A 57,671-nucleotide genomic window follows, 5' to 3' on the forward strand; every position below is an offset into this window, starting at 1 on the left:
ATTATAAAATACTTGGTAATTACTGCATACGTTTGAGGAGCATTTGCATTTTTAGCGTGACTAAAAAAGAAAGGCTCAATTCCCAATCGAAATGCTGTTGCGTACAACACCATAAACAAGCCTAATTTATAACAAGCCGAATAGGCCCCAACTTCAGATTTTGCAATATTTTCTGGAAGTAAGTAACCCAATAAAATTTTATCGAAATGTTCATTAACCGCAAAAGCAAGTCCAGCAACCAAAATAGGCAAACCGTATTTCATCATTTTTTTCCAAAGCTTTGCATCAAAACCTTTTCTTAATGAAAGGTAATTTGGCGAAAGAACTATAAAAGTGGCTAAACTAGCTAGCAAATTAGCAATGAAAATATAAGCAATCTCAAAGTTTTCGAAATAAATATTATCCCAAAACGAATTTGGATGATTGTTTGCTATTGTCGGTAAATAAAGAAGGAAGAAAATGTTTAAACCTAGGTTAACAGCGACGTTACCAATTTTAATAATGGCATACATCATCGGCCGTTGGTTGGCCCTTAGCTTAGAAAAAGGAATGATTACCAAAGCATCTAAAACTAAAATCCAAATCGTATAGGTTATATACTGAACCTCCACTCCTGCCCATGCGGCTAAGGTATTTCTAAATATAAGCGCCGCAAAAAGAAAAATTATAGAGGACCAAAAAACGGAGATTGTCGACGTGGCTACAACATTTTGTTTGTCTTCTTCGGCACTAAAAAACCGAAAGAATGATGTTTCCATTCCGTATGATAAAACGACGTTGAAGAAAACCATCCAAGATAATATAATAGAAACCTCACCGTACTCTGCAGTAGGCAAAATTCCAGTGTAGAGTCGTACCAATAAAAAACTAAGCATTCGTGGTAGCACTGTTGCTAAACCATAAATTGCTGTTTGCTTAAAAAGATTTTTATATAATCCCAAAATAAATGTATTCCTAAAGTATTGATCTAACAAAAATAACCAAATCTTTGGTTTATTATTGCTTTTGCCGCATCAATAAAGAATTGTTCGTGAATAAATTTTCACGCTAATTTAGATTCATCGATAATTTTAACGAAATGAAAACCTTTAGGCCCATATCCTTGGTTGTAATAGAATCGATGTGCACCAAAATTTCCTGTAAAAGCATCCAAAACGATACTAGAACAACCTAAATCTTGCGCTTTTTGATTGGCGTAATCAGTCAGCATTTTTCCAATTCCTTTCGAGCGATAATCCGGATGAACTATAAAGTTGTCTAACTCTAAATACTTACCAGTCCACAATTTAGTAGCGGTCCAGCAACCCGTTAATCCTAAACACTTATTATCTTCAAAAACAGCTATTTGTGTATAATTCCGAGAAATCATTTCTGAAAGATTAGCACTATATCTTTCTTTTGCGAGATTTGGATATAGAAACTGCATCGTTTCAATATGAGCTAGCATTTCTTCCAAAGTAGTAAGCTCTCTTATTGTTATGTTCATACTAAAAGTTTTGACTACAAAATTACTTAAAAAAGTACTTTTAAATATTCGACTGAGCCTAAAATAACAGTTAAATTATTTTTAAAAAATTACTGAATTGTACCTTCAAAACAAAAAAAATGTAAATATCACTAAATGTTGGTATTGTATAAAGAGTTACAATAGCGGACATTTGTATCATTAAACAACAGTAAGGTAAGGGTTTATAAAGCTAATTGTCCCATTTAAAAACAAAGCACAAGGAAAAAGCTAACCATTCCTTTAAAAAAAAGAGAGCATAGGGTTGATAAAGCTAATTGTCCCTTTAAAAACAAGCACGAGGAAAAAGCTACATTCCTTTTACAAAAAAAGCATAGGGATTATTAAGCTATTTGTTCCCTTAAAAACAAGCACAAGGAAAAGCTAACCAATCCTTTAAAAAAAGCACAGGGGCTATAAAGCTACTTGCTCCCTTAAATGCAAAGCACAAGGATAAGCTAACCATTCCTTAAAAAAAGCACAGGGATTATAAAGCTATTTGTTCCCTTAAAAACAAAGCACAAAAAAAGAGCCAATTGGCTCTTTTTTCATTTATATACGAATTAAAAATTATCCGTTCAACGCTTCTGCTCCACCAACAATCTCCAAGATTTCATTAGTAATTGCAGCTTGACGTGCTTTGTTATAAGTTAATTTTAATTGATTTCTCAATTCAGTCGCATTATCCGTTGCTTTATGCATGGCTGTCATACGAGCGCCATGCTCTGAAGCAAATGAATCACGAATACCTTTGTATAACTGTGTTTTTAATGATTTAGGAATCAATGTCAATACAATCTCTTCCTTTGATGGTTCAAAAAGATAATCAGCTGCAGCAACTGGAATGTCAGTTTTAATTGGAGCCAAAGGTAAAAATTGCTCTACTTGTACAATTTGAGTAGCGGCATTTTTGAACTGATTGTAAATCAATTCAATCTTATCGTACTCTCCTGATAAAAATTTCTCTGTCAATGTTTCCGCAATAGCAGCTACATTTTCAAAATTTAAATCATCAAAAATAGCACTTTCGTTAGCAACAACTTTGTTTGTTTTGCATAAAACATCGTTTCCTTTTTTACCAATAGCAAAAACATCAACCTGCTTACCTGCGTAAGCAAATGAACGATTTTTGGCTTCCTTAATAATATTAGAATTAAATGCACCACACAATCCTCTGTTTGAAGTAATGGCAACCACCAAAACTCTCTTCACTTCGCGTTGCGTTGTAAAATCTCCTCCCACTGCTCCTTCAAGAGTAGCAGAAAGACTTTGCAATAATTCTGTTAATTTCTCGGCATAAGGGCGCATTGCAGTGATTGCATCTTGTGCTTTCTTTAGCTTTGCAGCAGAAACCATTTTCATTGCCGATGTAATTTGCATCGTAGATGAAACGGAAGTAATTCTATTACGGATTTCCTTTAAATTTGCCATTCTTTTTTTAAATATTAAGTCAAAAGCATGAAGTAGTAAGTAACGGTAAAACCTAAATACTCAGTACTTCATACTCAATCCTTTTATTAGTTATATTTCGCCGAAATTTCTTTTGCTGCTTTTTCTAAAACATCAGTGATAGTATCATCTAATTTTCCAGCTTTTAAAGCGTTCAAAGTATCTTTATGTTTGTTGCTTAAGTACGAAATGAAATCAGCTTCAAATTCTTTTACTTTATTAACAGGTACATTTCTTAACAAGTTTTTAGAACCTGCATAGATAATCGCTACTTGATTTTCTACAGGATAAGGATCATTTAAACCTTGTTTTAAGATCTCAACGTTTCTTTTTCCTTTTTCAATAACATTTAAAGTAACTGCATCCAAATCAGAACCAAACTTAGCAAATGCTTCCAATTCACGGAACTGTGCTTGGTCTAATTTTAACGTTCCAGATACTTTTTTCATTGATTTAATCTGAGCATTACCTCCAACACGTGATACAGAAATACCAACGTTAATTGCCGGACGAACTCCTGAGTTAAACAAATCTCCATCTAAGAAAATCTGACCATCCGTAATCGAAATTACGTTTGTTGGGATATAGGCAGAAACGTCACCAGCTTGAGTTTCAATAATTGGCAAAGCAGTTAATGAACCACCACCTTTTACAATTCCTTTTAATGAATCTGGTAAGTCGTTCATGCTTTTCGCAATTCCGTCATCAGCAATTACCTTACAAGCACGCTCTAATAAACGAGAGTGTAAGTAGAAAACGTCTCCAGGATATGCTTCACGTCCCGGTGGTCTTCTTAACAAAAGAGAAACCTCACGGTAAGCAACAGCTTGTTTAGATAAATCATCATAAACAATTAAAGCTGGACGACCAGAATCTCTAAAATACTCCCCAATTGCAGCACCTGCCATTGGAGCATATACTTGCATTGGAGCTGGATCAGATGCATTTGCTGCAACGATCACTGTATAAGCCATTGCACCTTTTTCTTCTAACATTTTTGCAATTCCTGCAACAGTAGAAGCTTTTTGTCCAATTGCTACATAGATACAAAATACAGGTTTTCCTGCATCGTAAAATTCTTTCTGATTTAAGATGGTATCGATACAAACAGAAGACTTTCCTGTCTGACGGTCACCAATAACCAACTCACGTTGTCCACGACCAACTGGAATCATAGCATCAATAGCTTTTATTCCGGTTTGTAATGGTTCTGTAACTGGTTGACGGAAGATAACTCCAGGAGCTTTTCTTTCTAATGGCATTTCGTATAACGTTCCACCAATTGGCCCTTTTCCATCGATAGGAAAACCAAGTGTGTTTACTACACGACCAACCATTTGTTCTCCTACTTTAAGAGAAGCGATACGTTGTGTTCTTTTTGCAATTGAACCTTCTTTAATCCCTGTTGAAGGTCCTAAAAGTACAACACCAACATTATCTTCTTCAAGGTTTAGTACAATTGCTTCAAGCCCGTTTTCAAATTCAACTAACTCTCCGTATTGTACATTAGATAGCCCGTAAATACGAGCAATACCGTCTCCAACTTGAAGTACAGTTCCTACTTCCTCTAGCGTAGCACCAGATTCAAAACCTTCTACTTGCTTTCTTAATATTGCTGAAATTTCAGCAGGTTTGATTTCCGCCATCTTAATATATTATTTAAACACTTTACGTGTGATAAAACTAATTACTTAACTCTCTTTTTAATACTTGTAATCTATTGCTAACAGATGCATTGTATTGCTTGTCACCAATTCTTAAAATAAAACCTCCAATAATTGCAGGATCTACTTTATTAATAATCGTTACTTTTTTATCTGATAAAGTAGCCACTTTTGCTAAAACTTTTGCTTCTAAAGCAGCGTCCATTTCAATTGCTGTGGTAACAGTAGCTATTTCAACACCATTACTTTCATCAAACAATGCAGTATATTCTTGTGCGATAGCTTCAAGAATTTCAAATCTTTTATTTTCAAACAATAAATGAAACAACCCTTTGGTTACGCCATTAGTTTCAGCAAAAATTTCTGAAAGTGCACTTTCTTTAACATCAACTTTTAAGGTTGGGTTTAAAATAAATGTACTTAATTCTGCATTACCAGTAATTGTTGAAGCGATTAATTTCATATCATTATTCACAACTTCAGCAACTCCTTTTGAGTTGGCTAAGTCCAGAATTGCTTTCGCATAACGTATTGCTGCTCTTGTACCTGCCATAATTGCTTAGTTTAACTTTACATCACCTAACATTTTCTCAACCAATTTGGTTTGAGCCTCTTTGTTAGATAGTTCTTCTTTCAATAATTTTTCTGCGATATCCAATGATAAAGTTGAAACGTGTGATTTCAATTCAGCCATAGCAGCATTTTTTTCTAATTGAATAGCATTTTTTGCTTGCTCAATCATTTTCAAACCTTGCTCTTGTGCTTCTTTCTTAGAATCAGCAATTATTTGGTCTTTCATTTCACGCGCTTCTTTTAACAAGGCATCACGTTCCATTCTTGCTTCTTGTAAAATACGTTCGTTATCTGCAGTTAAATTTTGCATTTCTAAACGAGCAGATTCTGCTGCAACTAATGCATTATTAATAGATTCTTCTCTATTCTTTACTGCCGTTAAAATAGGCTTCCAAGCAAATTTTGCCAAAAGAATGAAGAAAACGATAAAGATAATCGTTGTCCAAAAAATTAAACTCTCTGGTGAAGTTAATTGCATAACATTATATATTTAAAAAATTGTTTGTCTTGTTTAAAAAAACTTCCTGGAGCCAACCGCTACAGGAAGTTTTTGATTTTAATTATTTTGCGATTAACGCAACAACTACTGCGAAAAGTGCAACACCTTCAATAAGTGCAGCAGCAATAATCATAGCAGTCTGGATTTTTCCAGCAGCTTCTGGTTGACGAGCAATAGCGTCCATTGCAGAACCACCAATTTTTCCAATTCCAAGACCTGCACCAATTACAGCTAATCCAGCTCCGATTCCAGCTAATACCATAATACTAAATTTATATAGTTAATAATTAATAAAACTCAAATTAATGATGATCGTGCTCTGCTACAGCCTGACCGATAAATAATGCTGAAAGCAAAGTAAATACATACGCTTGCAAAGCAGCAACCAACATTTCTAAAACACTCATAAATAAAACGAAAGCTCCAGCCACTGGCCCGATAAAAACGCTTTTAAAAATAAATATCAAAGAAACTAAACTTAAAATAATAATGTGACCTGCAGTGATGTTTGCGAACAAACGAATCATCAATGCGAAAGGCTTCGTTAACATTCCGATAATTTCTACAGGAATCATAATTGGAGCCAACCACACCGGAACGCCTGGCGTGTTAAAAATATGTCCCCAGTATGATTTGTTTCCGCTTAATGTAGTAACGATAAACGTAATAAATGCCATTACAAATGTAAAGTAAATATTTCCGGTCAAGTTAGAACTAAATGGAAAGAAAGGAATCAATCCGATAAGGTTGTTGATCCAGATAAAGAAAAAGATCGTTAAAAGATACGGCATGAACTTCGCGTACTTTTTGTGACCAATATTTGGAATCGCAATTTCGTCTCTCACATAAGTAACTAGTGGCTCTAAGAAACCTGCTAATCCTTTTGGTGCATTTGGGTTTTTCTTGTATGATCTTGCTACTGCAAAAAACAAAAAGAATAGTACAACGGCAGACAAAAACATTGAGAATACGTTTTTGGTAATCGAAAAGTCTAATGGTCTTGCGCTAAAAGCAAAAGCACCATTATCTCTTTGGTCTGCTGTCATTGTTTCAAATTGATCAGCATAAAAAATAATTTCTTTATAGCGAACTACTTTTTGACCGTTCACATCAACAACATGTTCACCTGAATTATCATGGTGAAATTTTTCTGATGAAAAAATTTCCAATCCGTTTGCTGTCCATAAAATAACCGGCAAGTTAAAAGAAATTGGATGACCGTTCCAGTCAGCAATGTGAAAATCATGAGCGTCGCCGATGTGCGAGTTAATTAAATCACTAGGATTAAATTCTTTTTCCACCTCGTGACCAACAGTTTCGCCGTGACTGGTTGTTACTGCCTGATTGCTCTCTGTGAGTGAAACATTTTCGCTTTGAACAGAGACACTATCAACTGTTGTTGAAGCGAAATTAATCGACGAAGTAAATGCTAATAAAGCAACTAGTAAGTAATGAACTGGTTTATTTGAAATTATCATTATTAAATCTGTATCTAATTTAGGTTTCAAAAATTTTTTGCAAAGGTACATATTAAATTCAAAATCGAAAACATATCTATGTAATTTTTACGATTTAAATTAAAAGCACAACTCAAGTAATACTGAGCTCTTTATCTCTTATTTAGTAATAGAATTGTAAAATACACTTCAAAGAATAAAAATAAAAAATACGGTATAAAAAATGCTCCAAGATCAATAATTGGAGCCTCAACATCGGACTGTATAAACGGAATTAAAAAAACTACTGCAGCCATCATTCTAAACAAACTTGTTCCTAGAAAAGCGAATCCTGTAAAATCTTTAAATTCCTTATTTACAAAAATCAACAATAAATAAACTAAAAAAGTAGCAATGATGTTAAAGGCATAGATACTCCATACCGAATGAAAAAAAACATGTTCTGTGGCTAGGGATTGTGTGATAAAGTATTGAGAAACAAACAATACAACTGAAAAAGGAACAAAATACTTTAGAAAATTTAAAACTCTAATCATTATTTATTTAAATTTTTAACTTGTCGAATGACATTATAAAGGGCAAGAAAAACAGAAAGCAAAGATAGAATTATTGTCCAGATAGACGCCCCATTCGAATACTTTTCATCTAGCCACATTCCCAAATACGTAAAGGCCAAGATAATAATTCCCATTTGAAATGCAATATTAATAAGCGCAATCCATTTGTTATTCGACGACTTTTCTTTCGGTTGCTTTTCCATCTGTTTTAGCTTGATTTTTTGCTTCATTTAGCATTGCGCAAGTGGCGGTAAAGCCAGCCCCTGGTTCGACCGAAAGTTTGCCAACAGTAACTTCGCCTTGTATGCTTGCTTTTTCTTTTACATTTAAAATATCGTGCACTTTTATACTGCCGCTAAAAAAACCTTCGATATCGGCATTTTGACACACTACATCTCCAGTTACTCTTCCTTTTTGTCCAATGACTATTTTGCCTTTAGACGTAAAATTTCCAATTAATTCGCCGTCCAACCTAAAATCAGCTTCGGAGATAATGTCTCCTTTTATAATAGTTCCTTCTACTATTCGATTCGTTTTTCCTAGAACATCATTAGTAGGTTTCTTGGTTTTTTCAAACATAATTATGGGGTTTTTAATGCTTTGTATGCGTCAATATTTTTCTTAATTTGAACAAGACTGTAATTACTACTCGAAATTACAGTTGGTTCTTGTTGTATCTTATACTTATTTTCCCTTAGTAATGTAGCCAAATCGTACGCGTAGGTCTGCGATTTAATGGCATGAATAACTACAAAAGAATCTTTGTCATCGTATTTATCGACTGATAACGTTAATTTCATATAATTTTCTTCATTCAGAAATTTATTAAATTTTGCTTTAATGTCTTCAACTGCTTTTTCATCAGTAGTCGCAATTTTGTAGATAATTTTCCAGTTTTGCCCTTCAGTTGTGGTGAATGCCATTTTCTCTAAAGTCGGAATTTGTTTGTTCAAAATGTCTTTCGCCTTTTTTCCTTCTTCACTATTAGGATAATTAGTAACCACTTGTTCCATCGCTGTTTTATAAGCTTCTAAACCCTTTGTTTTTCCTAACGCATTGGCCTTTAGCAATTCAAATTTAGAGACAATTTCCTCTCCCGCATACTCTCTAATCAAAACGTCAACAGTGTCTAAAATAACGGTAAATTGTTCGGCTTCGTATAAAGCGTATTGCTTTTTATAGACCGCGTCTGGAGAATTTAATCCAGCAGTTGCCGTTGTTGCATTGGTAATAATTTGCGCATAACGCGAAGTAGGATACTGCGTTACAATTTCGTTTTTAATGATTTCAGCTCGATTCGGATTCGTAATTTGATATATTTTATACAAATTATATTCTGCTGGTAATACCAATTTTTCATCTGGTTTAAAAGCAAGTAATTGTTCTAACTTACCACTTGCGAGCTCGTATTCTTTTAAATTTTCTTTGTAAATTAGACCCAATTGATAGTAGGCAAAATCACGATCTTTTTTTATAGTTTGAATTGCCTTTAACTCTGTAGGTAGTTTTTCAGTATAAAAAGCAACCGAGTATCTTGGATCCAATGGTACAATCGAGTCAGAAACAACTTCTGCTGAATTATTAGTTTCTTGATCGGCCAAAGCTTGGTTAATGTTGGCCAAAGACGAACGCCAATTGCCGTCTAAAGTTCGATTCCCAAATTGTTTCTTAAATTGTAACTTACCATAAGCAACCGTTGTTGGGTTGTAAAAATAGAAGTTACTCTTCACGTCGGTCGCAGATGGCGGACCGTAATTATTCATTACTTTTGCCGCAGGTACATCTGTAGCTCCCGATTGATTGTTGCGTTCTATATTGGCTAACTTTTCTTTTTCTTTATCGGCCGCTACTTGTTTTGCTTTGTCTTGAACTTTTAACGTATCAATATAATTCTGGTAGAAGATAGTTCGTTCTTCTGGCGTGTAGGCAATTACCTTTAAAATACTGTCATTTACCTTAGCAATCGCTTCGTATTTGATTACGTCGTCTAGATTGGTTCGCTTTTTTTTCAGATACACATATTCCCGCGTTTTTTGATTCAGATTGACTAAGGTGCTGTCGTAGTATTTAGCAGCAAGTGTATAATTGGTTTTTTTAAAATACATATTTCCTATATTTCTATAGGTAGAAGCAACCAAATACGAATCTTTAGATTCGGTGTCTAAGGACGCATTGTAAAAATGAAGTGCTGCTTTTTGATCTTGTGTTTGATCATAAAAAACACCCATTTGATAATTTAAAACATCTAAAAATGGACGATTTTCTCTATCTTCTAATAATTTAGTGTAGCGCTTTACGAAAATTTCTTTATCGCCATTTTCATAATCAAACAGTTGTGCTTTTTTTGCATATGCCTGAATCATGTATTTGCGATCTCCTTTTCTATTCATAGCAATTACCGAGTGATAGTATTGTAAAGCACTATCTCGCTCTTGCTTGGCCTCAAATAATTGTGCTAAAATAAATCGGTAACGCGATTTTTCGGTGTTTTTTTTAGAAAACTGAATGGCAATTTTTAATTTACTTATAGTACTGTCGTTTTTTTGTAAGTTAAAAAAAGCTTCAGCCAATAAAGCATTCGCATCTGAATAGACTTGTTTGTCTACTTTTACATCTTTTAAAATCTGATTGATGTTTTTGATGACAACGGCATCGTTACCCAAACGCATATTGGTTTTTTCGCGCCAGATTCGGGCGGTGTTAATGTTGCTGCTTGTAGGATATTTGTATAGAATATAATTAAAGGCATCCAAAGCAGGAATGAAGCGCTCGTCATAATAACGTGCTTTCCCTAACAATAAATAGGCTTCGTCCATCTGAAAGTTTTTCTCTCGTCCACCTATATTCATGGAGTGCTTTTGGATGGCTTTGGTGGCTTTAGCTTCTGCTATTTCAAAGTCGGGATTCTTGATTTTTGCTTCTTCCGAAAAATTATCTTCGACTTGCATTCTTTCAATGGGCAAAATTTCCCAAAAATTATCAGCTTCAGCAGTATTAACAGATTGAATTCCTTTATCCAAACCAATTTGACCATTATACAAAATGTTGTATTTAGTACTTAAGGCATGCGAATTTCTAGCCAAAAAAGTATCTTTTTTGGTAGAACAAGCCACCAAAACAAACACTACGAAAAGCGTGAGAATATATTTAAAATTAGTGTATTTCAAACGGAAAATGTTTAATCATTAAACTTACAAATAGAGCTTTTAGTATAATGATTTGTAAAAATACATTTCTTTTCGAGATAAGTGTCTTTACACGGCAAAAAACAGTTCTAACTCTTGCAATGTCTCGGGTGAAGTTTGAATGTCTTTGACCACTTCTCCTTTACTTAAAGCCACAATTCTATCGCAAACTTCGACCGTATGCTGCAAATCATGGCTGGAAACTAAAACGGTAACATTTGGATCCTCAGCCAAGGTTTTAATGATTTTTTTTAATCGGCTCACGGTGGTTGGATCTAGATTAGCAAAAGGCTCATCTAAAATAACGACTTCGGGACTGCCTATTAGTGTGGCAATAATACCCACTTTCTTTTGATTTCCTTTCGATAAATCGCGTAAATATTTTTTGTTATTTAAAATTTCATTATTAAAAAATTCATCATATTTTAATAATAATGCATCAACGTCTGCCTTGTTCTGTCCTCTTAAATCTCCAATAAAATAAAAATATTCTTCGGGAGTTAGGTAACCTATCAAGAAATTTTCATCTAAAAATGAACCAGTAAAAGATTTCCAACTTTCATCTGTATCTACTTGTATAAAATTATTAGTTATATGGCCTGTTGTAGGCTGAATTAAGTCGAGTAATAAACTAAAAAAAGTCGTTTTCCCGGCGCCGTTATTACCTACTAAACCAAAACTTTGTCCTTTTGGAATGGCCAAATTTTCTATTTTTAAAACTGTTGTTTCGTTGTATTTTTTTGAAAGATTTGTTACTTGTATCATCTTTATATGTTTAACTGTTACTTATTTACTCTACTTCTCAACTACTTCTTTTGTTTGTATGCGGCGATCGTTGAATATTTTTCGGATTTATATTTTTTTTCGATAAAAGCAAAAACGCTGTTTCTAAAAATAAAACCGAGCACTCCAGCACCTGCCACCAACGCGAGTCCAATTGTAGTATTGTCAAAATACAGGCCTATTCCATACAATAAAACAGGAAGAATTATTTTTGGTAGCGTAAGCAACATCGCACTAACATTAAATGCTTTTTTATCGCCAAAAGCACCTTTGCTAGAGGTTAGGTCGATTGGTGTTTTAGTGTAAGCACCTCCCAATAAAACCAAATGCGAATTAACGCCAATGTTGTAGATCGCGCCCACTACGATTAATAAATAAAATTGCCATCCTACATAAATATAAAAAGAAGCTAAAATGGTGGAGATAATAGTTGCAATTACGATTAACCACCATTTGGCATTAAGATAACCTCGGTACGGAATATTTTGTGTCATCATCAATTGATAGTAGGAACTGTCCCAACTAGGAACAAATTGACCAAAGACAAACAAGAATCCGCCAGAGACAAAAATTCCAGCAAATATTTGCATCGCTGCCGGTTGTGTAGAATTAAAGAAGATAAAACCGTAAAACAAAAACAAGAAGCTCATGAGAATCGTCGTTTTTGAACGTTTATTTCTTTTAATTAATTTAATGTCATTTTTAAGAAAAGTACCTAAAGTACCAAATTGATTGAGCCAAGTCAAGTTTTCGGTTCGGGCGATATCATGCTTCTCTGATAGTCCAGCATCCAAAAATAAATTATTTTTAAAGAATTTGAATGTTAGTACATACAACAGCGCAAAAACTATAAATGGCACTATAACCACTATTGTATTTTGGTACAGCGCCTGAAAAAATGGTGCCGTATGTTGTGTAATATCAAAATACTGATAATATTGTAAAGCGGCTAACACACCAACCAGTACCAAGAAAAAAGTAAAAAGCTTATCTATATTGCTTAGTAATAAATTTAAAAAATTATTGCAATAGATCATGCAAAACATTGCAAGACTCCAGGCAATAACACCAAGAGCATCATAACCTTCGATCAATAATACGATGGAAAATGGCACAAAGAAAAAGACATGAATTAAATTAAAAAAGGCTAGAAATGTTTTCCAAAGTGAAAAATGAACGATGCTGTTTTTTTTAATATTCATTACCAAAAGTGGTTTAATATTTACCACCGGAATAGCTTGAAAAATCAGCCGGATCGCCAGATCAAAAAAGAAATAATAAATCAAAAATTTATTGATGGTTGCCAACGGTTCCAAACTCATCTTTTTGAGTACATAAAAAGCACCAACTCCCATGGCTAAAAAAACGACTGTAAAGTATAGTACCAAAAAAGCCATTAAAATTTTTAAAACGATGTTGGTTCCAAAAGAAGCAGACCGTGAAAAAGACTTCCATTCGAGATAAATAAAATTTTTAAACATAATACATGTATATAAGTTTTCTAGTTGGTATTAAAATGTAAGAAAACGTTACAAATTATTTTATAATCTACTCTGAAAGCGTGGTTTTAAGCGATTACTTTTTTTGAAGTTGGATTGTAAAAGTAAAAATCTAGTTTGCTAGTTTACTCCATTAGAGTATTTGGTATTTTGCTTTTAACTGATAATGTTTTGTCAATAGCACAAAAGAGCTTATACTGTAAAATAGATACAAAAACACAAAAATCAAAGAAATGATATTTCTGTTGGATGAAGTAGTATCTGGCAAAATTGGTAATATGTTAAAAATAAAGCCAACCGCATAAAGTACCACCAAAACGAATCTTCGATCATACACCTTGGAGAACGTAGTAGTAAAGTTTGATTTAAACATTAAGATTTTGCCGACTACGTAAATTATAAAAGCGGCCAACAACGAAACTTTTAATGCTATTCTTGTAGTTTTTATAAACGGAGTGGTACTTTCAAAATTATAAATGAGCGTGGTTAGAGATGCCGCGATAAGTACTAAAAAAACTAACGCCCACTTTAATTCGTTTCTTACAATTCTAGACATTTTGTCCATTGCTATTTTGGGTCCCGAAAGAGAATAACATACTGAAAAACCAAGCGTAGTCGTTTTTAGTTGTCTGTTCCATTTATCGAAAACTATTTGTAAAGCATTTTCAAAACCAATATTTTTATCAGATAAAATGGTTTCTATCTCGGTAGCAATATGATCGATAACTTCGTATTTAATGTCGGAGTATGTGAGAGTATTCAAAACCAAAGTTTCATCGATAAGTGCAATTTGTTTGGTGGTTAGTTTCATAGTAAACGGTTTAAAATTCTAATTTTAGATTAACTAATGATTGCATATTTCGTATAAAATTTTCTAGTTCAACAAGTCGATTCGCCGTTTCTTTTCGACCGGATTCTGTTAGTTTATAATATTTACGCAACCTATTGTCTACTCTTTCTATTTCGACATCCAACAATCCTTCGGCCTCTAATTTATGCAAAGCAGGGTACAAAGCACCTTCGGTAATAATAAGTTCTCCCAATGTAATTGCTTTTACTTTTTGCGTAATTTCATAGCCGTACATCTTATCATTTTCTTCCAATAACTTCATAATTATGGTATTTAAACTTCCCTTATATAATTGTGAATTTTTCATTTGTCTTATGCTTTTGAAACACAAATATACATAACTTTCTTATACATATGATTCTTATGTATAGTCAATATCATTTTCTGTTAAGTAAAAACAAATTTCGTTTATTATCTTTGCCTAAAAATTAGCATTATGCCTTCATTCAAAAAACTTACTATAAAAGAAGTAAAGCGCGAAACTCCAGGGGCAGTTTCAATACTTTTTAATGTACCACAAGAATTACAACCCGACTATACATTTGTTGCGGGTCAATATGTTAACTTACGTTTAACCATTGATAATCAAGAAATAAGAAGAGCGTACTCTATTTGTTCTTCACCAGAAAGCGGCGAATTGCGTATTGCTGTCAAAGCCGTAAAAGACGGATTATTTTCGCAGTTTGCTACTACAAAATTAAAGGCTGGTGATTTATTGGAAGTAGGACAACCAGAAGGTAAATTTATATTTGAACCAGACGCAGATCGTCAAAAAAACTATGCTGCTTTTGTAGCCGGTAGCGGAATTACGCCAGTACTTTCGATCATAAAATCAGTTCTAAAAAGCGAACCAAAAAGCTCATTTGTATTGGTTTACGGAAATAAAACTGCCGAAGAAACTATATTTCATGAGCAGTTACACGATTTACAGTTGCAATATGTTGGTCGCTTTTTTGTTCATTATGTTTACAGTCAATCTAAAGTAGAAAATGCTTTGTTTGGAAGAATTGAGAAATCGGCTGTGAATTTTGTATTGAATAATAAGCACAAAGAATTAGAATTTGATAAGTTTTATCTTTGTGGTCCCGAAGTTATGATTAACACGGTTACAGAAATTTTAAAAGAAAAAAATGTAAAAGATTCGGCTATTAAGTTTGAGCTATTTACTTCTTCCTCTGAAGAAAATGTGATCAATGCTTCTCTCGAAGGACATTCGAAAATCACAATTTTAGTAGATGATGACGAGGTTACTTTTGAAATGTCTCAAAAACAAACCATTTTAGATGCTGCGCTAAAGCAAGGAATCGATGCACCTTATTCTTGCCAAGGCGGAATTTGCAGCAGCTGCTTGGCTCGCGTAACTTCTGGAAGTGCCGAAATGTCTAAGAACTCTATTTTAACTGATAAAGAAATTGAGAGTGGACTGATTTTGACTTGTCAAGCGCACCCAACATCAGAAACTATCTATGTCGATTATGATGATGTCTAGCAAATAGTATGCAGATGACAGATCTTAGTTGGAAGTCTGTAGTTTTGTAAATAATTAAAATGAACACGCAGATTTGGCAGATTCGCAGATTTTTTATCCCTAATAAATCTGGCACAATCCGTATAATTTGCGTGTTTTATTTTTTATTTAGAATTGCTTTGACACCAACACTTAAAATCCTTTGAAGATGAAAAATCCTCGTGAACTTTTCAAAAACAAACCACATCTTCTCGAGGAAAAAGAAGTAGAAGATCTTTTAGATTATTGTTAAAAATTGCAAGATGAATTGATTGATTTAAAATTCGACCAAAAAGAAAGCAAACAACTCATTATGCTCGACATGCTCAAGGAAATTGTAAAAGCTTGTGAAGCAGCCGAAAAACAACAAAAAGAGTTCATCCGTTTTGGACTAGAACCGCCCGATTTTGAAGAATCTATTTCAAATCTCAAAAGATTTTTGACGCTGAGATGTCGTGAAAATGGAATTTGGTTGTGAAAAAATTCAATAATATTCCGATTTTACTACTACTTCAAAAATTGAATTATCTTACTATTTAGCCTAAATAAGACTGAACAGTCGAAACCACTTCTTGTGGAAAAATAGTTCGCATGGCCTCTTGATAGTTTTCAACAACTTTATTTCCATACACCGAAGTGGGCAGTAACGGATACTTTTCTCTGTCTGAAACTAAAGCAGTTTCTAGGGATTGATTGAACGGTAAAAAACCCGCGTAAGGATGCGTTGCACCCCACAACGTGATGACTTTTATTCCTAACATTGCTCCAATGTGCGCGTTTCCAGAATCCATAGAAAGCATGACATCGAGGTTGCTAATCAATTTTAATTCTTCTTGAAATTTAATTTTTCCGGCGAAATTAACAACGTTTTTAAAAGGCTTTGCAATACTCTCTAAAATTTCGATTTCTTTTGCTCCACCTCCAAAAAGTAAAATGGTGTGCTCTGTATTATCAGCCAAACTTGCAATGACTTCTTGCATTAAATCTAATGGATATACTTTAGCGTCGTATTGCGCAAAAGGAGCAATACCGATTAATTTATCGTACTTCACTCCTATCAAACGGGTTATTTCTGCGCTTAAAGTGGCTTTTTGGGGGAAAGCTGGATTTGATAAATCTATTGTAAATCCTAATTCTTCAAACACTTTTAAATGTCTTTCAAACATGTTCGGTTGCTGTTTGAAAATTTTATTTTCGGCGCGTGTTAGTTCTTTTTTTCCTTGACGACCTTTATCTACGGCTGCCACTTTTTTTCCGCTCAGAGAGAAAAGATTCCGAACAATTTGCGAGCGCAAGACATTGTGTAAATCGGCAAAAGCATCTATTTTAAGTTTTTTTAAATCTTTGTACAACCGAAGTAATCCTAAAAATCCCTTCTGTTTTTGTTTTTCATCAAAAGCAAAAAAAGTAAGATTTGGAATTCCGTCAAAAAATGGTTTAAAGAATGGACGTGAAATTACCGTCAGTTTTACTGCTGGATTTTGTTCTACGAAAGCACGCAAAACTGGAACGGTCATCGCGACATCTCCCATAGCAGAAAGTCTCATGACGGCAATATGTTGAATTTTAGCTGACAAATTACAAATGTTTATGCTCGACTATTACCTGTCCTAGCCCAGATTGAAATGAAAATCCCGGAGCAAAAAAAGAAAAGTTTCTTGTTCTAAAAAAGCGACCAACGGAAGCTCTTTTTAGAACAATAGAAACTATACTTTTTTTGTGAGGAATTGTAATGGAAAGCTGGAAAATGCTCCAACTAATATTTTTTATTTTGATATAAAACTGGATTCAAATCATCATCGTTGTACATTTTCATTTGCTTGTACACTTTCATAAATTTGTCACCATTCTCGATGTCGTTCAATAAATCATCAATCGCTGTAGACAAATCACTTCTTTGCTCCAAAAGCACATTTAGTTTTTCCTGGCATTTATCTCTATGCTCTTGCGAAGCTGCTGCACGAGTTGCTTCTTCATTCATATGATAAATTTTCAAAGCTAAAATTGACAATCTATCAAATGCCCAAGCTGGACTTTCTGAGTTAATTTTTGCTCCGTCTTTTACTTTGACCTCATTGTATTTTTGTAAAAAATAACCGTCAATATATTCTACCATATCCGTACGCTCTTGATTGGAAGCGTCAATTCTTCTTTTTAAAGCCAAAGCTGCGACAGGATCAATTTGCGGATCACGAATGATATCTTCAAAATGCCATTGAACCGTGTCGATCCAATTTTTCAAATATAATAGGTGCTCAAATTTATCCTTCGGGAAAGGATTATTTATTGGCTGGTCCACATTATCAAACTGATGATAATCTTTGATACTTTGTTCGAAAACAGAATAAGCTAATTTTGAAAACATGATTTTATATTTAGTAAGAGATACAAAGATACTTTTTATACATTTATGGTTCTCAAAAAAAAATTAAACTTTAGCCTTTTTAAACTCAAATTAAAAAATCATGCAAATTCATTATTTATCTGAAAACAACAGCGTTTTAAATCACTTTTTGGGGCAAATTCGAAACGTAAATGTTCAAAAAGACAGCATGCGATTTAGAAGAAATATTGAGCGGATTGGCGAAATAATGGCGTACGAAATCAGTAAAAATTTAGCGTATAAAAACGTCGAAATACAAACGCCATTAGGAATTAAAAATACCACAGAAATCGCCGACGACTTAGTTTTGTGCTCGATATTGCGTGCCGGTTTGGCGTTGCATATTGGTTTTTTAAATTACTTCGATGGTGTCGAGAACGGATTTGTTTCGGCCAGTCGTCATCATCCTAATAACGACAGCGAATTTGTGATTTTAGTAGAATATCAAGCACTAACTTCTTTAGATGACAAAACCCTTTTGCTAGTTGATCCAATGTTGGCCACTGGACATTCGTTGGTTGCTGTTTTCGAAAAATTGATGCAGAACAGCACTCCAAAAGAAATTCATATCGCAGTAGTTATAGCCGCTCCCGAAGGAATTGCGTATGCAAAAGCAAATTTACCAGACAATTGCCATTTGTGGGTTGGCGTTTTAGACAGTCATTTGAACGAGAAAAATTACATCGTTCCTGGTTTAGGTGATGCAGGCGATTTGGCTTACGGTACTAAATTATAATTGCGCAAAAAAGACAAATAAACTGCATAGAATTAAAGCTCCAAAAGTTAATTCGTTAGTGATTTTCTGCTGCACAAATTCGATCTGACTCGTGGCCATAATTGCTAAAGGCGCAACTGTAAAGACTAATAAATCATTGCTTTTATCTGGAGAAACTAAATACACTAAAATGGCAATAAAAAAGTAAGCCACCACTTTTTTATAAGAAGAATGCAGTAATAATGGACGTTTAGATAAACTAGTTACCATTAAAAAAACAAAACATAAAGCAACAGTAAAATAGATGGACAAGGCCCAATTTTGTGAACTTTTAGCAAAGTAGGAAATACTGAAATCCATATGCGCTCTGTTTTGATAGTACGAAAGAATATCAATATTAAACAGCAATGCGAAGGCAATAAATAAAGTTCCTACAGCGAGTAAAGCTATAAATGGTAAAATCCAGTTTCGATAATCGCCTGCAACGTGAAAAATTATCGATATAAAAACCAGTACTAAAAATAAAATGCACCAAAATTGAAACAAAGAGGCTACAATAATCCATAGAGATGCATCAAAAATTTTCTCCTTAGCCGATTTTAAAGATTGTAGCGATATTAAACGACGCAAAGCCAATAAGAGAAAAAAGTTTGCCAAAATAATATTGGACTTACTAAACGAATCTGGAAAAAAGACAAACAGTAAAAAGTAAAAAAACACTACATAAGTATTGTCTTTACTCAGGCCGTTCTTTTTAGTAATGAAATTCGTTACCAATATAGAAGCTAAAATAACACTAATCAATACTACTTTTTCTACAATAGAAATAGCGGATCCAAACCAAGACAAATCTTGAAATTGATATATAAAAAAGAACAACAGCATTAAAATTATGATTAAAGAATAATTTAATGGTGTAGATTTTTTAAAAACACTTGTAATCATAAGGATATTTTATACTTTTGTGACTGTAAATATAATACTTGTTTAAAAAACGAAACTAACTTGTTGGAAAAAGATTCTCAATCTTACTTCAATACGCTATAAAACAATAAATAACATAATAATTTATAAATTATGAAAGCATTTTTTGAAGGAATAAAAACTCTTTTTGTTGATTTTTTACTTGTGCCGCTAGATCTTATCCGCGCGTTAGAGTTAAAATCATGGTTCGGTGCTAACGCAATCAACTGGATCTTCATGATTATCTGCGCATGTGCAATCGTATACTGGATTAAACAATTACGCATTTTTGATGACGCGGGAACAGAAAATCAAGACACAACGGCTCACTCATTTTTAAAATAATAAAAAAGTCCTAATCGTTGATTAGGACTTTTTTAGTTTTACTACAAATCGTTTCCGATATCGCGCCTAAAATACATTTGATCAAAATGTATTTTATCTATGTTTTGATATGATTTCTTAATGGCCTCTTTAAAGTCCTCTCCATAAGAAGTGATTGCAAGTACACGACCTCCGTTGGTTACTACTTTTCCACTTTCTAGCGAAGTTCCCGCATGAAAAACAATAGAATCGGTTATTTTTTCAATACCTGAAATTTCCTTTCCTTTTTCATACTCTTCTGGATAACCACCTGAAACCACCATAATGGTTGTTGCACTTCTAGGATCAATTTCTAAATCGATAGTATCCAATTCTTGTTTAGCAACTGCTTGAAACAGTGCTACCAAATCCGTTTTTAATCTTGGAATTACGACTTCGGTTTCTGGATCTCCCATTCTAACATTATACTCAATAACAATTGGTTCGTTGTTCACATTAATTAAGCCGATAAAAACAAACCCCTTATATTCAATTCCGTCCTTTTGAAAGCCGTCAATTGTTGGTTTAACGATACGTGTTTCGATTTTTTCCATCAAGACATCGTCTACGAAAGAAACTGGAGAAACAGCTCCCATTCCGCCTGTATTCAATCCCGTGTCACCTTCACCAATTCGTTTGTAATCTTTAGCCGTTGGTAAAATCTTGTAATTTTTTCCATCCGTTAATACAAAACAACTCAATTCAATTCCGTCCAAAAATTCTTCGATTACGACTTTAGAGCTCGCTTCGCCAAATTTTTGTCCTATCAACATGTTTCTTAATTCCGTTTGAGCTTCCGCTAGATCTTGAATAATCAAAACACCTTTTCCTGCTGCTAAACCATCCGCTTTTAACACGTACGGCGGTTGCAACGTTGTCAAGAAATCACATCCTTTTTCTACCGTTTCAGCCGTAAAACTGTCATAAGCTGCTGTCGGAATGTTGTGACGTACTAAAAATTCTTTTGCAAATTCTTTACTTCCTTCTAATGTTGCACCTACTTTTGACGGACCAATTACTGGAATATGCTGCAGACTTTCGTCGTTTTTGAAATAATCATAAATACCTTTTACCAAAGGATCTTCTGGACCAACAACGACCATGCTAACATTTTCTTTAATCACAAATGTTTTTATCGCTTCAAAATCGGTTGCACTCATAGCGACGTTCGTTGCAATCGCTGCTGTACCTGCATTGCCTGGTGCTACAAAAAGTTTTTCACAAAGCGGACTCTGAATCATTTTCCATGCAAAAGCATGCTCTCTTCCGCCTGAACCCAGTAATAAAATTGTCATGTTGTAGTTGTATTTAGTTGCTTGCCCGCCTTTTGGAGGATCTGCAAAAATAATTGCTTTTGTACGTAAAAAATAATTAATTTTTAAAAACTTCGTGATTCCCGAAAGATAATTGCCGCTAAAGAGTATTTTTGAAAAAAATAAGCATTTATGTTTCGACTTTTTGATCTTTCGCTGCGGCTTAACGGCTTCCCCATTCAGGAAGCAAAAGCACAATTGAAAGAAATTCTGAAACTTAAAGAGAAGGAATACCAAAATTTTTTAGAAAACAAAAAGATGGAAATTGTACATTTTCATTTAAAAAATAATCTTTTTTATCAAGATTTAGTCGGTGTAGAAAACATACCTCAGTGGGAAGATCTTCCAATACTGACTAAAAAAGATTTGCAACAACCTTTACAAAATAGACTTTCCAAAGGATATTCGGTTAAAAATAGTTTCGTCAATACAACCTCGGGTTCTAGTGGAACTCCGTTTATTTTTGCGAAAGATAAAAAAACTCATGCTTTAACTTGGGCATCCAATATGTTGCGATTTGGCTGGTACGGTATTGATTTTAACTCTTCCTATCAAGCTCGTTTTTACGGAATTCCAAGTGATTTTATCGGAAACAAAAAAGAGCGTTTCAAAGATTTTTTAAGTCATCGATTTCGATTTCCTATTTTTGATTTGTCGGATTCTGTTTTAGAAGGTTTCTTGAAAAATTTTCAAACTAAAAAATTCGATTACCTCAACGGTTATACGAGCTCAATTGTTCTATTTGCCAAGTTTTTACAACAAAAAAATATAGTTTTAAAAGAGGTTTGCCCCACTTTAAAAGTTTGTATTGTGACTTCTGAAATGTTGTTTGAAAGTGATAAAATACTGCTTGAAAAACAATTCGGAATTCCGATTGTCAATGAATATGGTGCTTCTGAATTGGATTTGATTGCTTTTGAAAACCCGCAAGGCGAATGGCAAGTCAATGCAGAAACTTTATTCATCGAAATTCTAGACGATAACAATCAAGTGTTGCCTTACGGCGAAATGGGAAAAATTGTAATCACTTCTTTGTTCAATAAGGCACATCCATTTATTCGCTACGAAATTGGTGATTTGGGTATTTTAGATGAAAAAAGCACACTTCAAAAACCAATTCTCAAGCAACTTATCGGCAGAACGAATGATTTTGCCCATTTGCCAAGTGGCAAAAAAGCGCCAGGATTGACGTTTTATTATGTGACTAAAAGTTTAATTGAAGACGATGGAAAAGTAAAGGAATTTATCATCAAACAAACCAAAATCGACACATTTGAAGTTGATTACGTAAGTGAAAGTGAATTAACTTCTGCGAAGATGGATCAAATTCAAAAAGCAATTGCTAGTTATTTAGAACCCAATTTGAAATTTACTTTTAATCGAAAAGCAGTTTTAAATCGAAGCAACCGCGGAAAATTAAAACAATTTACTTCATTTATATAAAGTAAATAAATTCCTATATTTGTGTTTTATTTTCAAACCTATGAGCGCAAATCTTATACTTTCAGAAGAGACTATTTCGAATGCCATTTATTACATCCGAAATCAAAAAGTAATGCTTGACAGAAATTTAGCTGTACTTTACGGAATTGAAACGAGAGTTTTAAAACAAGCTGTTAAAAGAAATATTTCAAGATTTCCCGGAGATTTTATGTTTGAACTCACGAAATTAGAATTTGAAAATTGGAGGTCACAATTTGTGACCTCCAATTCAGACAAGATGGGTTTGCGTTACGCTCCAATGGCTTTCACCGAACATGGAATACTGATGTTATCTAATGTCTTAAAGAGCGATACAGCCATTCAGACCCACATACAAATCATGCGAATTTTCACGAAGGTGAGACAAATGCTACTTGATACCACCGAAATGAAATTGGATATTGTTCAAATTCAAAAGAAATTGGAGAATCAAGGTAAAAATATTGAACTGGTTTTTTCTTATTTGGATGAACTAACAGATAAAAAAGAAACAGAAAAACCGAGAACAAAAATTGGTTTTAAAAAGTAATCGCTTCGCTAGCAATTACGTCATATTCTTTACGTATTTCGTTTTAATCACTAATTGGGTGAATAAAAAACCAATCATACAAAGCGACGCTTTCAGCAAATTATACTTATGAAAATTGCGATAAACGCCAAAATTATATTTCAGTAATTTAACTTTAGATGCTGAAATAGAATTGTCTCGTACGCGATAAAAAGCCAGACTTTCGGTTACTGGTTCTGCCTTCTTGATTTGTTTTAAAATAGTCAACCACAATATCCAATCTTGTCGCTTTCGGCTCTTATCAATCGTAATTTTTCCAAAATAATCGGTACTATAAATTCCAGTAAGATTTCCGATATAATTACAAAAAAACAATTGTCTGTAACTTAGAATGCTTGGCGCCTCTACTCTTTTATGTAAAATTTGTCCGTTTTCATTAATACAGTCGTAATACGAAAAGGTAAACGGAACTTGCGTTTCCACTAAAAAATGAACCTGCTTTTCAAGTTTTTTAGGCTTCCACAAATCGTCTGAATCTAAAAAAGCGATATACTTTCCCGAGGCTTTTTCGAGTGCAAAATTTCTAGCTACACCTGTTCCACTATTTTTATTTAAAGAATGGAATTGTATTCGATTGTCGTTTTTTACATAGTTCAAAATCAGTTCAGCCGTATTATCAGTAGAACCATCATCGATAATAATCATTTCCCAATTTTCATAGGTTTGATTTAAAACAGATTTTATCGTTTCAGCAATAAAGGCTTCCGAATTAAAAGCAGGAGTTATAATAGATACTAACGGTTCTTTCATACTAATACGCTTTTTCATCTCCTTTTAAGATATTATATATCGTCTTTAAGATAATTTCAATATCTAGTAAAATAGACCAATTCTCCATATAAAAAATGTCATATTTGAAGCGATTAATAATATCTGAATCATTTTCTACTGCACCACGGTATCCTTTTGTTTGTGCCAATCCAGTAATTCCAGGTTTAATAAAATGGCGAATCATAAAATTATTCACTTTCAAAGCATACTGTTCGGTATAACTGATCATGTGCGGTCTTGGTCCGACGACCGACATTTCTCCCTTTAATACATTATAAAACTGTGGAAATTCGTCCAAACTAGTTTGTCTTAAAAATTGGCCTATTGCTGTCACTCTAGAATCAACTTTAGAAACTGGATCGTATTTCTCATCCTTAGAAAATTGCATCGATCTAAATTTGTAACAAGTAAAGACTTTATTACTTAATCCATTTCTTTGGTGTTTGTAAAAAACGGGTCCTTTGGATTCCAGCTTTATTAAAAAAGCTAAAATAGGAGTTAACCAACTTAAAACTCCCACAATAACGAGTACTGAAAACAAGATGTCAAAAATACGCTTCGCAATTTTATTGTATGTCTCGTACAAACGAATGTCTCGTAATGCAACTATGGGCAGATAACCGTAGTACTGAAAAACATAACTTCCCGATAAAATCTGGTTGTCATCCGGAATAAATTTAAGCGTTTTTAAATTATTATTTGCAAAGTCAATGAGCATTTGTATTTGAGGTTGAGTTAAATCACTCATCGCACAATACACCTCATCCATCTTGTTTTCGATTATAAAAGAAAATGCTTCCTGTAACTCCTTTTCAATATTTTCTTCTAGTGAAAAGGAGTTACAAACCTTATATCCATATTCTAAATTTTCGGAGAAAAAGGTCTGTAAAGGCGCTACTTTCTCAGGAGAACCTATTAAAATTACTCTTCTTAAATTTCCGCCGTAATGCAATCGGAATTCCTTTAAAAAATAATAGATGACTAATTTTAAAATAACAATGCAAGATGCAACACTTCCTAAATAACTAAACAGTGTTGTAAAACTTGTTTGCTCACCATACAAATAAACAATAGATAATAGAGAAATAGTAAACAATACAAACTGTTTAACAGCGCAGTTGAGTATACTGACTACATTGGTGTACCGATATACTTCATAAAAACCAAGCTGTGCAGCTATAATCAGCCATACGGAACTTAAAAGCAGGTAAAATGGAACTTCTCTTTGTGGAAAATTAAAAAAATAAAAGCCAAAAAAACTAAGTATCAAAACATCAGACACATAGGAAAAAGGGCGAATATACCCTGAATATCTTCCTGTTGTATTGCGCATGTACGTTTGGTTTAGTGAATTTTATGGTATACGGATCAATTTACATCAAAATCAAAATTCACTTACAGAGTTATCCGAGAAATTTTACTATTTGTAAACTACGCTAAAAAGTTACTTTATGATAAAAAAAACGTAACTTTTGGCTATTTTTTATTTGATATACTCTGAAAAGTCCTTGTGTTCTTCTTTAGAAAGTTCCTCTTTGGACAGCGATTTAAAATAATCGTAGGTAATTTTCATTCCTTCGCTGCGATTCACTTTGGCTTCCCAACCTAAAATTTCCTTAGCTTTAGTCGTATCTGGTTGTCTTTGTAACGGATCGTTTATTGGCAACGGATGATACACCACTTTCTGGTTCGTTCCGGTAAGCTTTATGATTTCTTCAGCAAAATCTTTAATGGTAATTTCGTCTGGATTTCCAATATTTACTGGATACACATAATCAGAATGCAGCAATCTAAAAATACCTTCTACTTGATCGTCTACGTAACAAAACGATCGCGTTTGCATTCCGTCTCCAAAAATGGTTAAATCTTCGCCACGCAGTGCTTGACCAATAAAGGCCGGAATAACACGCCCGTCGTTTAAGCGCATTCGCGGTCCATACGTATTAAAAATACGGACAATTCTAGTTTCTAAACCATGAAAAGTATGATAAGCCATGGTAATTGATTCTTGAAAACGCTTGGCTTCGTCATATACTCCGCGAGGTCCTATGGTGTTTACGTTTCCATAATATTCTTCGGTTTGTGGATGAACTAATGGATCTCCGTAAACTTCGGATGTCGAAGCGATTAAAATTCGCGCTTTTTTTACTCGGGCCAAACCCAATAAATTGTGTGTTCCTAGAGAACCAACTTTTAAGGTTTGAATCGGAATTTTTAGGTAATCAATTGGACTTGCAGGTGATGCAAAATGCAAAATATAATCTAACTCTCCTGGAACGTGAATAAATGTGGTAATATCATGATGATAAAACTCAAACTGCTCTAATTTAAATAGATGTTCAATATTCTTTAAATCGCCCGTAATCAAGTTGTCCATTCCGATAACGTGATAGCCCTCTTTGATGAATCGATCGCACAGATGTGATCCTAAAAACCCAGCTGCTCCAGTGATAAGTATTCTTTTCATTTGTATGCTTTATATCTCAACTCTAACTTGAAATTTATTTTTTTATTTGAACTTACACGTTCAAAATTTGCTCTAAAATTTTAATCGTAATCAAATACGTTGGTTTAACTCCCGTAGTTCCTAATCCTCCAGAAGCTAACGTACTTCCTGTTTCTAGTGGATTATCCGACGCGTAATACGCATATCTTACTTTTACGTTGTTGGGTATGCTCTTTCTAATTTTAGACGCTGATTGAATCGCTTTTTGATAGTACGACCCTTCCATCTCTAATCCGATTACTCCCCAAGTAGATTCATGAAAAAATTTAAGTAACTCTCGATTTTGCAATGAGGTTCCCAAAACAGTAACCATAGCACCTTCATAAACTGCAATTCCATTTCCTTCAAACATAGCTCCAGTTAATTCATTTTCGAAAAAATAATTATCTGCCGTTCCTTCGTTAATATGGGCAGTTGGAATCATAATGTCTCCTTTTCCTCCTTCTAAAATTCCTGCTTTACCCATAATCGAAACCGATTGTACGTTAAGTAACGTATCTTTTTTAAACGGTTTTAAAAGCTCATCAATCGTTTCGTAGGCTTGTTCCCCAAACGCATAATCCATGACGATAAGCACAGGTTTCGGATCCTCTAATTTTACATTTGCAAAAGCGGTGATACTCCAATCAATCTTGGCTGTATCAAAAATTTCAACATCAATATTAGTACCTGAAGTATCTGGTAAAAATAACATTCCGTTTTTTAGGGCGATATTTTCTACTTCTTTTCGAATGGCGCTTGCACCCGATTTGCTCAATTCTTCGTAAATAGTAAAATCTTCTTTACCTTTAAATTTAGGTCGCAAAATTGGCGTGGCAAAAATCGAATTCATCACACTGTGCATATTGGCACTAATAATATGAATGGGTCTGTCTAAAAGATTGTTGGCTTTTAAAACTTCTTTAATATTGGTTGCCCAAATTTCACCATGAATGTGATGTCCCAAACGCTCTCTAAGAATCGGACTGAACGTAATGGTTCTTTTATTATTATCTAATAATTCTTCAATAGCTAATTTCCCCAACCAATAAATGACGTGCAAGAAACGATCAGGAGCCTTTTCGGATCCAAAAGAATCGTAGATATCTAAAATTTCTTCGAATGTTCTGCCTAAAATATTAGCGGTATGCGAAATGGCAATTTCCTTATCCACTAAAGATAATTTTTTGCTTTGTTGTACTGCATATTCTAATTTCATCCAATCCCGAGATAGTTCGCCCGCCTCATCCAATAGCACTCGATTTCTAATTTTATGAGATTCTATGAAAATGAACGTCAAATGGGTTAAAATGTCATAAATATCAGAGCGTCCGCGCGTAATTTCAACGTTCATTTGCTCTTCATCTATACGGTAACAGTTGCGTCTTCTTTTTGGAGGAACAATGGCTTCAAAATGCGATTTAGAATAACCCTCATCTGAAGTTAAATTGATAAAACGACATTCTTCAATACCAATAGGTAAACGTTCCATTACATACAACAAGCCATTTAATTCGACTTTTTCGTCACCAATAAAGCCATAAATTTCTGGTCGCAATGCTAATAATGCTTCTCGCAAAGTATCTCCAGAAACGCCCATTGGTTTGTAGAAACCACGGTTGAATAAATGACGCATCGTAATGTACATTTTTTCAATTGCTGCTGATGATTCTTGTGCTCTTGATCTTGATATGTGTTTGGTCTCTGCCATAATTTTATATTTTCTAAACTTTGCTTAAAGAAAGCATAATTTTTATGATTTTTTTTGATTTAAATTACGAATTTACTAAAAATGTATTTGAAATAAGTCGAAGTTTTATCAATTATAGTACGTTCAAATAAAAGCGAATAGAATTATAGCACTTCCAGCACATCTGCAATCGTACGATTGTCTGCTAAACGCGGAATTTTATTTTGACCACCCAGCTTTCCAACCGATTTCATGTAATTTTCAAAACCGTGTAAAGCCACTTTAGAAACAACTACTTTGCGTAAAATATTTCCAGTAATTAGATCGTCGTAATAAATATTTTGCTTGCGCATCGCGGCATCTAATTTTTCTGAAAATAATACCATGTCTTCTGGTTCATTTTCAAACTCAATAAACCACTCGTGGTGCGGAAGTCCCGAAATTGGATTAATTTGAGGCGCCACTGTAAACTCATTAATTCGAACACTTGTTCCTTCCATTGCTTCTTTCATGGCATTCTCTACCTCATTGCTAATAACATGCTCACCAAAGGCAGAAATGTAATGTTTGATGCGGCCCGAAACGATAATGCGGTGCGGTTTTAGATTAGTAAACTTTACGGTATCCCCAATATTGTAAGCCCAAAGTCCCGCATTGGTTGATACAATCATAACGTAATTAACGCCAATTTCTACATCGGCTACGCCTAAACGTTTTGGATTCTCATCAAAAAATTCATCACTTTTAATGAATTCATAAAAGATACCACTGTTTAACAACAGCAACATTCCTTTTTGTGTCTGCGTATCTTGATAAGCAAAAAATCCTTCAGAAGCTGGAAACATCTCAATACTGTCTACTTTTCTACCAATTAAATTTTCAAACTTCGCTCGATACGGTTCGTAATTGACACCACCATAAATGAATAATTGAAAATTTTTGAATAAATCTCCGACTTTTTTCCCACCGCTTTTTTCTCGTAAGCGTTCAAAGTACATTTGTACCCAAGACGGAATTCCAGAGATCAAGGTCATGTCTTGTTCAATGGTTTCTTCGACAATGGCATCAATTTTAGTTTCCCAATCTTCAATGCAATTCGTATCCCAAGAAGGCAGTCTGTTTTTTTGTAGATATTTCGGAACAAAATGTGCTCCAATTCCAGACAAACGGCCAAATTTGATTCCGTATTTTTCAACCAAGATCGGACTTCCTTGCAAGAAAATCATTTTGCCGTCTACAAAATTAGCATTACCTGTTTCATAGATATAGTGCAAAATCGCATTGCGAGATGCTTCAATATGAAACGGCATCGATTCTTTGGTAAGTGGAATGTACTTTGCTCCCGAAGTGGTACCTGAAGTCTTAGCAAAATACAAAGGTTTACCTTTCCAAAGGATATCTTTTTCGCCCAAACGAACTTTTTCAATATAGGGTTTTAAATCTTCATAATCACGAATGGGTACGCGTTTGCGAAAATCATTTATTGTCTTTATTTTATCAAAACCGTGGTCTTTTCCGAACTCCGTTTCTGCAGCATCTCTAATTAAACTTTGAAAAACTTCTACTTGTGTTTCCACAGGTTTATTAGCCCAAGCACGCGTCTGATAGTATATTTTACTGGCAAATAATTTTGCCGCTATAGCTTTTATTGACATTTTAAGAACTAATTATTTAGTGTTTTTGGTTTTCTTTTTTGAAGCTTTTGCACTTGACTCTTTTGCCGCCTTCTCCTCTTTCTCTACTTCTGCTCGCAATTGCAACTCGGCAGCAGTAGCTTGCATATCTTCTTCGGGAACTACTAATTCCTCGTTGGCCAAAATAGAATCTTTATTAAATTTAGCATACTCTAACTCTCCCGTTAAAACTTTTTGAATCGATTTTATATACAACTCATTTTGATGTAAAACAGTTGTTAACGAATCTGATTTTAGAGCTAGCTCTGTTGCATTCTTTTTTAATTCGGTCGAAGAATAACCCGGAATGTATTCTCGCAAAGGCGTAAAGGCAATGATGAAAGTAGTAATTGATACCAAGAAAATAGCACCTAGAGTAAGCGTCACAAAAACGTTCATCAAATTAAGCTTAAAAGAAAAAATTTCTTCAAAAGTATCTTCGTTCAATATTACCAATCGGTTTTTATTGAATAAACGTTTTTTTATAGTGGCTCTTTTCTTTTTTTTCTTTGGCATTATGGTACTTTATTCTGGCAAATATAATAATTTATAGCCGTCTTAAAACTTTGAAAAAAGATAATAACTAAAGATAAAATAGTAATTTATCAAATATTTAACGTACTCAAAAAAAAATATTTGGCCTCAAATGCAATTATATATAAGTAATTCTGTATACCTTTGCAGTACTTTATATCAATTTGCTTCGGCATATTAAATATTTCAATCATGGGAAGATTTGGTGTTACAGAAATCCTTGTTATTCTAGCAGTTGTACTATTGCTTTTTGGAGGTAAAAAAATTCCGGAATTAATGAAAGGTTTAGGAAGCGGAATCAAAGAATTCAAAAACGCTGCTAAAGACGAACAAACTACGGCTAAAAAAGAGGAGACTCCAGAGTAATTCTTTTTTAATAAAAAATAAAATTCCAAATTCTCATTGTACGCAATAAGAGTTTGGAATTTTTATTTTAAAGACTGTTTATATTATCATCGTTAACTGAATGCGCTTTCGGTCTTCATCTACTTCAGTAACTTTTACCTCAACATGTTGGTGTAACTTTACAACTTCATTGACATCGCTCACAAATCCGGCTTTTAGTTGCGAAATATGCACGAGTCCACTTTCTTTAACGCCAATATCCACAAAACAGCCAAAATTGGTTATGTTATTGACAATTCCAGGTAAAATCATTCCGGTTTTTAAATCTTTTATTGTTTTCACATTTGGGTCAAATTCAAATACTTTGGCTGATTTCCTTGGATCTAAACCTGGTTTTTCTAATTCCTTAATAATGTCCTTTAACGTTAATAAACCAATTTCTGTGGTAATGTAATTTTCGGGCTTAATTAAAGCCGTCTTTTCTTTATTGGCAATCAATTCAGTTACTTTCAATTTTAGATCTTTTGCCATTTTCTCCACAATCGAATATGCCTCGGGATGTACGGCAGAGTTATCTAGCGGATTTTTAGCATTCGAAATTCGAATAAAAGCGGCGCCTTGCTGATAGGCTTTTTCTCCCAAACGAGGCACTTTTTTTAATTGTTTTCTATCTTCAAACGGACCATTTTCCGAACGGTACTTCACAATATTTTCAGCGAGTTTCTCTCCAATTCCACTTACATAACTCAACAAGTGTTTACTAGCGGTATTGATATTTACACCAACCGAATTTACGCAACGCACAACCGTAGTATCCAATTCATCTTTTAATTTAGATTGATCTACATCGTGCTGGTACTGCCCAACTCCAATTGCTTTTGGATCAATTTTTACCAACTCCGCCAAAGGATCAGACAGACGTCTTCCGATAGAAACCGATCCACGAACGGTAACATCATAATCAGGAAATTCTTCCCTAGCAATTTTAGACGCCGAATATACTGAGGCTCCAGCTTCTGAAACAATAAAAACTTGAACCGGTTTATCAAAGGCTATTTTTTTAATAAAGAATTCTGTCTCTCGTGAAGCCGTTCCATTTCCAATTGAAATGGCATCAATTTTATAAGAATTTACCATCGAACGAATTTTTTTCATAGCCATCGCTTCTTCCTTTTGAGGTGCGTGCGGATAAATGGTTTCGTTGTATAATAAATCACCTTTTTCATCCAAACACACAATTTTACAACCGCTTCTAAAACCAGGATCGATAGCCAAAATTCGCTTTTCTCCCAAAGGCGGCGCCAACAACAACTGCCCTAAATTGTTCGCAAAAACCTGAATCGAATTGGCATCGGCTTTCGTTTTAGCGTCTTGTAAAGTTTCGTTAGAAATGGCCGGTTGCAACAACCGTTTGTAACTGTCTTCAATAGCCAACTGCAAATGTGGCGTGGTATTGTTTTGCTTTTTAATGATGATTTCATCAATGATATCATAGGCTTCATCAATATCGGTCTCAATTTTTAATTTAATATAACCTTCTTTTTCTGCACGCAACATCGCCATCAATCGATGTGCAGGTGCTTTGGATAGTGGCTCTGCCCATTCAAAATATTGGGTAAACTTTTGTGCGGCTTCATCGTCTTTTTTACTCTTCACTACTTTTGTAGTAACGACAGCTTTACGCTGGTACAAACGACGCAATTGCTGACGGACATAAATATTTTCATTAATCCACTCGGCAACAATTTCGCGTGCACCTTGCAACGCAGCGTCTTCGTTAATTATCGCTTCATTAATATACTGACTGGCTAGAAAATCAACGTCATCATTGCCTTGGGACACAATAATTTTGGCTAAGGACTCCAACCCGTTTTCACGAGCTACATCGGCTATGGTTCGTTTTTTCTTTTTGTACGGCAAATACAAATCTTCGATATCTTGTAAATCAAAACTATGATCAATTTTTGCTTTTAATTCAACCGAAAGTTGCCCCTGTTCATCGATTGCTTTTAAAATCGTTTCTTTTCGTTTTACGATGGTTTCGTACTCTTTTTGAAGTTTGGCAATTTGTTCAATTACTACCTCATCCAAATTTCCAGTAACGTCTTTTCGATAACGGGAAATAAACGGAATGGTACAATCTTCTGAAAGTAATTGTACTGTTTTTTGAATATTTATAGCCGCAGTTGCGACCGTTTTTGAAATGAATTGAATATTGTTCATTAGGAATAGCGGATTAAAAAGGAGTCTTTTTTACGTTACAAAACTGATGCTAAAATACTATCTTTAAATCTCAATCGAACTTCAATTATGATTTTATTCTATTCTTTTTTGCTCTTAAATTTAATTGCTTTTGTACTAATGGGATACGATAAAAATGCAGCAAAAACCCGTAGAAGTAGGATTTCAGAACAAGCACTTTTAACTTTTGTTTTACTTGGCGGAACGATTGGTTCTGGATTGGGCATGCTTGTTTTTAGACACAAAACAAGCAAGAAAAGCTATCTATGGAAATTTTGGATCATCGTAGTAATTCAAATAGTAATAGCCGTTGTTTATTTTAAAAAGTAAAAAAGTAACTCTTTTTTTATGCACAGAAGTCAGCAAACGTTATTAGTAGTAATGTTCAACTGATAATAATTACTCTGAAGCCTATTGTAAACTTAAACTAACTTTAGTTTTTTACTCCAATAAAATTGATGTAACATTCGGGCTGTGAATAGTTCATTTTAGATTGATGCCATATTTTAAAACCAGCATCGTTGAATAGCTTGGCATAGTTGTGAGAAAAAGAATTTTCAGAACCATATATTTCAGAATTTGGATTTTTTACAAAATCATGATCCAATCCTGTAGGCTCGATGGCAATAAAAATATTTTTTTTGAATTTATTTAGTGCGTCAAAAAATTCCTGTAATCTTGACTGCGTAAAATATTCTAAAACTCCTCTCGAGGTCACCACTATCATAGCGTTATGTCCGTTTTGCTTGATCCAATCAAAACCGTCGCAGGCTACAAATTCTAAATTTGAGCTGCCATTAAATAATTTTTTATTTGCTTCAATTTGAGAACTACTTAAGTCGATGCCAACAAATCGATCAATTTGCGGAAATTTAGAACTTAAATATTCCAAAATTGTACCATCTCCAGTACCAATTTCAACAAGCGTATGGTATTTTAGAGATTCATTTTGCAGTTGTTCTTGCAACAAATCAATCAAAAAAGAACAATTGGGTATAAAAAAAGTGTCTAGTACTTTATTATTAAATCCGCTAGAAAAATATTCTTCACCTCTGTTGATCCAATAATTTTCATGAAACTGAGAGAGCGTTTCAAAATCGTTCTTATTTTTAGCTTTTTGTAGTAAAGCATCTCGCATGAAGCGATCTCTTCGAGACAAATTCATGTCTATGGTCATTCCTTTATTCAGTAATTCATCTGCTTTTTTAGGAAGCATTGTAATTAGAATAGTGCCAATACTGTTTTTTAAAAGACGCTTCATTTTTCAATTTATTTTTAGGATAGGTTAACTATAAATAATAATAAATTGACTCGGGGCGGAGTTAAGGAGGTTCCATGCTATAAAACCTTACTTTAATTTTAAAACGCTGCTACTTATTGCAACTAATAGGTAGCAGCGCTAATTTTACTTATTGACAAGCAATTTTATTGACACGAGTTTGGTGTCTTCCACCTTCAAATTCGGTATTTAAAAACGTCTCTACAATTTCAACTGCTTGTTGAATCGAAGTATAACGCGCCGGAATACTTACAATATTAGCATCATTGTGTAAACGTGTTAAATAGGCAATTTCTTTAGTCCAACACAAACCAGCTCGAACACCAGCGTGTTTGTTAACCGTCATCGCAATTCCGTTACCACTACCACAAATAACGATTCCAAAATGGGCTTTGCCTTCAGTTACATCTGTTGCAACGGGATGTCCAAAATCAGGATAATCTACTGAATCTTCAGAATCTGTTCCGTAATTAGTTATTTCATGTCCTTTTGCTTGCAACATGGCTACAATTGCTTTTTTATACTCTGGTCCTGCGTGATCGTTTCCTATTGAAATTTTCATTTTAAAATACTATTTAGTTGTATCGACAAATTTAACCAAACAATTCAATAATTAATTATAACGATTTGTTTATTTGCAATTTAATTAAAGTCTATTCGATTGACAATTAAATATATACCCGTAAAAGTATATTTTTATTCCACTATAATTAACCTATTTTCAAATACTTACGTAATTATAAAAAAGATAAATTTATATAAAATATTGATAATCAGTGTATAATATATATTTTAAATGTTAATTTTTTACAATGTTAATAGTAAAAGCTAATGAGTTGATACTCAGCTTACCTTACGTTAATATTAATTGTTAATAAGTATGGATAGAATATTAGAAGTTTTTTTTGGTTGTTTGATTTTTTTACCTAATCCAAAACTGCAATTAGAAATCCTAATAAAGTTTACTGATTTTTTAGAATAGTTATCAATACTTAAAAGTAGTTTATCAACATAAAACGCTAGGTGAAGTTATCTACAAAATCATTTGTCTTTAGGTTATCAACGATTGTTAATAGCAATCTAAAAAGTGTTTAAAATGAAACCATTAACTCCAATTAGCTATGTTGATAACTCTATATAAAGAAGCAAAACTTAATATCACACTCTTTTTTCACAATTTTATAGCCACTATTAACAAGCCATAATAACCACCAAAAATTAATTAAATTTAAAATTTCTTTTTTGTTGTATTTAATATATGTTAACAACTTTTGAAATTTTAGAAAAAAGAAAAAATTAAAATTGGATTAAATTGGACAGTAGTTTGAAATTTTAGAATTGATTCTGAAATTTGAAAGTGATTATCGGTTGCAACTAAAAATGAAGTAGCAGTTGCATGTAATTTTGATTTCAAACGATTCGAAGCGGATTGTTTAAATTGTCGATGAATGTTTGAACGCGTTCAAAATCGCTATGGTGTATTTTAAGTTTAATACCACCCAAAGCATTTGCGTAAAAAGGAACGATAGATAATGTGGTTTCGTTTTCAAAAAAATACGGAATTTCATCTTGTTCTAATAAGTGTTTTAGAACAACAGTTTCGTGTTGATAATTGAAAATTGCTATAGTTTTAAAGCCTTTCATAACACTGTTTTTATAAATTCAGGAGTTATATTTTTAATAAATGTACTCGTTAAAATCCGTAATCTGATATCTTCTTCGTAATTTTAAACTTTATAAGAAAAGATATATGAGTAAGAAAATTAGAAAGCCGATAAAAAACGAAAAAGATTTTTCGGATAAAATAATTAAAATTTTATCGCAAAATGCTAATAAACCATTCAACTACAAACAAATAGGAGCTAAGTTAGAATTGGACGATACCCAAAGTCGCAATCAAATTATAAAGGATTTAAAAATTCTTGCCGCTCAAAATAAGATAATTGAATCAGAGCCAGGAGCTTATTTAATCAAAGCAGTAAGCCAAGATTATTACGAAGGAACCATTGATATGACAAGCCGTAAGACGGCTTATTTTATTTGTGAAGATTTCGCAGAAGATGTATTTATTCCGACTAATAATTTGAATCGTGCGTTAGACAAAGACAAAGTAAAAGTCTATGTCTACAACCGTAGAAAAGGAAAGCGACCTGAAGGAGAAGTAATTGAAGTAATTGAGAGAAACAAAACAGAATTTGTGGGTGTGATTGACATTCAACCCAACTTTGCGTTTGTTTCGACGGCCAATCCAAAAATGTATACCGATATTTTTATTCCAAAAGATAAATTTGGTGATGCTGAAAATGGCGATGTTGTTTTGGTGGTCATTGAAGACTGGAAAAAACGTGCTGATAGCCCATTTGGAGCTGTTATAAAGGTTCTTGGTAAACCAGGTGAACACAATACAGAGATGCATGCAATTTTGGCTGAATACGGCCTTCCTGCAGATTTTCCGATTGAGGTAGAAGTATTCGCGCAAAAAATTGATACGTCAATTACTGAAAGCGAAATTGCCAAACGTCGGGACATGCGCGACACGTTGACCTACACGATTGACCCAAAAGATGCAAAAGATTTTGATGACGCACTTTCCTTTAAAAAATTAGAAAATGGCAACTTCGAAATCGGAATTCATATTGCCGATGTTTCTTATTATTTAGAAGAAGGAACTATTTTAGACGATGAAGCGTATCAAAGAGCAACCTCGGTTTATTTAGTTGATAGAGTAGTACCGATGCTGCCTGAAGTATTATCTAACTTTGCCTGTTCCTTGCGTCCAGATGAAGAAAAATATACTTTCTCGGCCGTTTTTGAAATTTCACCTCAAGCGCAAGTAGTGAACCAGTGGTTTGGTAGAACGGTAACGTTATCCAACCAACGTTTTGCGTATGAAGAAGCACAGTACATCATTGAAACCAAAGACGATGTTATTCCAGAAGAAATTTCGATTACTGGATCTTCGTATAAAGTTTCAGAAGAATTAGTGGAAGCGACTTTAAAATTAGATGAATTGGCTAAAATTCTTCGTAAAAAACGAATGGCAAATGGCGCAATTTCTTTTGATAAAGTTGAAGTAAAATTTGATTTAAATGAAGAAGGAGAACCAGAGGGCGTTTATTTTAAAGTATCTAAGGATGCCAATCATTTGATTGAAGAATTCATGCTTTTAGCCAATCGTAAAGTAGCAGAATACATTGGTAAGCAGAAGAAAACATTTATTTATCGCATACACGATGAACCAAATGAAGATAAATTAATAGCCATGCAAACTGTAATTGCAAAGTTTGGTTATAAAATTGATTTTAGGAATAAAGGAGATATTTCCAAATCACTGAATGCTTTGATGGAACAAGCAAATGGATCAAAAGAACAAAATTTAATTGATACGTTAGCCATTAGAAGTATGAGTAAAGCCAAATATTCGACTGATAATATTGGTCATTATGGATTGGCTTTTGACTATTATTCTCATTTTACGTCACCAATTCGTCGCTATCCTGATGTTATGGTACACCGTTTGTTACAGTTTTATTTAGATGGAGGAACTTCAGTAGATGAAGATTTGTACGAAACCAAATCGCTGCACTGTTCTAGTATGGAAAGTTTAGCATCTAGTGCAGAGCGTGATAGTATTAAGTACATGCAAGTTAAATACATGCAAGATCATCAGCATGAAGAGTTCTTGGGAGTTATTTCGGGTGTTACCGAATGGGGAATTTACGTTGAAATTGTGGCCAACAAGTGTGAAGGTATGGTGCGTATTCGTGAAATAAAAGACGATTATTATACATTCGATGAAAAGCAATATGCTATGGTTGGTGCAACTTCAGGAAAAATTTTACAATTAGGAGACGAAATTTATGTGAAGGTTAAAAATGCAGATTTAGTTAAAAAACAACTGGATTTTCATTTTCTGAGAAGAGCAGGAGAATAATAAATTTAATTAAAGTGAATATGAAAAAGATACTAATTGGAATTGCAATTTTATTTGTTCAAGTTTCTTTTGCACAAGTTTCAAAAGAGTTAGGCGAGTTTAGTGAAATAAAGGTTTTTGATCAATTAAGTGTCCAACTATTTCAATCTTCAACTAATAAGATTGACATCACAGGCGATCGCAGTGATGAAGTAGAAGTAGTGAATAAAAATGGACAACTGAAAATTAGAATGCCGTTTCCAAAATTACTTTCAGGAAATAATATGAGCATCAAACTTTATTACAAGCGTATTGAAAGAATTGATGTGAATGAGGGAAGTATTGCACACTCGAAAGAAACGTTTAAACAAACTGCTTTTGAAGTTAGTGCACAAGAAGGCGCAAGGGTAGAAGTTAATTTAGAGGTGGATAAGGTAAAAGTAACAGCTGTCTCTGGCGGAATTGTCAATATTAGTGGTTCTGCTACCAATCAGTCGGCAAGTTTAGGGGCTGGTGGTATCTTAGAAGCTAAAAATTTGCTAACTTCTCAAACGGCTGTTAGTGTTTCGGCTGGCGGCCATGCCGAAGTTAATGCTTCTATTTTAGTTGATGCAAAAGTAAGTGCTGGTGGATCGATCTATATTTATGGCAAGCCAGAACAAATTAACAAGAAGACCGTTTTAGGTGGCCGAATTGAAGAAAAATAATAATTTTTTTGAATGATAAATGATATTTTAGCCGGAGTTCCATGGGGAATTTTCCTCAGTTTTATGATTGGTCCTGTCTTTTTTATATTACTTGAAACAAGTATTACAAAAGGGTTTAGGGCCGCTCTGGCTTTTGACTTAGGTGTGGTTTTAGGAGATGTGTTTTTTATAGCCATTGCATATTTAGGGAGTTATCGATTGATTAAAAGTTTAGAAGATAAACCTGCTTTATTTATTTTTGGAGGTATAATTATGTTAGCTTATGGTATCATTTCTTTTATGAAATTAAAAAAAGTGAAACCGATTAATCTTGAAGAAATTGACCGTGATATTTTAAAGCGCGACTACGCTTCACTATTTGCAAAAGGTTTTGTTTTAAATGTGATCAATGTTGGTGTGTTAGGCTTTTGGATGGCGATAATTATTTCGGTAGGGCCAAAATTAGAGATGCAAACATCAAGGATGATAACTTTCTTTACTGCGGTTATTGTGAGTTATTTGATTGTTGATTGCCTTAAAATACTATTGGCCAAACAATTAAAATCTAAAATGACGCCGACTAATATTCTTAAAATCAAAAAAGGAATTAGCGTAGTGTTAATGGTTTTCGGAGTAGTTTTAATTGTTCAAGGTTGGTTTCCAAAAGAAAAGGAAATGGTAAAAAATGCTTTTGAACACATTAAGAAAGAGTAATTCTTTAGATAATTATAAGGAGTAAGCCTTTCCATTGGAGAGGCTTTTTTTATGCGCTAGAGTGCAGTCAATTTTGTAGTTCTCACGAAGAAATAATCGCTGTAGAATTTTTATATAATAAGAATATCTTATTACCAATAAGACACAAAAAAACCCTCAAATTACTTTGAAGGTTTTAGAGGCATCGTCCGGATTCGAACCGGAGTAGGAGCTTTTGCAGAGCCCAGCCTAGCCACTCGGCCACGACGCCATTGTTATGGGTTGGCAAAAGTAACCAAAATCATCATAGTTAAAAAATATTTTCAAACTATTTTTTTAAAATTAAAGTTACTGCGTTATTTTAGAATACCTATATTCTTTTAATTTTATGGTAACCGACTCAACATCACCACCAATAGGAGGATTAATCTTTGAAACTTCTACAATAGTTTTTTGTACCATTGGTAGTTCGGCTAATACTCTCGTATTTATTCTTTTGGCGACATGTTCCAGTAATTGAGATCGAATTGCCATTTCTTCCACTACAATACGGTTTAAATGCACATAATCGACTGTATCTCCCAAATGATCGGTTAGTGTTGATTCTTCTAAATTAGCATCTACAGTGAGATTAACTGCGTAATCAGAACCAATTTTACCTTCTTCTATTAAACAACCGTGATAAGAAAAGGTTCTAATATTTTTTAATTTGATGGTACTCATAATGAATTGAATTTTACGTTGAATTTTCAAAGGTTAACAAGCTAGTTTTAGCTTTAAAGCTTGCTGCTTTTTTTTATCTTTGCTAAAATTATACAAAATTATGGCAGCAGAAGAGAAATCACTTCATTTTATAGAACAAATCATTGAAGAGAATTTAAGCAATGGTTTTTCGCAAGATAAATTGCGTTTTCGTTTTCCACCAGAACCTAATGGATACTTGCATATTGGGCATGCAAAATCGATATGCTTGAATTTTGGATTGGGATTGCGTTACAATGCGCCTGTAAACTTGCGTTTTGATGACACCAATCCAGCCAAAGAGGAACAAGAGTATGTTGATGCGATCAAGGAAGATCTTAACTGGTTGGGCTTTAAATGGGCTGAAGAAAGATATGCTTCTGATTATTTTCAGCAATTGTATGACTGGGCTGTGGTAATGATTAAAAATGGTAAAGCTTATGTGGACAGTCAATCTTCTGAAGACATGGCCATTCAAAAAGGAACACCAACGCAAGCAGGAATTGATGGACCGCATAGAAACCGTTCTATTGAAGAAAATTTACAATTGTTTGAAGCAATGAAAAATGGTGATTTTCCAGAGGGAAGTCACGTTTTACGTGCTAAAATAGATATGACATCAACAAATATGTTGATGCGAGATCCGTTGATGTACCGTGTTTTACACCGCCACCACCATCGTTCAGGAAATAAATGGTGCATTTATCCAATGTATGATTTTGCACATGGGGAAAGCGATTACATAGAAAGTGTTTCACATTCAATATGCACATTAGAATTTGTGATGCATCGCGAACTTTACAACTGGTTTTTAGATCAAATTTACGACGATACTAAAGTGCGTCCACATCAATATGAGTTTGCACGTTTGAATTTGAATTATACTGTAATGAGCAAACGAAAGTTGTTGCAATTGGTTCAAGACAATGTGGTTAATGGCTGGGATGATCCTAGAATGCCAACCATTTCAGGATTGAGAAGAAGAGGGTATACGGCCAATTCTATTCGTAAATTTTGTGAAACTATTGGTGTTGCGAAGCGCGAAAATATTATAAATGTTTCACTTTTAGATTTTTGCTTGAGAGAAGATTTAAACAAAACTGCACCTCGTGTAATGGCTGTTTTAGATCCGATAAAATTAACCATTACCAATTATCCAGTAGGAGCAGAGGAGTGGTTGGATGCTGAAAATAACCAAGAAGATGAAAGTGCTGGTTTTAGAAAAGTACCTTTTTCAGGCGAATTGTACATTGAGAAAGAAGACTTTTTGGAAGAAGCGAGTGCTAAATTTTTTCGATTAACTATTGGAAAAGAAGTCCGTCTTAAAAATGGATATTTAATTAAAGGAGAAAGCGTTTCCAAAGATGCAAGCGGAAACATAACTGAAATCTTTGCAACCTATGATCCTGATTCTAAAAGTGGAAGTGGAACAGAAGCAAGTCAAAGAAAAGTATCTGGAACCTTGCACTGGGTTTCTGTAAAACATGCTATTTCTGCTGAAGTTCGTTTGTACGATCGTTTGTTTTTAGATGAAGCACCAGACAGTCACAAAGAGAAGAATTTCTTAGAATTTATCAATCCAAATTCATTAGAAGTTACGACAGGATTTGTAGAACCAAGTTTGAAAGAAGCAAAAATTGGAACTCATTTTCAGTTTCAAAGAATGGGTTATTTTACTGTTGACAAGGATACCACTGATGGTAAATTAGTGTTTAATAAAACTGTTGGTTTAAAGGATGCTTGGGATGAGAAAGGTAAAAAAGAAGAAAACAGCATCAACAATTCCTTAAAAGATATCAACAAATATTTTAAAGTAGCAACCGAAGCAGAACGGTTGACTATTGAAGAAAGTATTGGTGGAAATATTAAGACGATTACAAATTTTAGTTTGCTGCAAAATGCATTCAAGAAAAACACCAACAATAGTAAAAGTTCGTTGTTATTTAATCAATTTTTATTGAAATATACTTCTTTGCAAGTTTCGGATTTTGATGCGGAGGAATTGCAAAAATTATTTGCTTTATCACTTCGAAGTGAATCTACTTTTGTACGATCTAAAGCAATCTTAAATTTAAGAGACTTAGACATTCCGACAGCAATCAAAGTTGAAGTTATAAAGAATGTTAAAACTATTTACGAGAATCCTCCAAAAGGAGCGACGGAAGAAGAACTTCTAATCGTTGAAGAATTAATTTAGAAGTAAATAGATCGAATCTATCAAAAGTGCCTTTCGGGGCGCTTTTTTTTTATAATATGTTTTTCTTATCATAAAATAGATTTTAATCAACTTTATATATCATAAATGACCGTTTTATGTGAGTTTTAAGATCATTTTAAAAATACTTAAGCATAATTAACGTCTATTGTTTTTCAATCAAATTAGAGCTTTTAGAATCAGTTTGGCGTTTATTTAAACGTAGATAGAAGGCCTTGTCCTTTAAATTTTAGATATTTAGATTTCAAAGTAATTTTAAAATATTTATTGAACAGTTTTCCAACAACTTGAACGAAAAATATTTTAAAGAGTTTTGAAAGTAATGAGGATCTAATGTAAATTTTAAGGAATTATTTTAAAAAAGTAATACGGCTTGTTAAAGTTGTACTAATGATTTTTCGTTCAAAATTTTGCAAATGAATTTTAGGTATCTTTATAAAGTACTTAAATTTTAAAATCATGTCAAAAGATAATACTATAGCACTATTGGCTATTGTTGCAGGCGCTGCAATTGGAGCTGGAATAGGAATTTTACTAGCGCCAGAGAAAGGATCTCTTACGAGGAAACGCGTAAAGGGAGGTGTAGACGATTCAATTCAGAAATTAAAAGAAAATTTACAAACGACCGCTCAAGCTTTACAAGAAAAATTAAATTATGCTAAACAGGATCCGAAAGCAAATTATAGCGAATTGCTATCCACGATGAATTACAAAACGGACGACGATACGTTATTTATATAAAATTAGATAATACTTGTTAAATTTTAGCTAACGATTGAGTAATCAACTTTTTCAAGCTTATTTTTCCCTACCTTTATTAGGTACTTAAAACTTAAATATTATGTCAAAAAATACAGGAATAACAGTATTAGCGCTTGTTGCAGGTGCTGCAATAGGAGCAGCAGTAGGAATTTTATTAGCACCAGATAAGGGCACAGTAACGAGAAAACGTTTAAAAGAGGGTTATGATGATACTGCGCACAGTTTAAAAGATACTTTAGGAGCAACCGCTGAAGCATTGCGTGGAAAATTAAGTACTGCAAAAAAAGACGCAGAAGAAACTTATGAAGATTTACTTTCGAATATGAGTCATAAAACTGAGGATGTTATTTCTTTCTTAGAATCAAAACTCGCCGATTTAAAGGTTAAAAACGCAAAATTACAGCGTTAATACTTAAACTATAATTCAAAAGCACAAAGTTCGCTAATTGTAGGTTTAATTTTCTTTGATTTATTAAGGAAACTGAACTACAATTAGCGAACTTTATGCTTGTTTTGTTAATAACCTTATAAAATGGATTTATGGCTTTTGAAGATTTAAAAGGGCATACAGATACTATTCAAGATCAAGCCAAAGTTTATTTTGAAAGTCATCTTGCCTATTACAAATTGTGGGGTTTTAAAGTTGCGATGAAATCAACTACTTTAATTTTTAAGTTTGTTTTAATTGGTTTGTGTCTTTCTATGGTCTTAGTATTTGCTTCGTTAGCTTTAGCATTTGCAATTAGCGCAGCCTTGGATAGTTACACCTTTGGATTTCTATCAGTAGGAGGGATGTATTTGGTAGTAGGTGTTTTATTATTTTTTATAAAAGATAAAATGGTGGAAGGACCAATTCTTGAAAAATTCTCAGAAATCTTTTTTAATGATTAAGTTATGAACGTAAAAAAATATACATCGTACGCAGAGATAGAAAATGAATTAGAAATTTTAAAACTTCAAAAAGAAATTAGTTATCAAAAGTTAATTCTTAGTTTGCAACAAACCAAACAGAGTTTGTCACCACAAAATGTAGTGTCAAATTTATTAAGTTCCTACACTGATTACTTTGCAAATAATTACAGCAAACTACTACAAATGGCAATACCATATGTTATAGGTTGGTTTATAAATAAAAAAAGAGGCTAAATTAATAGCCTCTTTTTTACTATTTTTTATGTTCCTCGTCTTCGTCTTTATCCGTTTCTGAAGTATCATAATCATAACCATGCTGAATTTCTCGAGGTTTTTCTTCGTGTTTATTTCTATTAGTTTTCTTCATCATTTCCCCCACTTGGTTGGATGCCGAAAACGATGCGACCATATTATTTAGCATTTCGCTTCCTGCTTGTGGTGAATTTGGTAACAAAATTAAGTTAGAATTAGAGTCCGCACCAATTGCTTGCAACGTATCATAATGTTGCGTTACTACAATTAAAGCCGAAGCTTCCTGTGAATTGATGCCTACTTTATTTAAAACATCTACACTTTCTACTAATCCTCTTGCAATTTCACGACGTTGATCTGCAATACCTTGTCCTTGTAAACGTTTGCTTTCTGCTTCTGCTTTAGCCTTTGCAACGATTCTAATTCTCGATGCTTCTGCTTCAAATTCAGCTACCGTTTTTTCTCTATCAGCCGCATTAATTCTATTCATCGCATTTTTAACTTGAATGTCTGGATCAATATCCGTTACCAAGGTATTAATGATGTTGTAACCATACGTAGTCATTGCTTCGTTCAATTCTCTCTTTACTGCAACTGCAATATCATCTTTTCTCTCAAAAACATCATCTAATTTTAATTTTGGCACTTCTGCACGCACAACATCAAATACATAAGACGTAATTTGGTCGTGTGGATACTCTAATTTGTAAAATGCGTCATAAACGGTATCTTTTACCACCATAAATTGAACTGAAACTTTTAGTTTAACAAACACGTTATCCTTTGTTTTAGTTTCAATGACAACATCCAATTGTTGAATTTTTAAATTAACGCGTCCTGCAATTCTATCAATCATCGGAATTTTTAAATGCAATCCTGATTGTCTGGTGCTATGAAATTTTCCGAAACGTTCGACAATAATACTGGTTTGTTGCTTCACTGTAAAAAACGAAGACATCAAGATAAAGAAAGCAATAAATGCTATAATAATTAATGGAATCATAATTGTTTTTAATTAGGTTTTAGAAAAGGTCAAATTACGAAAATTCTTTCTTCTTTACGTATTAAATTCATTTTATAAAAAAAGCCAAGATTTCTTAATGTAAAGATTTCTTGGCTTTTGTATTTTTTTTTAACGGAGGTTATAAACTTGCTATTGCTTTCTTAATTCTTGAGGTAGTTTCTTCTTTTCCAATTATTTCAACAATGTCAAATAGGTGAGGACCTTTTAAAGCTCCGACTAAACTTAAACGAAATGGTTGCATCACTTTCCCCATTCCAATTTCGTTAGTAATCATCCATTCTTTTACTATTGTTTCGATATTTTGACTGCTAAAATCTTCGATTGTATGCAAGACAGAAATTAAATCGTGCATTAATTTTGGAGTTTCTTCTTTCCAATTTTTAGTTGCTTTTTCATCGTATGAAGTTGGAGCAAGGAAAAAGAAGTCGCTTAGCTCCCAAAATTCAGAGACGAAATGAGCGCGTTCTTTAATTAAAGAAACGATGCGAGTTAATTCTATAAACGAATACGATTTTGCGTACTCTTTTGTTTCTAAAATACCAGCAAAATTTTCTGCTAAATCAGTATCATTTTGCATCATCAAATGTTGATGGTTGAACCATTTGTTTTTTTCTGGATCAAATTTGGCTCCAGATTTATGTACTCTGTTTAAGTCGAAGGCGGCTACTAGTTCTTCTAAAGAAAATAATTCTTTATCTGTTCCATCGTTCCAACCCAATAAGGCCAAGAAGTTTATAACTGCTTCCGGAAAAAATCCTTTTTCTCTGTATCCTGATGATACTCCTTCTTCGGTTTTCCATTCTAAAGGAAACACAGGAAATCCTAGTTTGTCACCGTCTCTTTTTGAAAGTTTTCCGTTTCCGACAGGTTTTAATATTAAAGGTAAATGTGCAAATTCTGGAGCTTCCCAACCAAATGCTCTGTATAACAGAACGTGTAAGGGCATAGATGGCAACCATTCTTCACCGCGAATTACGTGCGAAGTTTCCATTAAATGATCATCAACAATATTTGCCAAATGATACGTTGGCATTCCGTCGCTTTTAAACAATACTTTATCGTCTAAAAGATTGGTATCAAATCTTACTTCTCCACGAATAATATCTTGCAGCACTAACGTTTCATTAACTGGAGTTTTAAAACGAATAACGTAATGTTCACCATTGGCAATTCTTTCGGCAGTTTCTTCTTTACTACCAACTAAAGAAGTATCTAATTTTTCACGATTGTGATGGTTGTAAATAAATGTTTTACCATCAGCTTCATGTTGTTTTCGGTGCGCATCCAAAGCGTCTGAAGTATCAAAAGCATAATAGGCCCAACCATTTTGAATCAAATCGTCGGCGTAATTTTGATAAATTGCCTTGCGATCACTTTGTCTATACGGACCAAATTTTTCGTTTTTACCAACTGTTTCATCAGGAGCAATTCCCAACCATTCCAACGCTTCCATAATATAAGCTTCAGCTCCAGGAACAAAACGGGTTTGATCAGTATCTTCGATTCTAAGGTAGAATACGCCATTATTTTTTTTGGCAAATAAATAATTGAATAGGGCAGTACGAACACCACCAATATGTAAAGGACCTGTTGGACTAGGTGCAAAACGCACACGAACTTGCTTAGACATTTTTTAGAATTTTGTTACAAAGATACAATTCTAATTAGAATAGGAGGGAAAGGTTGGTACGAGATCATTAGTGGCTTGTTGTCTAATTAGTGCGTTTTGCAATCAATTTTTATAGAATTAAAATTATTACATTTATGGGTTATAAATTTAAGTACAAATTATTTTGAATTCGACACATTCGATTTACCAAAAATTAGAAGACTTTATAAAGAAATATTATACCAATGAATTAATTCGAGGCATACTTTTGTTTATCGGCTTAGGATTGCTGTACTTAATATTGACTGTGTTCGTCGAGTATTTTTTATGGCTACAACCAGTGGCTCGTACTTTTTTATTTTGGATTTTTATTGCAGTTGAAATTTTGCTGCTGGTACGATTTATAGTATTTCCAATTTTTAAGTTATTGAAACTACAAAAAGGAATCGATTATAAGGAAGCTAGTATAATAATAGGAAATCATTTTAGTGAGGTAAATGACAAGTTGATTAATTTTTTACAGTTGTCTTCTGCTGAAAATAATGCAGATCAGTCCGAACTATTATTGGCTTCTATTGAGCAGAAGGCAAATTCATTACAATTAGTGCCGTTTAGTAATGCAGTAAATTTTAAAACGAATAAGAAATATTTACCGTTAGCTTTGATTCCGCTTTTGATTCTTTTTGCTTTTTACATTTCAGGAAACAGTGGTGTGGTTTCGCAAAGTCTGAATCGAGTAGTACATTTTAATGCTGTGTTTCTGCCGCCAGCTCCTTTTGAGTTCGTAGTTTTAAATAAAAATTTGCAAACAGAACAACACAAAGACTTTCTTATTGTGATGGAGACTAAAGGAAACATTGTTCCCGAAAATGTGAGCATTCGAATTGGTTCCGAGTCCTATTTCATGGAAAGTTTTAAACCAGGTCGGTTTGAATTTAAGATAGAGAAGCCAAGGGAGAATGTTGATTTTACGTTTGAGGCAAATTCAATTGCGTCCAATGGGTATGTGCTAAAAGTAGTGACAGTTCCTACCATTGCTAATTTTGATATGATTTTAAATTTCCCTTTGTACTTAGGCAGGAAATCTGAAATTGTAAAAGGATCTGGGAACGCCGTTGTTCCTGAAGGAACCCGTGTGACTTGGAAAATGAATACGCAATCAACTCAAAATATTGATTTAGAAATAGGTAAAGCTTCTTTTCCTTTCGCTAAATCTGATAATAGCTTTGTTTTAGCTAAAAACATCAGTCAAAACACAGAATATCAAATTGTTACTTCCAATAACTCCATAAAAAACTATGAAAAGTTATCTTATCAGCTTACGGTAGTAAAAGATCAGTTTCCTAGCATACAAATTAACGCCGCACCTGATAGTTTAAAGCTGGACAAAGGATATTTGTTGGGTCAGGTTTCTGATGATTATGGTGTATCAAAAGTACAAATTGTCTATTACGAAAGAAGCAAACCACAGACAGCGAAACGTGGAATCTTAGCAATAAAGAATGCTGTTTATGATCAATTTGTATTTTCTTTTCCGAGTAACTTACCTGTACGAAGTGGTGTTAGTTATGATTATTATTTTGAGGTTTTTGACAATGATGCGCCGCATAATTTTAAAAGTGTTAAGTCCGCTGTTTTTTCTGATCGTGTATCGACCGCAGATGAAATGCATCATTTGGATTTAGAACAGCAGAATAATACAATTAACGGTTTGTCAAAATCATTAGAAAATCAAAATAAGCAATTCTCAGAATTGGATAAACTTGAAAAACTTGGTAAAAAGAAAGACAATCTTGACTTTAAAGAGCAGCAGAAAGTAAATGAGTTTATTAAACGTCAGGAAAAGCAAGACGAAATGATGCAAGAGTTTGCGGAGAAGTTGAATCAGAATTTGGATAAAATGAAGGATTCAAAAAAAGATGAAAGGATTGAAAATTTGCAAAAGCGATTGGAAAATGCCGATAAAGACATTGAGAAAAATCAGAAATTATTGGAGGAGCTTAAAAACTTAAATGAGAAGTTAGACAATCAAGACTTGTTTGAGAAGTTAGAAAAGTTCAAACAAGTGAGCAAAAACCAATCCCGAAATTTGGAACAATTGGTAGAGTTGACTAAACGTTATTATGTAAATAAAAAAGCAGAGCAGTTGGCTGATCAATTGAGTAAATTATCCAATAAGCAAGAACAACTTTCGAACAAAGACAAAGAGAATGTTGTTGAGAGGCAAAATGAAATTAATAAGGCCTTTGAGAAGATCCAAGAAGAATTAAAATCGCTTCAAAAGGAAAATGGTTCTTTAAAGGCGCCTTTAGATTTGCCTAAAGAAGTAGCGAAAGAAAAGGAAATAAACAGTGATTTACAAAAAGCATCTGCTGAATTAGAAAAGAAAAATACGGCTTCGGCAAAGCAAAAACAGAAAAGTGCTGCAAAGAAGATGAAGGAAATGGGCCGTAAAATGGAAGAAAGCATGGCGGGTGGTGAACAAGAACAAATGCAAGAAGATATTGCAATGTTGCGTCAGGTGCTCGATAACCTATTGGCTTTTTCTTTATCTCAAGAATCGGTCATGTTACAGTTTAAAGGAATGAAACTGGGTTCTTCTGCTTACAGTAGAAATATAAAAGTGCAGCAAAACCTCAAACAACAGTTCAGACATGTGGATGATAGTTTGTTCGCTTTGTCTTTACGGAATCCTAAAGTTGCTGAAGAAGTGACAAAGGAAATAGGCAATGTGCAATATAATATTGATAACGCTTTAGAATCTTTAGTCGAGGTGCAAGTTCCTAAGGGAGTTTCGCACCAGCAATATGCAGTTTCTGCATCAAATAGACTTGCGGATTTTTTAAGTGATTTGTTAAGTAACATGCAAAATCAAATGTCAGGTTCAGGAGAGGGAAAACCAAAACCTGGGCAAGACGATGACGGTATGCAGTTGCCAGATATTATTAAGAAACAAAAAGGACTTGGAGAAAAACTCAAACAAGGGACACAAGAAGGCAAGGACGGTGCTGGAAATGAAGGCGAGAAAAACGGAAAGTCTAAAGATGGAAAGCAAAAAGGAGAAGGAGAAGATGGTGAAGGAAATGCAGAAGCAATTATGGAAATTTACAAACAGCAAGTTGAATTGAGAGAAGCATTGCAGAAGGAGTTGGCCAGGCAAGGAATTAATCCAAATGGGCAGAATGCGGTGGAGCAAATGAAACAGCTAGAGAAGCAGTTATTAAACAAAGGTTTTAAGAATGAGAATTTGCACAGAGTATTAAATATTCAGCAAGAATTATTAAAATTGGACAATGCGATACAGCAACAAGGAGAGGATTCAAAAAGAAATGCCAACACTAATAAATCTGAATTTAGAAATCCTGCTCAAGCTTTGCCTGCCTCACTTTTAGATTATTTAAATAGCGTAGAAATATTAAACAGACAATCACTACCTTTGCAGTCGAATTTTAATCAAAAAGTTCAAGAATATTTTAATAAAAAATGATCAATTTTAATTACGAGACCGACTTTACATTAAGCGATGAATCTGTTTATGAAAAATGGATCTCAGCTATTATAGCTTCGGAAAACAAGAAGGAAGGAGAGATTAGTTATGTTTTTTGCGATGACGAGTACTTGCACAAAATCAATCTTGAATATTTAAACCACGATACCTTAACGGATATTATCAGTTTTGATTATTCGGTAGGCAATGAGTTGAACGGAGATATATTTGTTTCGGTTGAAAGAGTACAAGATAACGCAACTGATTTTAATGTTTCGTTTGCAGAGGAATTACTGCGAGTTTTAGCACACGGAATTCTACATTATTGCGGCTACAAAGATAAATCAGAAGAAGAAGCTGTTTCAATGCGAAAGAAAGAAGATGAGAAAATAGCAATGTTCCACGTGGAACTGTAGTTAATTATTCCCTTTCCCTTTTACTGTTCCACGTGGAACATCATTTCAAGATTGGCTTTATAAAAAGTTTTGTTTCACGTGGAACAATTTGTAAAGCTTGACTTTGTAATAAATACTGTTCCACGTGGAACAAGATAGTACTAATTTAATTTGAAGACTGTTTTTACGACAGCGCTTCTATATAATAGAGAAAAACAATATGTTTTTAGAAGAATATGATGTAATTGTAGTTGGCGCAGGACACGCTGGATCGGAAGCTGCGGCGGCGGCGGCAAATTTAGGTTCTAAAACTTTATTGGTAACAATGAGCTTACAGAACATTGCGCAGATGTCGTGTAATCCTGCAATGGGTGGAATCGCGAAAGGACAAATAGTTAGAGAGATTGACGCCCTTGGTGGGTATTCCGGAATTGTTTCAGACCGCACAGCTATTCAATTTAAAATGTTGAACAAGTCTAAAGGTCCTGCAATGTGGTCGCCTCGTGTTCAAAGTGATCGCATGCGATTTGCCGAAGAGTGGCGCTTGATGTTGGAAGCAACGCCAAATTTAGATTTTTATCAAGAGATGGTAAAAGGTCTTATTATTGAAGGTGGAAAAATAAAAGGAATTCGAACGTCGTTGGGTTTAGAGATTCGTTCTAAATCGGTGGTCTTGACCAATGGTACTTTCTTAAATGGGTTGATTCATATTGGAGAAAAGCAATTTGGTGGAGGACGTGCTGGTGAAAGTGCAGCATACGGAATTACCGAAGATTTGGTTGAAGCTGGTTTTGAATCGGGTCGAATGAAAACGGGAACGCCGCCTCGAGTAGATGGTCGTTCTTTAGACTACTCAAAAATGAATGAAGAAAAAGGAGATGCTGTACCGCAAAAATTCTCTTATTCTGATTTGACCAAACCTTTGGAGCAACAAAGATCGTGTCACATGACCTATACGTCTTTAGATGTTCATGATATTTTAAGAGAAGGTTTTGACCGTTCGCCAATGTTCAACGGTCGTATCAAAAGTATTGGTCCAAGGTATTGCCCGTCGATTGAAGATAAGATAAATCGTTTTGCGGATAAAGAAAGACACCAGTTGTTTGTGGAACCAGAAGGTTGGAAGACCTGCGAAGTATATGTAAATGGATTTTCGACTTCGCTGCCAGAAGACATTCAGTTCAAAGCTTTGAGCTCCGTGGTTGGTTTTGAGAAAGTAAAATTTCTAAGACCAGGATATGCGATCGAGTACGATTATTTTCCACCGATGCAATTGAAACATACTTTGGAAACTAAATTAGTGGAAGGCTTGTATTTTGCTGGGCAAATTAATGGAACGACGGGATATGAAGAAGCCGCTTCTCAAGGTTTAATGGCAGGAATAAATGCACACTTGAAAATTAATGAAAAGGCTCCTTTTATATTAAAACGAGACGAAGCGTATATCGGAGTTTTAATTGATGATTTAATAACCAAAGGAACCGAAGAGCCGTATCGAATGTTTACTTCACGAGCAGAGTACAGAACATTGCTTCGTCAAGACAATGCCGATTTTAGATTGACGCCGATGTCTTATGAAATTGGCTTGGCTTCGGAAGCGCGATTGAGAAGAATGGAACACAAATTAAAACAATCTGAAAATATGGTTTCTTTCTTCAGAGAAACGAGTATTTCGGTTGCCGAAACCAATCCTATTTTGGAGGCCAAAGGTTCCGCTTTAATTTCACAAGGAGATAAGATGTTTAAAGTTTTTTCGCGTCCACAAATCGAATTGGAAGATATTTTGAAATTCGAAAAGGTTCAAGAATATGTGACAATTCACAATTTGGACCAGGAGATTTTAGAACAAGCAGAAATTCAGGTGAAGTATTCGGGTTATATTGAAAAGGAAAGAAATAATGCGGATAAGTTAACTCGTCTTGAAGAAGTAAAGATTCCTGAGAATTTTGACTACGATAAAATTAAATCCATGTCCATTGAAGCAAAGCAAAAACTAAAAAAGATACGTCCGGTAACTATTTCGCAGGCCTCGCGAATTAGTGGTGTTTCACCAAGTGATATTTCAGTGTTGCTAATTTATATGGGAAGATAACTGAAGTTATCCGTTTTAAAAGTTTGGTTCTTTAGCGTTCATTTGCTGCTTTTTTGAAGCTGTGAAATTAATTCTTTCAAAATTTTATTACTATTTGAACTGGTCGCGGTCATTATTAAAAACACTGATAATTATTAAAATTGTTCCACGTGAAACTATTTTTTAAAATAATAGCAACACCTATATAACATCAAAAAAAACAAAGCCCTAAATGTGAATTTTCACCTTTAGGATTTAATTGTACTTAACCTCAAAATGCTAATTTAGATCAATGAATCTATCTGATAAAAAAAAGTTCCTTACGGTAAAAGATCACTCGGTATCACAAGAGCTGTTCGATTTGCATTACGATGCGAATTTAGACATGCTGATTACCTCGCCACAACCAAACGAAAATGTCTTGAGTAAATATTACGAAAGTGAAGATTACATTTCGCACACCGATAACAAACGATCTCTTTTTGAAAAAGCATATCATTTGGTAAAGGGTATTGCGCTAAAAAATAAATTGAGTCTGATAAATACGGAGCAACCACAAAAAGGATTGCTTTTAGACATCGGTGCGGGCACGGGTGATTTTTTATTAGTTGCAAAAGAAAATGGTTGGCAAACGGTAGGAGTGGAGCCAAGCCCAAGAGCAAAGAAAATTGCTATTGGAAAAGGAATTACTTTCGTGGAACAGATAAAAAGCTTAGAAAATAGTTCTTTTGATGTAATTACTATGTGGCATGTTTTAGAACATGTGCCCGATTTAGATTTACAAATTCAAGAATTGAAACGGTTGTTAAAACCAAACGGAACATTACTTGTTGCTGTTCCAAATTTTAAATCCTACGATGCAAAACATTACAAAGAATATTGGGCAGCATACGATGTGCCAATTCATTTTTGGCATTTTTCAAAAACAGCCATTTCAAAACTTTTTTCTAAAGTTGAAATGAAATTAGAAAAAGTGTTGCCAATGAAATTTGATTCGTTTTATGTAAGCTTACTTTCAGAAAAATATAAAAGTGGTAAAATGAATTATTGGAATGCCGTAAAGGTCGGATTGCAGTCGAATTGGAAAGCAAAAGAAAGTGGAGAGTATTCTTCGCACATTTATGTCTTGAAAAACCAATAGAATCGATTTTGACGCTAATTTTAGGCTATTTTTACGGCTGTTATTACAAAACACCTTGACCTTTTCTGAAAATAGCTTAAAACGAACAGGAACGCGTCAATATTAATAAATATTAATGATCAGATTACGAATTTCAATAGCAAAAACTAATAACATAAAAATAGTAGCATTTTTCAAACTTTATGTTGAGGCTATCTATTTTTTTATATTTTTGTCATCAATACTATAAAAACAAGAAATTATCAAAATGAAAAAAGCATTAGTAATTATCGCACTTTCGATTTCAGTTATAGCGTGTAACAAACCAGCAGAAGTTAAGGAAGTAAAAACAGCTTACGTAGACACTTCGCTTTTAATGAAAGAATATACAGAAGCCAAAGATTTGGAATCAAAATACAAAACTCAAGCAGAAGAAAAAGGAAGACAATTACAAGCAGAAATAAATCGATTCAAACAAGATGCTGCAAGTTTTCAAAGTCAAGCACAAGCAAACGGTCAAGAGTGGGCTCAGAAAAGAGGAACTGAACTTCAAAAAAGAGAACAACAATTAGGATACGCGCAACAACAATTGGCGCAACAGTTGCAACAAGAAAGTGGTGCCGAAATGGATTCATTAGTAAGTGGTGTAAAAAAATTCATTAAAGGTTACGGTAAAAAAAATGGATATTCTTATATTTATGGAACTGGTGATGCAGCGACTGTTTTATATGCAGAAGACAAATACGACATTACAAAAGAAATTATTAAGCAATTGAATGAGAATTATAAAGCGGGTGAAAAATTAGAATCGAAAGCGGACGATAAAGCAAAAGATTCTACTGCTACAAAAAAATAATAAGTTCAAATAACTGTAAGCTAAAAAGCCTAAATCTGTAAACGATTTAGGCTTTTTTTATTTAGATTTAGCCCAGCAGTCGATTGAAGCTATTTTTAAATGATGCTTTATTTAGTAACTTTCGGTTTTTAATTTACACGCCAAATGCAAGATCTCTCTCAAGCAGCTTCTTATACGTTGCAGTTTATCAATCAAACACAGCGCTCCATATTTCTTACTGGAAAAGCAGGAACCGGTAAAACGACGCTGCTGCGGGAAATTATAGCCACAACGCACAAGAACACAGTAGTGGTGGCTCCAACAGGAATTGCGGCCTTAAATGCTGGCGGAGTAACTATTCACTCGATGTTTCAGCTGCCTTTCTCTGGCTTTATTCCAACGGCGCAAGCAGAATCTCTTTTTACCGAAAACGTAAAATTTGAAAGTAAGGAAACTTTACGACGTCATTTTAAAATGAATAACGTAAAACGTGCAGTAATTCGAAACATGGAACTACTTGTCATAGACGAAGTGAGTATGTTGCGTGCTGATTTGTTAGACGCTATGGATTTTATGCTACAAACCGTTCGAAAAAATGCACGACCTTTTGGCGGAGTTCAAGTGTTATTTATTGGCGATTTACTACAATTGCCACCCGTAATTAGGGACGAAGAATGGCGTACGCTGAGAAATTATTACAGAGGAAAATTCTTTTTTCATTCGCATGTTGTGCAACAATATCCGCCTTTATACATAGAATTGGATAAGATTTTTAGACAAACGGACGATCATTTTATTTCGATTTTAAATAATCTTCGAAATAATGAAATTACAGCTACTGATATTGCAGTGCTCAACAAGTATGTGCAACCTGATTTTGATTTAAAGAAAAACGAAGGATACATTACGCTTACCACGCACAATGCCAAGGCAGATGAGACCAATAAAAAATCATTAACCGACTTAAAAGGAAAGGCAGCAGCTTATTTTGCAAGTATTGTAGACGAATTTCCGGAGAAAATATATCCAGTCGAAGGTACATTGCAGCTAAAAGTAGGTGCTCAGGTAATGTTTGTAAAAAACGATACGTCGTTTGAGAAGAATTATTTTAATGGAAAAATGGGAATTGTAAAGTCGCTTTCGAGTGCCGAAATTATGGTTCATTTTCCAGAAGAAAATAAAACCATTGAGGTCGAAAGATACGAGTGGCAGAATATTAGGTACACGGTCAATGCGTTAACGAAGGAAGTAGAAGAGGAAGTCTTAGGAACGTATGTGCATTATCCAATTAAATTGGCGTGGGCAATTACGGTGCACAAAAGTCAAGGCTTAACTTTCGACAAAGCTGCGCTTGATGTATCGCAAGTTTTTTTACCGGGACAAGCATATGTTGCTTTTTCACGTTTACGTTCTTTAGAAGGGCTTATTTTGCTCTCTCCGTTGCGAATGAATGGAATTTCAAATGATCTAGATGTCATGGCTTACGCCGAACATAAAGCATCAACTGCAGTTTTAGAACATTCGTTGCATTTTGAAACTAAGAATTTTATTCATAACTATTTGGCAGTCAGTTTTGATTGGGCAAATTTGACGCAAGAATGGAGGAATCATTTATACAGCTATCAAGAAAAGTCTGAAACTTCTGAAAAAGGCAAGCATGAAGATTGGGCGAAAAAGCAATTCCTAGTCATGGAAGGGCTGGTAGAACCTGCTCGAAAATTCATAGTGCAGTTGAATCGGGTGTTCAGCCAGGAGACTGTAGATTTAATTTACGTGGCTGAAAGAATGACTGCAGCCTATGCTTATTTCTTTGATGCCTTAGATAATTTAGTATATGAGCTGTTGTATAAAATTGAAGAAATTCAAAGAAAGAAAAAAGTCAAAGCTTTTTATGATGAATTGGCTTTTCTAGAAGAGGTGCAAACCAAAGCTATCTTGCGTTTGATGAAAGCCAAATTGCTCATTGAGATTGTTGTTGCGGGTGAAACTATTTCGAAAGAGAACTTGACTTCTCCTGAAATTAAAAGCTATTTAGCTAGAAAAACAACTGCAATTCGAGAGAAATTCAAAATTGAAAATGCCGATTTATTGCAAGAAGATGAGCCAGTAATTCGTTATACTTCTGCTAAAGCTAAAGAAAAAACAGTTAAAAAATCCACGGTGGAAGAAACGTTCGATTTGTGGAAAGAGAAAATTTCAATTGAAGCAATCGCCGAAGTAAGAAAACTAACGATAGAAACAATAGAATTACATATAGTCAAACTAATTCAATCCAAATCAATTCAAATTTCCGAAATTTTGCCAGCAGCTAAGATTCTAGAAATAGGAGAAGCTTTTAAATTTTATCAAGAAGAATCGTTGGGTGGATTGAAAGAAAAACACGGAGATCAATTCAGTTGGTTTGAACTCAAAATGTTTAAAGCCAGTATGAATACATAAAAAAATCCGATTCTTTCGAATCGGATTTTGTATTAAAAACGTTTAGCAATTTTCTCTAAATCATTCTGTTGTTCGAGTACTTTCAACTTTAATTTTTCAATTTCAAGTTCCGATTTCTTAGAGCTTATTTTAAGTTTTTGAATTTTTTCAAGATCAAAATTGGTACTAATTCTTAAAAGTAATTT

56 protein-coding genes and 1 tRNA gene (2 of these 57 running past the window's edge) are annotated in these 57,671 nt (G+C 33.9%); 22 read left to right on the top strand and 35 right to left on the bottom strand.

The window, feature by feature from the left end; translation table 11 throughout:
• The 16 genes from ACRASX_RS04785 to ACRASX_RS04860 form a co-directional block, all read right to left on the bottom strand.
• Positions 1-941 carry the 5' portion of a lipopolysaccharide biosynthesis protein gene (locus ACRASX_RS04785; RefSeq protein WP_432223068.1) on the bottom strand. 520 nt of this gene lie to the left of the window's left edge, so only the first 941 of its 1,461 coding nucleotides appear in the window; its start codon is at positions 939-941; the stop codon falls past the left edge of the window.
• A 101-nt stretch (positions 942-1,042) separates the two neighbouring features.
• Positions 1,043-1,486, bottom strand: coding sequence for a GNAT family N-acetyltransferase (locus ACRASX_RS04790; RefSeq protein WP_432222600.1), 444 nt, complete (start codon positions 1,484-1,486; stop codon positions 1,043-1,045).
• A gap of 588 nt (positions 1,487-2,074) precedes the next feature.
• The gene (gene atpG / locus ACRASX_RS04795) at positions 2,075-2,935 is read right to left on the bottom strand and encodes an ATP synthase F1 subunit gamma (protein WP_432222601.1); all 861 of its coding nucleotides are present in this window, start codon (positions 2,933-2,935) and stop codon (positions 2,075-2,077) included.
• An 86-nt stretch (positions 2,936-3,021) separates the two neighbouring features.
• Positions 3,022-4,599, bottom strand: coding sequence for a F0F1 ATP synthase subunit alpha (gene atpA / locus ACRASX_RS04800; RefSeq protein ID WP_066312060.1), 1,578 nt, complete (start codon positions 4,597-4,599; stop codon positions 3,022-3,024).
• 37 nt (positions 4,600-4,636) lie between these two features.
• Positions 4,637-5,170, bottom strand: coding sequence for an ATP synthase F1 subunit delta (gene atpH / locus ACRASX_RS04805; protein WP_066312062.1), 534 nt, complete (start codon positions 5,168-5,170; stop codon positions 4,637-4,639).
• A gap of 6 nt (positions 5,171-5,176) precedes the next feature.
• The gene (locus tag ACRASX_RS04810; protein WP_066312064.1) at positions 5,177-5,668 is read right to left on the bottom strand and encodes a F0F1 ATP synthase subunit B; all 492 of its coding nucleotides are present in this window, start codon (positions 5,666-5,668) and stop codon (positions 5,177-5,179) included.
• Positions 5,669-5,750: 82 nt separating this feature from the next.
• On the bottom strand, positions 5,751-5,951 hold the full coding sequence (gene atpE / locus ACRASX_RS04815; protein ID WP_031453874.1) for an ATP synthase F0 subunit C: 201 nt from the start codon (positions 5,949-5,951) through the stop codon (positions 5,751-5,753).
• A gap of 40 nt (positions 5,952-5,991) precedes the next feature.
• Positions 5,992-7,167: a F0F1 ATP synthase subunit A gene (gene atpB, locus ACRASX_RS04820; protein ID WP_082706685.1), complete on the bottom strand. Its 1,176-nt coding sequence runs from the start codon at positions 7,165-7,167 to the stop codon at positions 5,992-5,994.
• A 131-nt stretch (positions 7,168-7,298) separates the two neighbouring features.
• Complete coding sequence (locus tag ACRASX_RS04825) at positions 7,299-7,682, bottom strand: hypothetical protein (protein ID WP_066312074.1); 384 nt, start codon at positions 7,680-7,682, stop codon at positions 7,299-7,301.
• Complete coding sequence (locus tag ACRASX_RS04830; protein ID WP_432222602.1) at positions 7,682-7,906, bottom strand: AtpZ/AtpI family protein; 225 nt, start codon at positions 7,904-7,906, stop codon at positions 7,682-7,684. Before ACRASX_RS04830 ends, ACRASX_RS04825 begins: the two co-directional genes overlap by 1 nt.
• Positions 7,872-8,282: a bactofilin family protein gene (locus ACRASX_RS04835; protein WP_066312079.1), complete on the bottom strand. Its 411-nt coding sequence runs from the start codon at positions 8,280-8,282 to the stop codon at positions 7,872-7,874. Before ACRASX_RS04835 ends, ACRASX_RS04830 begins: the two co-directional genes overlap by 35 nt.
• Before the next feature lie 2 nt (positions 8,283-8,284).
• Positions 8,285-10,870 carry a tetratricopeptide repeat protein gene (locus ACRASX_RS04840; RefSeq protein WP_432222603.1) on the bottom strand — a complete coding sequence of 862 codons (2,586 nt, stop codon included), beginning with the start codon at positions 10,868-10,870 and terminating at the stop codon, positions 8,285-8,287.
• 87 nt (positions 10,871-10,957) lie between these two features.
• Positions 10,958-11,653: an ABC transporter ATP-binding protein gene (locus tag ACRASX_RS04845; protein ID WP_432222604.1), complete on the bottom strand. Its 696-nt coding sequence runs from the start codon at positions 11,651-11,653 to the stop codon at positions 10,958-10,960.
• Positions 11,654-11,694: 41 nt separating this feature from the next.
• Positions 11,695-13,152 carry a DUF5687 family protein gene (locus ACRASX_RS04850; protein WP_432222605.1) on the bottom strand — a complete coding sequence of 486 codons (1,458 nt, stop codon included), beginning with the start codon at positions 13,150-13,152 and terminating at the stop codon, positions 11,695-11,697.
• 151 nt (positions 13,153-13,303) lie between these two features.
• Positions 13,304-13,981 (bottom strand): hypothetical protein, encoded by a 678-nt coding sequence (locus ACRASX_RS04855; RefSeq protein ID WP_432222606.1) that lies wholly within the window; start codon positions 13,979-13,981, stop codon positions 13,304-13,306.
• A gap of 10 nt (positions 13,982-13,991) precedes the next feature.
• Entirely contained in the window at positions 13,992-14,327 is a 336-nt protein-coding gene (locus ACRASX_RS04860; RefSeq protein ID WP_432222607.1) for a PadR family transcriptional regulator, read from the bottom strand.
• A 129-nt stretch (positions 14,328-14,456) separates the two neighbouring features.
• Here ACRASX_RS04860 and ACRASX_RS04865 point away from each other — a divergent pair, with 129 nt between their 5' ends.
• Positions 14,457-15,509, top strand: coding sequence for a ferredoxin--NADP reductase (locus ACRASX_RS04865; protein ID WP_066312098.1), 1,053 nt, complete (start codon positions 14,457-14,459; stop codon positions 15,507-15,509).
• Positions 15,510-15,795: 286 nt separating this feature from the next.
• The gene (locus tag ACRASX_RS04870) at positions 15,796-16,005 is read left to right on the top strand and encodes a hypothetical protein (protein ID WP_432222608.1); all 210 of its coding nucleotides are present in this window, start codon (positions 15,796-15,798) and stop codon (positions 16,003-16,005) included.
• 58 nt (positions 16,006-16,063) lie between these two features.
• On the opposite strand, the gene ACRASX_RS04875 is transcribed toward ACRASX_RS04870, so the two are convergent.
• Positions 16,064-17,074: a glycosyltransferase family 9 protein gene (locus ACRASX_RS04875; RefSeq protein ID WP_432222609.1), complete on the bottom strand. Its 1,011-nt coding sequence runs from the start codon at positions 17,072-17,074 to the stop codon at positions 16,064-16,066.
• A 209-nt stretch (positions 17,075-17,283) separates the two neighbouring features.
• Positions 17,284-17,892 (bottom strand): DUF4254 domain-containing protein, encoded by a 609-nt coding sequence (locus ACRASX_RS04880; RefSeq protein WP_432222610.1) that lies wholly within the window; start codon positions 17,890-17,892, stop codon positions 17,284-17,286.
• A gap of 100 nt (positions 17,893-17,992) precedes the next feature.
• On the opposite strand from ACRASX_RS04880, the gene upp reads away from it, so the two are divergent.
• Positions 17,993-18,646: a uracil phosphoribosyltransferase gene (gene upp / locus ACRASX_RS04885; RefSeq protein WP_066312105.1), complete on the top strand. Its 654-nt coding sequence runs from the start codon at positions 17,993-17,995 to the stop codon at positions 18,644-18,646.
• Here upp and ACRASX_RS04890 read toward each other — a convergent pair.
• A complete protein-coding gene (locus ACRASX_RS04890) occupies positions 18,641-19,570 on the bottom strand; it encodes a DUF6427 family protein (protein ID WP_432222611.1) in 930 nt (309 codons plus the stop codon). The genes upp and ACRASX_RS04890 overlap by 6 nt on opposite strands.
• Before the next feature lie 132 nt (positions 19,571-19,702).
• Here ACRASX_RS04890 and ACRASX_RS04895 point away from each other — a divergent pair, with 132 nt between their 5' ends.
• A complete protein-coding gene (locus ACRASX_RS04895) occupies positions 19,703-19,933 on the top strand; it encodes a DUF6341 family protein (RefSeq protein ID WP_066312107.1) in 231 nt (76 codons plus the stop codon).
• Positions 19,934-19,974: 41 nt separating this feature from the next.
• Here the strand turns inward: ACRASX_RS04895 and purD are convergent, their stop codons facing one another.
• Positions 19,975-21,246, bottom strand: coding sequence for a phosphoribosylamine--glycine ligase (gene purD / locus ACRASX_RS04900; protein WP_432222612.1), 1,272 nt, complete (start codon positions 21,244-21,246; stop codon positions 19,975-19,977).
• A 150-nt stretch (positions 21,247-21,396) separates the two neighbouring features.
• On the opposite strand from purD, the gene ACRASX_RS04905 reads away from it, so the two are divergent.
• Both ACRASX_RS04905 and ACRASX_RS04910 read left to right on the top strand, forming a co-directional pair.
• Positions 21,397-22,707 (top strand): phenylacetate--CoA ligase family protein, encoded by a 1,311-nt coding sequence (locus ACRASX_RS04905; RefSeq protein ID WP_432222613.1) that lies wholly within the window; start codon positions 21,397-21,399, stop codon positions 22,705-22,707.
• Positions 22,708-22,747: 40 nt separating this feature from the next.
• Positions 22,748-23,275, top strand: a complete 528-nt coding sequence (locus ACRASX_RS04910; RefSeq protein ID WP_432222614.1) for an ORF6N domain-containing protein — start codon at positions 22,748-22,750, stop codon at positions 23,273-23,275.
• Between the two features lie 15 nt (positions 23,276-23,290).
• On the opposite strand, the gene ACRASX_RS04915 is transcribed toward ACRASX_RS04910, so the two are convergent.
• From ACRASX_RS04915 to ACRASX_RS04940, 6 genes are all read right to left on the bottom strand, one after another.
• On the bottom strand, positions 23,291-24,064 hold the full coding sequence (locus ACRASX_RS04915; protein ID WP_432222615.1) for a glycosyltransferase family 2 protein: 774 nt from the start codon (positions 24,062-24,064) through the stop codon (positions 23,291-23,293).
• Position 24,065: 1 nt separating this feature from the next.
• A complete protein-coding gene (locus ACRASX_RS04920; protein WP_432222616.1) occupies positions 24,066-25,418 on the bottom strand; it encodes an exopolysaccharide biosynthesis polyprenyl glycosylphosphotransferase in 1,353 nt (450 codons plus the stop codon).
• Positions 25,419-25,568: 150 nt separating this feature from the next.
• Entirely contained in the window at positions 25,569-26,552 is a 984-nt protein-coding gene (locus tag ACRASX_RS04925; RefSeq protein WP_432222617.1) for a UDP-glucuronic acid decarboxylase family protein, read from the bottom strand.
• A 52-nt stretch (positions 26,553-26,604) separates the two neighbouring features.
• Positions 26,605-28,281 carry a DUF6909 family protein gene (locus ACRASX_RS04930; protein WP_066312119.1) on the bottom strand — a complete coding sequence of 559 codons (1,677 nt, stop codon included), beginning with the start codon at positions 28,279-28,281 and terminating at the stop codon, positions 26,605-26,607.
• Between the two features lie 143 nt (positions 28,282-28,424).
• Positions 28,425-29,915 carry a GH3 auxin-responsive promoter family protein gene (locus ACRASX_RS04935; protein ID WP_432222618.1) on the bottom strand — a complete coding sequence of 497 codons (1,491 nt, stop codon included), beginning with the start codon at positions 29,913-29,915 and terminating at the stop codon, positions 28,425-28,427.
• A gap of 12 nt (positions 29,916-29,927) precedes the next feature.
• Positions 29,928-30,449, bottom strand: coding sequence for a peptidase (locus ACRASX_RS04940; protein WP_066312123.1), 522 nt, complete (start codon positions 30,447-30,449; stop codon positions 29,928-29,930).
• 210 nt (positions 30,450-30,659) lie between these two features.
• On the opposite strand from ACRASX_RS04940, the gene ACRASX_RS04945 reads away from it, so the two are divergent.
• Positions 30,660-30,833: a twin-arginine translocase TatA/TatE family subunit gene (locus ACRASX_RS04945; RefSeq protein WP_066312127.1), complete on the top strand. Its 174-nt coding sequence runs from the start codon at positions 30,660-30,662 to the stop codon at positions 30,831-30,833.
• 78 nt (positions 30,834-30,911) lie between these two features.
• On the opposite strand, the gene ACRASX_RS04950 is transcribed toward ACRASX_RS04945, so the two are convergent.
• Entirely contained in the window at positions 30,912-33,035 is a 2,124-nt protein-coding gene (locus ACRASX_RS04950; protein ID WP_432222619.1) for a Tex family protein, read from the bottom strand.
• An 87-nt stretch (positions 33,036-33,122) separates the two neighbouring features.
• On the opposite strand from ACRASX_RS04950, the gene ACRASX_RS04955 reads away from it, so the two are divergent.
• Positions 33,123-33,383, top strand: coding sequence for a DUF1294 domain-containing protein (locus ACRASX_RS04955; protein ID WP_432222620.1), 261 nt, complete (start codon positions 33,123-33,125; stop codon positions 33,381-33,383).
• 103 nt (positions 33,384-33,486) lie between these two features.
• Here the strand turns inward: ACRASX_RS04955 and ACRASX_RS04960 are convergent, their stop codons facing one another.
• The 3 genes from ACRASX_RS04960 to ACRASX_RS04970 all read right to left on the bottom strand — a co-directional run bounded on the left by ACRASX_RS04960 (position 33,487) and on the right by ACRASX_RS04970 (position 35,976).
• Positions 33,487-34,314 carry a class I SAM-dependent methyltransferase gene (locus tag ACRASX_RS04960; protein ID WP_432222621.1) on the bottom strand — a complete coding sequence of 276 codons (828 nt, stop codon included), beginning with the start codon at positions 34,312-34,314 and terminating at the stop codon, positions 33,487-33,489.
• 148 nt (positions 34,315-34,462) lie between these two features.
• A complete protein-coding gene (gene rpiB, locus ACRASX_RS04965; RefSeq protein ID WP_066312136.1) occupies positions 34,463-34,894 on the bottom strand; it encodes a ribose 5-phosphate isomerase B in 432 nt (143 codons plus the stop codon).
• 848 nt (positions 34,895-35,742) lie between these two features.
• Positions 35,743-35,976, bottom strand: coding sequence for a hypothetical protein (locus ACRASX_RS04970; RefSeq protein WP_066312141.1), 234 nt, complete (start codon positions 35,974-35,976; stop codon positions 35,743-35,745).
• A 106-nt stretch (positions 35,977-36,082) separates the two neighbouring features.
• Between ACRASX_RS04970 and rnr the strand changes: the two genes are divergently transcribed.
• The 3 genes from rnr to ACRASX_RS04985 are packed head-to-tail and all read left to right on the top strand — an operon-like array spanning position 36,083 to position 39,645.
• Positions 36,083-38,266, top strand: coding sequence for a ribonuclease R (rnr, locus tag ACRASX_RS04975; protein WP_432222622.1), 2,184 nt, complete (start codon positions 36,083-36,085; stop codon positions 38,264-38,266).
• 20 nt (positions 38,267-38,286) lie between these two features.
• Positions 38,287-38,952: a head GIN domain-containing protein gene (locus tag ACRASX_RS04980; RefSeq protein WP_432222623.1), complete on the top strand. Its 666-nt coding sequence runs from the start codon at positions 38,287-38,289 to the stop codon at positions 38,950-38,952.
• 12 nt (positions 38,953-38,964) lie between these two features.
• Positions 38,965-39,645 (top strand): LysE family translocator, encoded by a 681-nt coding sequence (locus ACRASX_RS04985; protein WP_066312148.1) that lies wholly within the window; start codon positions 38,965-38,967, stop codon positions 39,643-39,645.
• A 179-nt stretch (positions 39,646-39,824) separates the two neighbouring features.
• Here ACRASX_RS04985 and ACRASX_RS04990 read toward each other — a convergent pair.
• Positions 39,825-39,895, bottom strand: a tRNA-Cys gene (locus tag ACRASX_RS04990).
• A gap of 77 nt (positions 39,896-39,972) precedes the next feature.
• Positions 39,973-40,347: a dihydroneopterin aldolase gene (gene folB, locus ACRASX_RS04995; RefSeq protein WP_432222624.1), complete on the bottom strand. Its 375-nt coding sequence runs from the start codon at positions 40,345-40,347 to the stop codon at positions 39,973-39,975.
• Between the two features lie 100 nt (positions 40,348-40,447).
• Here folB and ACRASX_RS05000 point away from each other — a divergent pair, with 100 nt between their 5' ends.
• From ACRASX_RS05000 to ACRASX_RS05020, 5 genes are all read left to right on the top strand, one after another.
• Entirely contained in the window at positions 40,448-42,562 is a 2,115-nt protein-coding gene (locus tag ACRASX_RS05000; protein ID WP_432222625.1) for a glutamine--tRNA ligase/YqeY domain fusion protein, read from the top strand.
• Positions 42,563-43,039: 477 nt separating this feature from the next.
• Complete coding sequence (locus ACRASX_RS05005; RefSeq protein ID WP_066312159.1) at positions 43,040-43,321, top strand: YtxH domain-containing protein; 282 nt, start codon at positions 43,040-43,042, stop codon at positions 43,319-43,321.
• Between the two features lie 100 nt (positions 43,322-43,421).
• The gene (locus ACRASX_RS05010; RefSeq protein ID WP_066312166.1) at positions 43,422-43,751 is read left to right on the top strand and encodes a YtxH domain-containing protein; all 330 of its coding nucleotides are present in this window, start codon (positions 43,422-43,424) and stop codon (positions 43,749-43,751) included.
• 131 nt (positions 43,752-43,882) lie between these two features.
• Positions 43,883-44,233 carry a competence protein gene (locus ACRASX_RS05015; protein ID WP_432222626.1) on the top strand — a complete coding sequence of 117 codons (351 nt, stop codon included), beginning with the start codon at positions 43,883-43,885 and terminating at the stop codon, positions 44,231-44,233.
• Between the two features lie 3 nt (positions 44,234-44,236).
• Positions 44,237-44,488, top strand: a complete 252-nt coding sequence (locus ACRASX_RS05020; protein WP_432222627.1) for a DUF6327 family protein — start codon at positions 44,237-44,239, stop codon at positions 44,486-44,488.
• 19 nt (positions 44,489-44,507) lie between these two features.
• Here ACRASX_RS05020 and ACRASX_RS05025 read toward each other — a convergent pair whose 3' ends face one another.
• Together ACRASX_RS05025 and gltX are read right to left on the bottom strand one after the other, a co-directional pair.
• A complete protein-coding gene (locus tag ACRASX_RS05025) occupies positions 44,508-45,509 on the bottom strand; it encodes an SPFH domain-containing protein (protein WP_066312172.1) in 1,002 nt (333 codons plus the stop codon).
• 139 nt (positions 45,510-45,648) lie between these two features.
• Positions 45,649-47,160 (bottom strand): glutamate--tRNA ligase, encoded by a 1,512-nt coding sequence (gene gltX, locus ACRASX_RS05030; protein WP_432222628.1) that lies wholly within the window; start codon positions 47,158-47,160, stop codon positions 45,649-45,651.
• Between the two features lie 163 nt (positions 47,161-47,323).
• On the opposite strand from gltX, the gene ACRASX_RS05035 reads away from it, so the two are divergent.
• From ACRASX_RS05035 to ACRASX_RS05060, 6 genes are all read left to right on the top strand, one after another.
• Complete coding sequence (locus ACRASX_RS05035) at positions 47,324-50,626, top strand: DUF4175 family protein (RefSeq protein ID WP_432222629.1); 3,303 nt, start codon at positions 47,324-47,326, stop codon at positions 50,624-50,626.
• Complete coding sequence (gene ybeY, locus ACRASX_RS05040; RefSeq protein ID WP_432222630.1) at positions 50,623-51,042, top strand: rRNA maturation RNase YbeY; 420 nt, start codon at positions 50,623-50,625, stop codon at positions 51,040-51,042. Before ACRASX_RS05035 ends, ybeY begins: the two co-directional genes overlap by 4 nt.
• 199 nt (positions 51,043-51,241) lie before the next feature.
• Complete coding sequence (mnmG, locus tag ACRASX_RS05045) at positions 51,242-53,113, top strand: tRNA uridine-5-carboxymethylaminomethyl(34) synthesis enzyme MnmG (RefSeq protein ID WP_432222631.1); 1,872 nt, start codon at positions 51,242-51,244, stop codon at positions 53,111-53,113.
• A 271-nt stretch (positions 53,114-53,384) separates the two neighbouring features.
• Positions 53,385-54,233, top strand: coding sequence for a class I SAM-dependent methyltransferase (locus ACRASX_RS05050; RefSeq protein WP_432222632.1), 849 nt, complete (start codon positions 53,385-53,387; stop codon positions 54,231-54,233).
• 247 nt (positions 54,234-54,480) lie between these two features.
• On the top strand, positions 54,481-55,068 hold the full coding sequence (locus ACRASX_RS05055; RefSeq protein WP_066312184.1) for an OmpH family outer membrane protein: 588 nt from the start codon (positions 54,481-54,483) through the stop codon (positions 55,066-55,068).
• A gap of 144 nt (positions 55,069-55,212) precedes the next feature.
• Positions 55,213-57,486, top strand: a complete 2,274-nt coding sequence (locus ACRASX_RS05060; RefSeq protein WP_432222633.1) for a helix-turn-helix domain-containing protein — start codon at positions 55,213-55,215, stop codon at positions 57,484-57,486.
• 32 nt (positions 57,487-57,518) lie between these two features.
• Here ACRASX_RS05060 and ACRASX_RS05065 read toward each other — a convergent pair whose 3' ends face one another.
• Positions 57,519-57,671: the 3' portion of a hypothetical protein gene (locus ACRASX_RS05065; RefSeq protein ID WP_432222634.1), read on the bottom strand. The gene runs 285 nt beyond the window's last position; the window shows 153 of its 438 coding nt (coding positions 286-438); the start codon falls outside the window, past its right edge — the gene reads right to left on this strand; the stop codon is at positions 57,519-57,521.

Origin of the sequence: Flavobacterium sp. TMP13, assembly GCF_050847115.1 — a bacterium.
In the GTDB taxonomy this organism is placed as follows: Bacteria; Bacteroidota; Bacteroidia; order Flavobacteriales; family Flavobacteriaceae; genus Flavobacterium.

Coding starts and splice junctions, on each gene's coding strand:
- ACRASX_RS04790 (WP_432222600.1), bottom strand. CDS start 1,486: ATGAACATAACAATAAGAGAGCTTACTACTTTGGAAGAAATGCTAGCT.
- atpG (WP_432222601.1), bottom strand. CDS start 2,935: ATGGCAAATTTAAAGGAAATCCGTAATAGAATTACTTCCGTTTCATCT.
- atpA (WP_066312060.1), bottom strand. CDS start 4,599: ATGGCGGAAATCAAACCTGCTGAAATTTCAGCAATATTAAGAAAGCAA.
- atpH (WP_066312062.1), bottom strand. CDS start 5,170: ATGGCAGGTACAAGAGCAGCAATACGTTATGCGAAAGCAATTCTGGAC.
- ACRASX_RS04810 (WP_066312064.1), bottom strand. CDS start 5,668: ATGCAATTAACTTCACCAGAGAGTTTAATTTTTTGGACAACGATTATC.
- atpE (WP_031453874.1), bottom strand. CDS start 5,951: ATGGTATTAGCTGGAATCGGAGCTGGATTAGCTGTAATTGGTGCAGGT.
- atpB (WP_082706685.1), bottom strand. CDS start 7,167: ATGATAATTTCAAATAAACCAGTTCATTACTTACTAGTTGCTTTATTA.
- ACRASX_RS04825 (WP_066312074.1), bottom strand. CDS start 7,682: ATGATTAGAGTTTTAAATTTTCTAAAGTATTTTGTTCCTTTTTCAGTT.
- ACRASX_RS04830 (WP_432222602.1), bottom strand. CDS start 7,906: ATGGAAAAGCAACCGAAAGAAAAGTCGTCGAATAACAAATGGATTGCG.
- ACRASX_RS04835 (WP_066312079.1), bottom strand. CDS start 8,282: ATGTTTGAAAAAACCAAGAAACCTACTAATGATGTTCTAGGAAAAACG.
- ACRASX_RS04845 (WP_432222604.1), bottom strand. CDS start 11,653: ATGATACAAGTAACAAATCTTTCAAAAAAATACAACGAAACAACAGTT.
- ACRASX_RS04850 (WP_432222605.1), bottom strand. CDS start 13,152: ATGTTTAAAAATTTTATTTATCTCGAATGGAAGTCTTTTTCACGGTCT.
- ACRASX_RS04855 (WP_432222606.1), bottom strand. CDS start 13,981: ATGAAACTAACCACCAAACAAATTGCACTTATCGATGAAACTTTGGTT.
- ACRASX_RS04860 (WP_432222607.1), bottom strand. CDS start 14,327: ATGAAAAATTCACAATTATATAAGGGAAGTTTAAATACCATAATTATG.
- ACRASX_RS04865 (WP_066312098.1), top strand. CDS start 14,457: ATGCCTTCATTCAAAAAACTTACTATAAAAGAAGTAAAGCGCGAAACT.
- ACRASX_RS04875 (WP_432222609.1), bottom strand. CDS start 17,074: ATGAGACTTTCTGCTATGGGAGATGTCGCGATGACCGTTCCAGTTTTG.
- ACRASX_RS04880 (WP_432222610.1), bottom strand. CDS start 17,892: ATGTTTTCAAAATTAGCTTATTCTGTTTTCGAACAAAGTATCAAAGAT.
- upp (WP_066312105.1), top strand. CDS start 17,993: ATGCAAATTCATTATTTATCTGAAAACAACAGCGTTTTAAATCACTTT.
- ACRASX_RS04890 (WP_432222611.1), bottom strand. CDS start 19,570: ATGATTACAAGTGTTTTTAAAAAATCTACACCATTAAATTATTCTTTA.
- ACRASX_RS04895 (WP_066312107.1), top strand. CDS start 19,703: ATGAAAGCATTTTTTGAAGGAATAAAAACTCTTTTTGTTGATTTTTTA.
- purD (WP_432222612.1), bottom strand. CDS start 21,246: ATGACAATTTTATTACTGGGTTCAGGCGGAAGAGAGCATGCTTTTGCA.
- ACRASX_RS04905 (WP_432222613.1), top strand. CDS start 21,397: ATGTTTCGACTTTTTGATCTTTCGCTGCGGCTTAACGGCTTCCCCATT.
- ACRASX_RS04910 (WP_432222614.1), top strand. CDS start 22,748: ATGAGCGCAAATCTTATACTTTCAGAAGAGACTATTTCGAATGCCATT.
- ACRASX_RS04915 (WP_432222615.1), bottom strand. CDS start 24,064: ATGAAAGAACCGTTAGTATCTATTATAACTCCTGCTTTTAATTCGGAA.
- ACRASX_RS04920 (WP_432222616.1), bottom strand. CDS start 25,418: ATGCGCAATACAACAGGAAGATATTCAGGGTATATTCGCCCTTTTTCC.
- ACRASX_RS04925 (WP_432222617.1), bottom strand. CDS start 26,552: ATGAAAAGAATACTTATCACTGGAGCAGCTGGGTTTTTAGGATCACAT.
- ACRASX_RS04930 (WP_066312119.1), bottom strand. CDS start 28,281: ATGGCAGAGACCAAACACATATCAAGATCAAGAGCACAAGAATCATCA.
- ACRASX_RS04935 (WP_432222618.1), bottom strand. CDS start 29,915: ATGTCAATAAAAGCTATAGCGGCAAAATTATTTGCCAGTAAAATATAC.
- ACRASX_RS04940 (WP_066312123.1), bottom strand. CDS start 30,449: ATGCCAAAGAAAAAAAAGAAAAGAGCCACTATAAAAAAACGTTTATTC.
- ACRASX_RS04945 (WP_066312127.1), top strand. CDS start 30,660: ATGGGAAGATTTGGTGTTACAGAAATCCTTGTTATTCTAGCAGTTGTA.
- ACRASX_RS04950 (WP_432222619.1), bottom strand. CDS start 33,035: ATGAACAATATTCAATTCATTTCAAAAACGGTCGCAACTGCGGCTATA.
- ACRASX_RS04955 (WP_432222620.1), top strand. CDS start 33,123: ATGATTTTATTCTATTCTTTTTTGCTCTTAAATTTAATTGCTTTTGTA.
- ACRASX_RS04960 (WP_432222621.1), bottom strand. CDS start 34,314: ATGAAGCGTCTTTTAAAAAACAGTATTGGCACTATTCTAATTACAATG.
- rpiB (WP_066312136.1), bottom strand. CDS start 34,894: ATGAAAATTTCAATAGGAAACGATCACGCAGGACCAGAGTATAAAAAA.
- ACRASX_RS04970 (WP_066312141.1), bottom strand. CDS start 35,976: ATGAAAGGCTTTAAAACTATAGCAATTTTCAATTATCAACACGAAACT.
- rnr (WP_432222622.1), top strand. CDS start 36,083: ATGAGTAAGAAAATTAGAAAGCCGATAAAAAACGAAAAAGATTTTTCG.
- ACRASX_RS04980 (WP_432222623.1), top strand. CDS start 38,287: ATGAAAAAGATACTAATTGGAATTGCAATTTTATTTGTTCAAGTTTCT.
- ACRASX_RS04985 (WP_066312148.1), top strand. CDS start 38,965: ATGATAAATGATATTTTAGCCGGAGTTCCATGGGGAATTTTCCTCAGT.
- folB (WP_432222624.1), bottom strand. CDS start 40,347: ATGAGTACCATCAAATTAAAAAATATTAGAACCTTTTCTTATCACGGT.
- ACRASX_RS05000 (WP_432222625.1), top strand. CDS start 40,448: ATGGCAGCAGAAGAGAAATCACTTCATTTTATAGAACAAATCATTGAA.
- ACRASX_RS05005 (WP_066312159.1), top strand. CDS start 43,040: ATGTCAAAAGATAATACTATAGCACTATTGGCTATTGTTGCAGGCGCT.
- ACRASX_RS05010 (WP_066312166.1), top strand. CDS start 43,422: ATGTCAAAAAATACAGGAATAACAGTATTAGCGCTTGTTGCAGGTGCT.
- ACRASX_RS05015 (WP_432222626.1), top strand. CDS start 43,883: ATGGCTTTTGAAGATTTAAAAGGGCATACAGATACTATTCAAGATCAA.
- ACRASX_RS05020 (WP_432222627.1), top strand. CDS start 44,237: ATGAACGTAAAAAAATATACATCGTACGCAGAGATAGAAAATGAATTA.
- ACRASX_RS05025 (WP_066312172.1), bottom strand. CDS start 45,509: ATGATTCCATTAATTATTATAGCATTTATTGCTTTCTTTATCTTGATG.
- gltX (WP_432222628.1), bottom strand. CDS start 47,160: ATGTCTAAGCAAGTTCGTGTGCGTTTTGCACCTAGTCCAACAGGTCCT.
- ybeY (WP_432222630.1), top strand. CDS start 50,623: ATGATCAATTTTAATTACGAGACCGACTTTACATTAAGCGATGAATCT.
- mnmG (WP_432222631.1), top strand. CDS start 51,242: ATGTTTTTAGAAGAATATGATGTAATTGTAGTTGGCGCAGGACACGCT.
- ACRASX_RS05050 (WP_432222632.1), top strand. CDS start 53,385: ATGAATCTATCTGATAAAAAAAAGTTCCTTACGGTAAAAGATCACTCG.
- ACRASX_RS05055 (WP_066312184.1), top strand. CDS start 54,481: ATGAAAAAAGCATTAGTAATTATCGCACTTTCGATTTCAGTTATAGCG.
- ACRASX_RS05060 (WP_432222633.1), top strand. CDS start 55,213: ATGCAAGATCTCTCTCAAGCAGCTTCTTATACGTTGCAGTTTATCAAT.